Here is a 57,391-nt window from a genome sequence, read left to right as displayed (position 1 = left end):
TCTGTTCTGAATAACGCATAGAATTCCTCATATCAAAAAGGACTAAATATAGACTATAAAAAGTCAATGGATTGATTGTAAAATGACCTTGCCAATTAAGCAAATGCCGATTTTGGAAAAGAGGCCACCAATATTAGGTAGCTTTTTTTATGTTTACATCTTGTAAACATAAAATGATGGCACTATATTGTTTACATGATGTAAACGGAGTGAGTGACATGCACGTTATTTCCAAGGATCCATTTGAGAAAGCTGCACGCGATTTCCCAAATGATGAGGATGCGATTATTGCAACGTATAAACAGTTAAAAGAAAAAGATTTTGAGAACCCTGAAGAATTACGAAACCAGTTCCCCAGTCTCGATAATTTCAAGTATAGAAATAAGTGGTGGGTGATAGACATCGGCGGGCGAAACTTACGAATGATTGCCTATATAAATTTCGTTAATAAACGCTTATACGTCAAACATATAGCCACTCACGCAGAGTATGACAAATTAACTAAACAGTATCGGGAGACGAAAGAATGATTGCAGAACCTACCGAAGCACTTGAAGCCACAAAGCTACTGGTAGCTGCTGTTCCTTTCTTAGGGAGCAGCACTTCCGAGGATGCTTATAATGACGCTTTGGCAATGGTGGATTACCTCATCGAACACGATGATGAAAACCCGCTGATTGACTTTCTGTCTGCTAAAATTGCTGACTATGAAAACAGCAATGAGCGTTTTGCAGCATTTAATAAAGCTGTAGATGATATGCCTACCGGTGTTGCAGCGCTGCGCGTGTTGATGGATCAACACGGTCTTTCTTACTCAGATCTGAAAGAGGAGATCGGCTCTAAATCTCTTATCAGCCAGATTTTTTCTGGTACACGCTCATTGACGATTGCGCACATTAAAGCGCTTTCTAAGCGTTTCAACGTAAGGCCAGATCTGTTTCTCTAATGATTTAGAATAATTAATGTCATTGTGGCTGCATCATGAAAGTGATGCGGCTTTTTATCATTTTCATTCGTTATTATTTTTTTGCTTGTTAGAGATGGTTTGTGAGTTGAATTTCTCCGCTCCAATTTTTGATATACAAATATCTATTGAAGTTTCTTACATTCATGGTTTTTAGGTCTAAAAATCAGGCTTGCTATTAGGTTTCTGTAAGATCGACGCTTTTGTTCTGTACCAAAGCGTCGATAGGATGAAATTTCTGGCTTATCTCCTGTAATGCTTTGCTCTTACTATATGGTTGATCCCAGATTTAGGTTCTGGTGGAATACGTTTTTTACCGATAGATCTCTTGTTGCAGATCAGAATACCTCCGATTACGAGCGCACCGCCGATGAACATTGGGAATGTTAATCTCTCATCTAATAGTACTGCGCCAAGCAATACAGCGGTCAAAGGGTTAAGCGCGATGAATACGCCAGAGCGAGTGGAGCCAATTTTTTGGATTCCGTCGTAATACCAGATGTAGGCTACTGCTGAACCAACTGCGCCGAGATAAAGTAAGCTGTAGAGATCAGTTATGGGCAATGTATCTATTGCAGATAAACTCATTTGCCCGGTGGAAATGGCCGTTGCTGTCAGCATGATAGCGCCTGCCAGAATGGAGTATGTAACGGTGTGTAGCGGGCCGATTTGGTTCACAATGTTCTTGCAGAAAACGCTATAAGCAACCCAGCTTAAAATGCAGCCAAAGATCAGCGCATCACCCAACCAGTTACCCTCTTCTCCCACTGTCAGTTGCGGTGTTTTGCTAAAAATCACGATCATTGCACCAAGTAGACAAAAAATAATTCCCAGTATTTTCAATGGCGATTGTCTTTCCTTATAAAAGAGATATGAAAAAATCGCCATTACTGCTGGATTCAGTGCCACGATAAGTGAAGCTCTGGATGCGGTTGTGTGATGCAGACCATAAAAGAAGAACAGGTTGTAGGTGTATATTCCGCAGAGGCCAAGTCCAGTGATTTTCAATAACTGAGATAGGCTAATCTTGACGAACATCTTTCCTGATAAAATGAGGAAGATAATTAACGTCATGCCCGCAAGAATGAATCTGAGGCTTGCTGATAGCAAGGGCGGTGTCTCGACAGAAATGTATCGACCTGCAACAAATGTTCCTCCCCAGATGATAGCCACAAGAGACAGCTTGATATAGGTTGAGTAGTTGTTGACCGACTGCGTTGATGCGTGGTTGCTTTTCATATTTGTCAATATCGCAATTTATAGGGTGGAAGATGCTTTCAAGGCGGCGTATTCCATAGTCTGTTCCAATATTTCACGTTGAGCACGGCTACCTCCCAATAATGGCCATTTCTCATAGCTGAGACGGAGTTTGCTTAAGCACTCTTCGTAGTGTCTAGATGTGAATAGTAAGATTGCTTTAAGGACGTCTATCCCTGTGGAATGTGTGTCTGGTTCGATGCCAAATCCATCGCTTTCCGCAATCAGCTTTTCAATAAGAAAAGACTGATTTGTTGCAGAAAAAGCAAGTGCTGCATGTATCTTGTGGAAGTAAGAGGTGGATGAGCTGATGCTGCCTGTCCAAAGGACGGCAAGACGCTCCCATATTGGTTGGAACTTAGCGTCGGCAGATTTGAGCCTAAGCTGCCACAAGAATTCTACGGCGTCCAAATCTTGTTTAGCAAATGGATTGTCTTTTAGCGCATATAATTCATCAAAAGCTTGCAATGCCAGCGTGATTTCATCTGATCGTTCATACGCAATGGCGAGATGCCAGTATACATGCATTCCCATTCCGGCGTTGGTTATCCAATGTTCTTTGCAATTGGTCAGGAAGTGGCAAAGTTCTTTCCATCGACCTAGCTCATGCAAGGCATGTGCGACAGCATGAATGCCATAGATATTGTCCGGCATTAATTTAACAGACTTAAAACCAACCGCTAAGGCATCATCAAAACATTGAGCTTCACAAAGGACGAATGATTTTATGGAAAGATAATATGGATAGAGGTAGTGAGTGCTAGGAATGTGTTCGTCACAATAAAGTAGAAGAGACCTTAGGTTGGTTGTTTTGCCAGTGCAGAAATCAAGCATGTGAATGAAGAAGAGCGCGACAATATCCGATGGGTATGCTCGAATATGTTGGGTCAGAAGCGATCTCGCGTTTTCGTAATCAAATTTTACCCATGCGCTGAATGCCTTATGGATAAGACAAAGCTCAGGGAGAGAGAGGTCGTGCTCGTTCATTTGAGTTAATGTGATTTTGAATTTATAAAGCTCTTTCATCTCGCAAGAGGTGATGGCATCAAATCCCATCAGGAGTTTTTTGTAGGTTCGCTGAGTGTCATTCATGGGAATAAATTCGTCTGAAAATCCACGGAGGGATAAGAACATGCTGTTTATCTCCGGCCATATGGAAGATGAGCCATCTGAAGGCCATTGGTAACTCATAAAATCCCCTTTTTTAATTAATTATGGTTTGGAAACTCGGTTGAGCGCTCGGCGAGCATGCTTCGCCTATTGTTTTATATCCGCATTGCATATACTTATTCAGATGTATGATCATGCGGAAATGAGTGATTACTCAAGGGGGAGATAATGACTTTAACCCAGCTCGAAATTTTTGCTGTTGTTGCTGAACGGAAGGGCTTTACCTTAGCTGCGGCCCAGCTCAAGATCTCTCAGTCTGGGGTTTCCCATGCCATCAGACTCCTTGAACAGGAGCTTGGCGTAGAGCTATTGCATCGGCATCAAGGAGCTGTCGAACTGACAGATATAGGAGAAAGTCTGCTACAAAAAGCCCAGGCCATTCTTGGTCTGGCTGAGACTATGCGGCAAGAGGCCGCGGATGCTCGGGGAATGAAACGAGGTACGTTGCGAATTGGATCGTTTGGACCGACTTCATCCTTGTGGCTGTTGCCAACGGTACTGGCCGATTATCGCAGACTTTACCCCGGCATTGAGGTCCATATTGATGAGGGGCCAGATAGACAGGTAGTGCAATGGCTTATGGATAGGCGCGTGGATGTGGGATTTGTGACCTTGCCGGAAGATCAATTCGACACTTATCCGATTCTTGAAGACCAGATGGTGGCTTTGTTGCCGGTAGATCATCCTTTGGTATTGCAGGATACGGTGACGTTGAAAGATCTGTGTGTTGGACCATTCGCATTGACAGAAGCCGGATCGGCTGAATTGGTTTCCAGGCTTTTTTTATCGGCAAGATTGCAACCTAATATTCGCTATCGGACGTCTCAATTGTTAAGTACTTTGGCTACGGTTGAACGTGGGGATGCGGTGACGATTGTTGCCGAGTCATCTCTGCCGCCGGCTCGTGATGTTCACTATGTCAAGAAAGCGCTGAATCCAAAGGTGAAACGACATGTCGGGTTGGCTGTGCTTGATGAACGTCAATCGTCACCAGCCACTAAAGCATTTATCGCATTGGCGACTAAAAAATTTCGCATGGTGAGTTCGGCTGTCTCCCTGGCTTCCAGGGAACTCGTTAGTGAATGATCTCAGCTTTATAGCATGCTACGTCCTTCCATTAGCACATATTGTGCTTAAAACGTGAAAGAATTGTCTAAAGTAACTTTCCTATCAATGACCTGAGGCCATGAGGCTTCAGGTCGGATTGCTTAATACTGATAATCAACTTTGATCATATTGTAATGGGACGGGTAAACGGGGTAAGTACCTCCGTTGAGAATCCCGCTAATTCTAAAGGAACCTTTGGCATCATGGCCGCTAAAGGCATTTGTGGTGCTATTTAGGGCACCGGAGACATCCAGGCATTGCGATGGGCTGGATGAATATCGTGGGGTATAACAAACGCTGAAAGTCTGAGTTGTCGCACCATTGCTATATAAACCGATATTCCAAGATACTGTCGTAATAGTTGCCCTTGTCGGTACCGAAGAGGGCGTGGTAAAGAAATTTGAGTTGGTGTAACCGGCAGCATAAACATTTGGGGCACGGCTCGTTTGTGACCACATGCTGGTAGCGGCAAAGGAGAGCTGAGCCGTGGTTAACGCTAGAAAACCTACTGCAATTTTGGTAAATCTTTTCATTCTTTAATCCTCATTGCTAGTGAGTTATCTTACTGTTATCTGCATGCAATAGCTGTGCGATATCCAATATGGCTGGCGCACATGAAAATTGCTTGCTTATTGATTTGATTCCTATGGTTGTTCAAATCTTCCTTGATCGAATAAAAAGAATCTCACTGCAATAACAGTGGATCAAGTGAAGGCTTTGGCTGAATGTCTGAATCTGTGCGCTGGCTTGATCGATGTTGTGTGATGTTTATGCCTAAAGGGGTATTGTTTGGTTGTAGATTCTTTGTCTTTTTCGACATCGGTAGCCAGCTTTATATTCCGATTGTGCTCAGTTCAGCGGGTGGTATTTATAGGGGTGAAGAAAGTATTATCCTTATAATTGCAAAATATTTTTTCAACTTCTGCTTGCCAAACTTTTTGAGGTAGTACATAATGCACTCCTTTCGTCAATGAGGTATGGGTAAAATCTCTTTTGAATCAATGAATTAGCTGATATTCGAAGGATTTACTTCCCGCTCTAAGTTTCTTCCTCAATGGTTGTACTCACTTACTTTGATTTGATTTTTAGGTTATATCCTCGCAGTACAGATTTCTATTTTTTATCCACAGCCCGGAAGTTGGTTTCCCGGTAAATAAGTTCGATGCTTTAAAATTATCACACAGACTTATCCACAGGCTGTTGCATTTGAATTTTTCTGACTTTGAATGTTACAAAATGAGTATTTATTTTGTAACTTATTGATAATTTTTCGGAATGATCCTTTGTTAAGAAATATCACATTGATCACTTGCGCTTTTTTTGAGCATTGATCAACAAGGGGTTTTTATTTTATTCACAGGAAAATTATCTGAATCTTTTTATACGTCATAAAGATGGCTAATAATTAAGCATCTCTGGGCAAGCCCTTGGTTATCGCTGTGACGGCTCCCCGCCGTAAAAAACGGCAAGGCTTCCCACTTCTCAGGCCGCACCCGTCTTTATGACGGATTTACGCTGGCCTCCGTGGGCAGAAACGACGAGTCCCGCTGCCTGTAATGCTGTTGTGCCCTTGCGCTGGATGTTGATCGCCGCATTGATATCGCGGTCATGTTCGACATGACAAACTGGGCATTGCCAGATCCGCTTATTTAGCGGCAGTTCTGGCATTTTGTGACCGCAGCAATGACAGGTTTTCGAGCTGGCGAACCACTGATCCAGTTTGACCCCCGCCGCTGCGGCTTTGTATTCCAGTTTCATGAGGAAGCCATGCCAGCCCGCATCCCTGATAGCGCGGGCAAGGTGGCGATTCTTCATCATGTTGGCCGATTTCAGCGTCTCAACAATGACCGCCTGGTTTTCGTCAACCCTTGTTCGAGAGAGTTTGTGTTGAAAATCGGCGCGAGCATTGGCTACCCGCTCATGGACTGCCGCCAGACGTAATCGGGCCTTGCCGCGGTTAGCACTGCCCTTTTGTTTGTGGGACAGCGATTTCTGTTTGCGACGCAGGTTACGGGTGGCGTTGATAAGGTGACGCGGGTTATTGACCTTCTCCTCGGTCGACTCGATAAGATAGTGGGACAAACCCATATCACATCCTGTCACGCGGGTGATAACGCCCGGCTTTTCCGGTGCATCTTTGCCATCGTCGCACAGGATAGGTTTTTGCTAATAACTCTCAAAGTCCCTGGAAAAAGTTCATCCGGGCGAGCACGCATCATGCCATGGCGTTTCATCCATGCCATCTCCCCGTGATACTGTTTATCCAGTCATTCCTGAAGTTTTGGCTCTTCCACGGATAAATCGGTATCGCAAATGCCAACTTGTTGGAAACCAAGAGAAAGACCCCATTGTTTGATGTTGACGGCTAAAAGATTAAGATCGAGAGGCGTTGTCATGGTGGAAATCGGCTTATACTGCAAGGTGTTGCAGTGTAGCATAATTTGTTTCAGCCCAAAAATAGTGGGTTTGATAATGAAACTGAGCAGAAGATGTTAAATGTTGATAATAGAAGTGTGTTAGGGTTATCGTTTTAGCTGATGAATTAATAAAACAACAGATATTATTCGATGAAAGAACTTATTTTATCACTTAAAGATGAAGATGCGACAGTTTCTCTTGGAAGCGCGGTTGCTGCTGCCTGTAATAGTGGTAGTGTAATTTATTTATATGGTGATTTGGGTGCCGGTAAGACTACGTTTAGCCGTGGTTTTTTGCAGTCCCTGGGTCATAAAGGGCATGTAAAAAGCCCAACTTATACTTTGGTTGAGCCTTATGCTTTAACACCGAGGTCGGTTTACCATTTCGATCTTTACCGATTGGCAGATCCGGAAGAGCTGGAATTTATGGGAATACGTGATTATTTCCATCAAGATGCCATTTGTCTGGTGGAATGGCCTCAGCAAGGAGAAGGCGTATTACCGGATGCAGATATTGAATTACATTTGAGTTACCAGTCCGAAGGGAGACAGGCACATTTTATTGCTTTGTCTAAATATGGTGAGAGCTTGTTAGATAATTTGAAATATTTATAAGGGATCACCCGACCATGATGTGTCCTTTAGTCGCAAAAATGATAAAGAAATGGCAGATCAGTTTTATGATAATGTGCTGGTTGTTTATTATGATGAGCAGTTTAGTGGTAACAACCGCCACCGCGGCGACTTTATCCAATATTCACGTCAGTAACAGCATAAATGAATCTAAAGTGACGATGGTTTTTTCCGGTGGTCGCCCTAATTACAGTTTTTTTCCATTGCATTCGCCAGAGCGTTTAGTGGTAGATATCCATCAAACAGAAAAAATTGTTGGTTTACCTATGAATCTACCGGGGCAGGATTTAGTGAGGAAAATCCGTTCCAGCCAGGCACCTGATCGACAAAAAAAACGCATTGTATTTGAACTAAATAATAAAGTTAAAGTCAACTCTATAGTGCAGCAATCGGATAGTGAATATCGGGTGATTTTTACCCTGCGGGCCTCTGGGGTATCTACTGGCAAGTCTATTTTTAGAGAGAGTTCACAAGCTGCTACAGGTAAGCTATCACTTACTAACAGCAAATTGCAGACGACAAAACAGGCTGCTTTGCAAGCAACTTCTAAGGGCGGTCAGCGGGTAGTTGTCGCTATTGATGCAGGACATGGTGGTCAAGACCCCGGTGCGATTGGGCAACGTGGATTGAAAGAGAAAAATGTGACTATCAGTGTAGCGCGCAAACTTGAAGCATTGTTACGCAATGATCCTATGTTCAAACCCGTTTTGACCCGTAATGGAGACTATTTTATTTCTGTTGCTGGTCGTTCTGAGGTTGCACGTAAACATAGCGCAAATATGCTGATTTCTATTCATGCGGATGCCGCTCCTAATCGCAGTGCGCGTGGTGCTTCTGTCTGGGTGCTGTCAAACAAGCGTGCAAACAGTGAATTGGGTAATTGGCTTGAACAGCATGAGAAACAGTCTGAGTTACTGGGTGGTGCAGGTAATGCCTTGGCAAATGGTGCTGATCCTTATCTAAGCCAGGCGGTGCTGGATTTGCAATTCGGCCACTCCCAGCGGGTGGGCTATAATGTTGCAGTACAGGTTTTGAGTGAATTGCGCAAGGTCGGTTTATTACATAAACGTTCGCCAGAACATGCTAGCTTAGGTGTGTTACGTTCACCAGATATTCCTTCAATTTTGGTGGAAACAGGATTTATCAGTAACTCGGCTGAAGAAACATTACTGGGTTCCAATGATTTTCAGGATAAGCTAGCAAGTGCTATCCATCGGGGGTTGCGCAACTATTTTCTAGCAAATCCATTACAGGCTGTACCTGAAACAGCCAAGAAGTAAAGGTTAAATATGGCGATCAAGATCTTACCTCCTCAATTAGCAAACCAAATTGCGGCTGGCGAAGTCGTAGAACGCCCTGCATCAGTAGTAAAAGAGTTGGTGGAGAATAGCCTTGATGCTGGCGCTAGCCGTATTGATATTGAAATTGAGCGCGGTGGAGTAAAACTTATTCGTGTCCGTGATAATGGCTGTGGCATCAACCATCAGGATCTTGCGCTAGCGTTGGCTCGTCATGCTACCAGTAAGATTGCTACCCTTGATGATTTGGAAGCCATTATCAGTATGGGATTCCGTGGAGAGGCGCTGGCTAGTATCAGCTCAGTTTCGCGTCTGACATTAACTTCCCGTACTGAAGAACAGCATGAAGCCTGGCAAGCTTACGCGGAAGGGCGGGATATGGCAGTGACCGTAAAGCCGGCAGCACATCCAGTAGGCAGTACTGTTGAAGTATTGGATCTCTTTTATAACACCCCCGCGCGGCGCAAGTTTCTGCGAACAGAAAAAACGGAATTTGGTCATATTGATGAAGTCGTTAGACGCATTGCGTTGGCGCGTTTGGATGTATTAATCAATTTGCATCATAACGGTAAATTGGTGCGCCAATACCGGCCGGCAAAAGATGAATCGCAGTATGAGCGGCGGTTGGCCTCCATTTGTGGTACCGCTTTTATGCAACGGGCACTTTCTCTTTCCTGGCAGCACGACGATTTATCGATTAAAGGATGGGTTGTTGACCCGATGAATACTGAGGCGAGTGGCGATATTCAATATTGTTATGTAAACGGGCGTATGATGCGTGATCGCTTAATTAATCATGCTATCCGTCAGGCTTATCAAGATTTGCTTCGAGGAGAACAACAGCCTGCTTATGTTTTATATTTGGAGGTTGATCCACATCAAGTGGATGTGAATGTGCATCCTGCGAAGCATGAAGTTCGCTTCCATCAAGCCCGTTTGGTACATGATTTTATCTATCAGGGTGTAACAGCCGTATTGAAACAGCGCGGAAGCGGTGCCGAACTGGATATGGCTTGCTGTGAACCTGCGCCAGCCTGGGAGCCGGAAAACCGGCCATCAGCAGGGGGAAATCATTTTTCTCGGCAAAACAATGCGACATCTGTGGCAACATCATCACCAAAAGAGGTTTTGTCAAGTAAAGGGAATATGGGGGGCTCTCGCGGTGGTGAAAATCGCCAATATCATGGAGATCATTATCAGAAACGTCAGGGTGAGGTATATCAGAAACTGATGCAGTCTGAACCTGAAGAAAAAAGAGAGCTGTTTCCAGCAAGAACCGCTCCGGTTATGGCAGAAAAGGTCACTTCTGCTCTTGTTCAGGTTAAAAATAGCAATCATAGTTTTGGTAAGGTATTGAGCATATATTCACCATGTTATGCTCTAATTGAATCTCCATTGGGAATTGGGTTGTTATCTTTGCCGGTAGCTGAGCGCTGGTTAAGACAAGCACAGTTAACACCAACAGAGCAAGGGCTGAAATCACAGCCATTGTTGATACCGCTGAAACTATCTCTTAGTAAAGAGGAAGCTGATGCTTTAAATCGTTATAGTGACTTATTGGGCTCTTTTGGTATTGAAGCATCTGTATCTCATGGAAAAGCGATACTATGTGCGGTATCGTTACCATTACGTCAACAAAATCTGCCTAAATTAATTCCTGAGTTGCTAGGTTATTTAGCACAACAGCCATCAGCATCGGCAGAACAGGTTGTAACCTGGCTTGCTCGTCATATCGGCAGTGAGTATGGAACGTGGAACGTTGCTCAGGCGGTGCAATTATTAGCTGATGTTGAGCGTCTTTGCCCACAACTGGTAAAATCTCCACCAGATGGGTTATTACAATTAATTGATTTACAAGCAGTGGTGGTATCTCTTACTCATGAGTGATCAGAAAACTCAACATCTACCAACGGCAATTTTTGTTATGGGTCCGACGGCCTCAGGCAAAACAGCTTTATCTGTTGCTTTACGCCAGCATCTTCCTGTGGAGCTGATCAGCGTTGATTCTGCGCTAATTTATCGTGGAATGGATATTGGTACCGCCAAACCAACAACCGAAGAGCAAGCGTTGGCGCCTCATCGTTTAATCAATATTCTGGACCCCTCTCAACCTTATTCTGCTGCTGATTTTTGTCACGATGCATTGAAGGAGATGGCAGAAATTACTGCTTCTGGTCGTATTCCTCTGCTGGTGGGAGGAACGATGCTCTATTTCAAGGCGTTACTTGAAGGTTTGTCGCCTTTACCTTCTGCTAATCCGGTTATTCGGGCACAAATAGAACAACAGGCGGCAAAGCAAGGATGGGATGCATTGCATCAGCAACTACAGAAGATTGATCCTGTGGCGGCGTTAAGAATTCATCCTAATGATCCACAGAGACTTTCTCGGGCACTGGAAGTTTTTCTTATTTCAGGTAAAACTCTCACTGAACTGACTAAATTGTCAGGAGAATCGCTGCCTTATCGTGTTCATCAATTTGCTATTGCACCGGCAAAACGTGAACTCCTTCATCAACGCATTGAAGCGCGTTTTCATCAAATGCTTGAATCAGGGTTTGAAGAGGAAGTTAAAGCACTTTATGCTCGTCGTGATTTGCATGTGGATTTACCTTCTATTCGTTGTGTCGGTTATCGTCAGATGTGGTCTTATCTTTCCGGCGAAATTGACTACGATGAAATGATTTATCGCGGTATTTGTGCGACGCGCCAGTTGGCAAAGCGTCAGGTAACTTGGCTCAGAGGTTGGAAGTCGGTTCATTGGTTGGATAGTTCTCAACCAGAGCAAGCTTTAAGCACAGTTATGCAGGTTGTTAGTGCATAGGTTTATTGATTGTGTACAATTGATGAGTACCAAAGCGCAATTTTTGAGTAGTTCATTTTTTCGAACCTTTAGGTTCTTAGTTAAAAACAACAAAATAAGGAAAATATAGAATGGCTAAGGGGCAATCTTTGCAAGATCCGTTCCTGAACGCATTGCGGCGTGAAAGGGTCCCGGTTTCTATTTATTTGGTCAACGGCATCAAATTGCAGGGTCAGATTGAATCTTTTGACCAGTTTGTCATTTTACTGAAAAATACGGTTAGCCAGATGGTTTATAAACATGCCATCTCTACTGTTGTACCTTCCCGCCCAGTTTCTCATCACAGTAGCAATACGAGTGTAGGGGCGAGCGTAGGTAATTATCATTCTGGTGGTGTTTCTGCTCCGGCAGCGCAACAGGAAAGTGATGGCACTGAATAAGTTTGAGAGCAGTAATAGAATGAAGAAAAACATAGGGAGGGGGTTTTACCTATGTTTTTTCCTGTAGTTTTTTACTCAGCCTGAGAGGTCGCACCTTTGTTTGAACGTTATGAAGGCGGCGAACAAGCCGTTGTGGTGCATGTTTTTTTCTCGCAGGATAAAGACACAGATAATCTCAGTGAGTTTGAATCACTGGTAACTTCTGCTGGTGTAGTTCCTGTGCAAATTGTCACGGGGAGCAGGAAAGCCCCTCATCCGAAATATTTTGTTGGAGAAGGTAAGGCGGAAGAGATTGCTGAGGCGGTACAGGCTAGTGGTGCTGATGTTGTGTTGTTTAATCATGCACTCAGTCCTGCACAGGAACGCAATCTTGAGCGGCTCTGTCAGTGTCGAGTTATCGACCGCACCGGCGTGATTCTGGATATTTTTGCCCAACGGGCGCGGACTCACGAAGGGAAGTTACAGGTAGAGTTGGCGCAGCTACGTCATCTTTCTACCCGTCTTGTCCGGGGATGGACTCACCTTGAACGTCAGAAAGGTGGGATTGGTTTGAGAGGGCCGGGGGAAACGCAGCTTGAGACGGACCGGCGTTTATTGCGGGATAAAATCCGTCAGATCCTGAGTCGTCTGAGCCGGGTTGAGAAACAGCGTGAACAGGGGCGTCAAGCGCGAAATAAAGCGGATATACCGACGGTTTCACTGGTGGGATATACCAACGCCGGTAAATCGAGTTTGTTTAACCGTATGACGGCTGCTGAGGTTTATGCAGCTGATCAATTGTTTGCTACGCTGGATCCAACGTTGCGACGGATTGAAGTTAATGATGTTGGTACGGTGGTATTGGCTGATACGGTTGGCTTTATCCGTCATTTGCCTCATGATCTGGTGGCGGCATTTAAAGCAACATTGCAGGAAACCCGGCAAGCAACATTGTTGCTGCATATTGTTGATGCTGCGGATAGCCGCATCGACGAAAATATTGCCGCTGTCGACAGCGTACTGGAAGAAATTGAAGCGCATGAAATTCCGGTACTGTTGGTGATGAATAAGATTGATATGCTGGACAGCTTCATGCCACGTATTGATCGCAACGAAGATAACTTACCGGTTAGAGTTTGGCTGTCTGCGCAAACCGGTAAAGGTATCCCGTTATTGTTACAAGCGTTAACGGAGCGTCTTTCGGGTGAAATTGCACACTACGAATTGCGTTTGCCTCCGGAAGCAGGTCGTTTACGCAGCCGCTTCTATCAACTGCAAGCAATAGAGAAAGAGTGGATAGAAGAGGACGGTAAAGTTGGTATCGAAGTGAGAATGCCGATTGTTGACTGGCGCCGTCTATGCAAACAAGAACAGGATTTGTTTGATTATGTTGTCTGATGTGCCTGTCAGGTGAATATCAGAAAACTTATGTGATTGAGAGTCGGCTTGTTTATAAGAGGCTCTTGGCCTGAAAAACCAATCATAAAAGAATGGAGCTAAAACATGGCGTGGAATCAGCCCGGGAACAACGGACAAGACCGCGACCCGTGGGGAAGCAGCAATAAAAGCGGCAATTCCGGCGGGAACAAAAGTAGTCGAAACCGTGGGGCATCTGATCTCGACGATCTGTTCCGTAAGCTGAGCAGTAAACTCGGGGGTTTTGGTGGGAACAAGGGCGGTAATGGTTCTGACCAAGGGGCAAAATTTGGCGGGCGTATTGTTAGCCTTGTCGCTGCTGTTGTCGTCGTGATCTGGGCCGCTAGCGGTTTTTATACGATTAAAGAGACAGAACGTGGTGTTGTTACCCGTTTGGGTAAACTTAGCCATATTGTGCAGCCAGGTCTGAACTGGAAACCCACATTCATTGATGAAGTTGTTCCAGTTAACGTGGAATCTGTTCGTGAATTGGCAACCTCTGGCGTGATGCTGACATCGGATGAAAGCGTTGTTCGCGTGGAGATGAACGTGCAATATCGTGTGACTGATCCTGCTGCTTATCTTTATAGCGTGACAAGTCCTGATAACAGCCTGCGTCAGGCGACAGATAGCGCGGTACGTGGTGTTGTTGGTAAATATACGATGGATAAAATCTTAACGGCAAATCGTATGATTGTCCGTGATGATACTCAGCGTGAGTTGGAAAGGACGATTCTTCCGTACCGCATGGGAATAACTTTGTTGGATGTTAACTTCCAGGCTGCTCGTCCGCCAGAAGAAGTCAAGGCTGCTTTTGACGATGTTATTGCTGCACGTGAGAATGAACAGCAGTCTATTCGTGAAGCGGAGGCTTATTCGAACGAAGTCTTGCCACGTGCGAAAGGTGATGCGCAACGTATCATTGAAGAGGCGAAAGCTTATAAGGCTCGTGTAGTCTTGGAAGCACAGGGGGAAGTGGCGGGCTTTGCCAAAATGCTGCCTAGGTATAAAGAGGCGCCTGAGATTACCCGTGAACGTCTGTACATTGAAACGATGGAGAAAGTATTGAGCCGTACTCGCAAAATTATTGTTAATGATCACAATAACAATTTGTTGGTATTGCCATTAGAACAAATGTTACGTGGTGATGTTTCTGGTGTTAAAAAAGAGGGAACAGTGCAATCAGATAATACGGTAGCTTCCGACCTGCGGGGTACCCGTCCAACGGTGCCTTCAAATTCAGGCCGGGGAGCGAATTATAACCGAACAGATAATCTGCGTAATGACATTATCAGGGTAGGGAGATAATAATCATGCGTAAATCATTAGTCGTTGTTATTGTCGCGGTATTAGTTGCACTCTATGCCTCTCTATTTATCGTGCAGGAAGGACAGCGTGGTATTGTACTGCGTTTTGGTAAGGTTCTGCGCGATGCAGGAAATAAACCGATTGTTTATGAGCCGGGGTTACATTTCAAAATACCTTTTGTTGAAACGGTGAAAACCCTGGATGCTCGTATCCAGACTATGGATATTCAAGCCGACCGTTTCTTGACCAGTGAAAATAAGGACCTGATAGTTGATTCTTACCTGAAATGGCGGATTAATGATTTCAGCCGTTATTATCTGGCGACCGGCAATGGTGATATTTCTCAAGCAGAAGTATTGTTAAAGCGTAAATTCAGTGACCGCCTGCGTTCTGAGATTGGCCGTAAGGATGTTCGTGGTATCGTAACGGATTCCCGTGGTCAATTGACCACCGATGTTCGTGATGCGCTGAACAAAGGTACAACGGATAAAGAAACAGCGAGTACAACTGAAGCGGATGATGCTATTGCATCAGCGGCGGCGCGTGTAGAGCGAGAAACGGCAGATAAACAGCTTGCTATCAATCCGAACAGTATGGCGGCATTGGGTATTGAAGTTGTTGATGTGCGTATCAAACAAATCAATTTACCACTGGAAGTTTCAGAAGCGATTTACCAGCGTATGCGCGCTGAGCGTGAAGCGGTAGCTCGTCGTCATCGTTCACAAGGTTTGGAAGAAGCAGAAAAGCTGCGTGCAGCAGCAGATAAGCAAGTTATTGAAATCCGTGCAAAAGCGGAGCGTGAAGCGCTTACATTGCGTGGTGCTGGTGATGCGGAAACCGCTAAACTGTTTGCTGATGCATTCAGTCAAGCGCCAGATTTCTATACCTTTATCCGTAGCTTACGTGCTTACGAGAAAAGCTTTAGTGAAGACGGGAAAGATGTTCTGGTATTAAGCCCAGAAGCTGATTTCTTCCGCTATATGAAAGCACCTGAAAAGCGTGCAGTTCAGCACTAATGAGTTTTGAATCACTCAGTAAGGCCCGCATCAGGCGGGCCTTGTCATGTCTGGCGGCTAACAAAAATAACGGATGTGATAAAAATTACTGAAAGGTGTGGGATGAGATGTTAGAATCCATTTTTAAGCAACCGAGTGAATTTTGAAATGGGTAAGAACGTTGTCGTATTGGGCACCCAATGGGGTGACGAGGGCAAGGGCAAGATCGTCGACTTGCTGACTGAACGAGCTAAGTATGTTGTTCGTTATCAAGGGGGCCATAATGCTGGTCATACACTGGTTATCAACGGTGAAAAAACCGTTCTCCACTTAATCCCATCAGGGATCCTGCGTGAAAATGTTATCAGTATTATTGCAAATGGCGTCGTATTAGCGCCTGATGCGCTGATGAAAGAGATGAACGCATTAGAATCCCGTGGTATTCCTGTTCGCGAGCGCCTGCTCATTTCAGAAGCCTGTCCACTTATTCTTCCATACCATGTTGCATTAGATAATGCCCGCGAGAAAGCGCGTGGTGCAAAAGCAATTGGTACAACCGGTCGTGGTATTGGCCCTGCGTATGAAGATAAAGTTGCTCGTCGTGGTCTGCGTGTTGGTGATTTGTTTGATAAGGAAGCATTCGCAGTTAAGCTGAAAGAAATTATCGAATATCACAATTTCCAACTGGTTAACTACTACAAAGAACCGGCGGTTGATTACCAGAAAACCCTAGATGAAATCATGGCTGTTGCCGATATTTTGACGGATATGGTCGTCGACGTTTCTGATTTGTTGTATAAAGCAACTCAGAAAGGTGAATTGGTTATGTTCGAAGGTGCACAGGGCACATTGTTGGATATTGACCACGGTACTTACCCATATGTGACCTCTTCCAACACTACCGCGGGTGGTGTTGCAACAGGTTCCGGTTTAGGTCCGTGCTATGTTGATTATGTTTTGGGGATCATCAAAGCATACTCTACTCGTGTCGGTGCTGGTCCATTCCCAACTGAACTGTTTGATGAAACTGGCAGTTACTTGCGCGAAAAAGGCCAAGAGTTTGGCGCGACTACGGGGCGTAGCCGCCGTACTGGTTGGTTGGATATCATTGCCATCCGTCGTGCAGTACAGATCAACTCACTGTCAGGTTTCTGTATGACCAAACTGGACGTGCTGGATGGCTTGAAAGAAGTAAAAATCTGCACTGGTTACCGTATGCCTGATGGCAGTGTAATTGAAACTACACCTCTGGCAGCGGATGACTGGGAAGGTATTGAGCCTATTTATGAGACCATGCCTGGTTGGAATGAAAGCACTTTCGGTGTGAAAGAGCATAGAAGATTGCCTCAGGCGGCATTGAACTATATCAAACGTGTAGAAGAGCTGACCGGCGTTCCGGTTGATATTATTTCTACAGGCCCGGATCGTTCAGAAACTATCATTCTGCGTGATCCGTTTGATGCCTGATGGTACCTATAATCAGGTGAAGCCGGGCTTTTCAGCCCGGTTTTTTGCTATTTATTGTGGCCTTTTTTGTTTAACGATGAGGAGATCAACATGATTTTGGTAGATTCATGGTATATAAGTTGAACAAATACTTATTTTTTCAGTTTGTTCTCGGATATATTAGTTTATATCTTATTATCCAGAGGTTGATGTGCAGTTAACGAGTTTTACAGATTATGGCTTGCGCGCGCTAATTTATATGGCTTCTTTACCGCAAAGCCGGATGACCAGTATTTCTGAAGTTGCTGATATTTATGGTGTTTCTCGTAACCACATGGTAAAAATCATTAACCAATTGAGTCATTTAGGATTAGTAGATGCTGTTCGTGGTAAAAACGGCGGTATCCGTTTAGGTAAACCAGCGAAGGATATCAGAATTGGCGATGTCGTTCGCGCTCTTGAGCCATTATCATTGGTTAACTGTAGTCAGGAATCTTGCCATATCACTTCTGCGTGTCGTCTGAAGGTCGTATTAAATCAGGCAATAGAAAAGTTTTTAGAAGAACTGGATAAGCATACTTTAGCTGATATGATTGAAGATAATATCCCCCTTTACAAGCTGCTTCTGACCGAATGAAGAAATGGCGCAAACAGCCTGCTGATGACAACGGAGGAACAGCTATGTCACAAGATCCTTTTTTGGGGCGCGAAGCAGAAAAATACGAATCACCTATTCCAAGCCGTGAGTACATCTTAGACATTATTGCTAAACATACTGTACCGGTAAGTCGCCAGGAACTGGCACAAGAGCTGAATCTGATTAACGATGAGGATATTGAAGCGTTACGTCGTCGTTTACGGGCTATGGAACGTGATGGTCAATTAGTTTTCACTCGTCGCCAATGTTATGCCTTGCCGGAAAGATTGGATTTACTGAAAGGTACTGTAATTGGGCATAGAGATGGTTATGGTTTCCTACGAGTAGAAGGTCACAAAGACGATTTTTATCTCTCTGCCGAGCAGTTAAAAATGGCTATTCATGGTGATGTTGTGCTGGCACAACCATTGTCCCTGAATCGCAAAGGGCGTAATGAAGCGCGTATCGTTCGTGTATTGGTGCCTAAGACCAGTCAGATTGTTGGCCGTTATTTTCTTGATTCTGGTATGGGATTTGTTGTGCCGGATGATAGCCGTTTAAGCTTTGATATCTTGATCCCGAAAGATGAAAGCGGTGGTGCTCGCATGGGGAATGTGGTGGTAGTCGAGTTAATTACACGCCCGGCGCGCCGCACAAAAGCTATCGGTAAGATTGTTCAAGTGTTGGGTGAAAAGATGGGAACGAACATGGCAGTGGAAATTGCCCTACGTACTCATGAAATTCCCCACAGTTGGCCGCCACAGGTGGAAAACCAGGTTGCTTCCTTGGATGAGCAGGTACCAGAATCGGCGAAAAAAGGCCGTGTTGATCTGCGTACTCTGCCGTTGGTGACAATCGATGGTGAAGATGCCCGTGATTTTGATGATGCCGTTTATTGTGAAAGAAAGCAAAGCGGTGGTTGGCGTTTATGGGTTGCCATTGCTGATGTCAGTTACTATGTGCGCCCACAAACGGCGTTAGATACCGAAGCACGTAGCCGGAGTAACTCGGTTTACTTCCCATCTCAGGTTGTCCCCATGTTGCCGGAGGTGCTTTCTAATGGCCTCTGTTCTCTGAACCCGCAGGTTGATCGCCTTTGTATGGTGTGTGAGATGACGATTTCAGCACAGGGGAGATTATCATCCTATAAATTTTACGAAGCCGTCATGAATTCTCACGCCCGTCTGACATATACCAAAGTATGGCGTATGTTGCAGGGTGATGAAGAGCTGTGTGAGCACTACAAGCCACTGGTTCAGCATATTGAGCATTTACATGAATTGTACCAGGCATTAGAAAATGCCCGTGAGCAACGTGGTGCAATCTCGTTTGAGTCAGAAGAGGCGAAGTTTATCTTTAATGCTGAACGTCGTATCGAGCGAATTGAACCGATTGTTCGCAATGATGCTCATAAGTTGATTGAAGAGTGCATGATTCTGGCGAATATTGCTGCGGCGCGCTTCGTGGAAAAAAATGGGGAGCCGGTGCTTTACCGTATTCATGATCGGCCAAAAGAAGAGAGCATTGTTAACCTGCGTTCGGTTTTTGGCGAATTGGGATTGACGCTGCCCGGTGGCATGCAACCAACACCAAAGGATTATGCGCAACTGATGCATCAAGTGGCTGAACGCCCGGATCATGAGCTACTGCAAACCCTATTACTGCGTTCAATGAAACAGGCAATTTATGATCCGGAAAACCGGGGTCACTTCGGTCTGTCATTAAATTCTTATGCGCATTTTACCTCCCCTATCCGCCGTTACCCGGATCTGGTGTTGCATCGGGCGATTAAATATCTGTTAGCGAAACAGGAAAGCATTGTTGAGCAATGTGGAACACCGACTGGGGGATGGCACAGTGATATGGAACAGATGTTGCAACTGGGCCAACACTGCTCCATGACAGAGCGCCGCGCAGATGAAGCGACGAGAGACGTCGCCGATTGGCTTAAGTGTGATTTTATGCAGGATCAGGTGGGCAATACTTTTACTGGGATCATCACGAGTGTGACAGGTTTTGGTTTCTTTGTTCGCTTGAATGAGCTGTTTATTGACGGCCTAGTGCATGTTTCCACATTGAGTAATGATTATTATCATTTCGATAATATCGGTCAGCGTTTAGTTGGTGAATACTCGGGTAAAACTTTCCGGTTAGGGGATGAAGTTGAAATTCGTGTGGAAGCGGTTCATATGGATGAACGTAATATTGACTTTAAGCTGCTTTCTACCACCCGCAAAGCCCGGAATGTAGGTAAAACAGCGCACGATAGAGAGAGAAAAGTAGAACTTGGCCGCGAAAGCAGTAAGAAAAATGGGCGTGGTTATCGCAAAGAAGCTCATTTTGAGCCTGATGGTGCTGTTTGTAAAGAGCGATCTGCGGATAAGCCTAAAGGGGATAAGAAAAAGGGTAAGACGTTTTCTACCAAAACTCAGAAAATTGTCGCTAAATTCAAAGCCAAACGGGCTAAGAAAAGCGCAGATAAATAATCAAAGGGCTATCCTGTTGCAGGATAGCCTGAATATTTTAATCTCCCCCTGAGTACGTAAAGCCTATCGAATGAGGCTCACAGTATTCGTCAGTGCTGTATATGTATAACAGTGAAAATAAGAAGATTATGAGTGAAATTATCTACGGTATTCATGCCGTTAAAGCTTTATTGGAGCGCGATCCTCAGCGTTTTATCGAAGTTTATACCCTGAAAGGGCGTGAAGATCGCCGCCTGACACCATTGATTCATGCGCTGGAAAGTATCGGGATGACTATCCAACTGGCAAATCGTCAGTGGCTGGATAATCAAACGGAAGGTGCGGTGCATCAGGGGATTATTGCCAAAGTGAAGCCAGGGCGTCAGTATCAAGAAAACGACCTACCAGATTTACTGGCACAAGCAGAAACCCCTTTCTTGTTGGTGCTTGATGGTGTGACAGATCCCCATAATCTGGGCGCTTGTTTGCGTAGTGCTGATGCAGCAGGTGTACATGCTGTTATTATTCCACGTGATCGTTCTGCTCAGCTTAATGCCACGGCGAAGAAAGTGGCATGTGGTGCTGCGGAAAGCGTACCACTTATTCGTGTCACCAACCTTGCTCGTACCTTGCGTTTATTGCAAGAGTACAATATCTGGGTGGTGGGGACAGCAGGAGAAGCTGACCATACGCTGTATCAGAGTAAACTAACCGTTCCTATGGCACTGGTGATGGGAGCGGAAGGGGAAGGTATGCGTCGTCTGACTCGTGAACACTGTGATGAATTGATTAGTATCCCAATGGTGGGTTCTGTCTCGTCGTTGAATGTGTCTGTTGCCACGGGAGTTTGCCTGTTTGAGGCGGTGCGTCAGCGCGGTTCGTTATAACTCATCTATTCCACATATGAACAAAAGTGTTTTTGCATTGTTCATTCCTTGAGTTTTTTATGTAGGGTAGGTATAGTTACGCGTCAATTTTTCAGCCGCACTTAAACAAGTTCCTTGCCTCCACGGGCCGCGGTTGACCCTGACAGGAGGCTGAATAATCCGTAAGGAGCAATTCTAATGCGTCATTACGAAATCGTTTTTATGGTCCATCCTGACCAAAGCGAACAGGTTCCGGGCATGATTGAGCGTTACAGTGCGACTATCACTAACGCGCAAGGTCAGATTCACCGTCTGGAAGACTGGGGCCGCCGTCAACTGGCTTACCCAATCAACAAACTGCACAAAGCTCACTATGTTCTGATGAACGTTGAAGCACCGCAGGAAGTGATTGATGAGCTGGAAACTAACTTCCGCTTCAACGATGCCGTTATCCGCAGCATGATTATGCGCGTTAAGCACGCGGTAACTGAAGCATCTCCAATGGTTAAAGCCAAAGATGAACGTCGCAGCCGTGACTACTCTCTGGAAGACGCCAATATGGATGCTGAAGAAGCTGGGGATTCTGAAGAGTAATAACTGTGACAACTAATCGTTTGGTGCTTTCTGGCACAGTGTGCAAGGCCCCCATTCGAAAAGTCAGTCCTGCCGGCATTCCTCATTGTCAGTTTGTGCTTGAGCACCGTTCACAGCAACAGGAAGCCGGTCTGAGCAGGCAAGCATGGTGCAGAATGCCCGTTATTGCCAGCGGACAATTGTTACAAGTTTTAACTCACAGTATAACGGTCGGCAGTCGATTAACCGTTTCAGGATTCATTAGTTGCCATCAAGGTCGCAATGGTCTTAACAAACTGGTTCTTCATGCCGAGCAGATTGAATTGATAGATTCTGGAGACTAGCCAAATGGCACGTTATTTCCGTCGTCGCAAGTTCTGCCGTTTCACCGCGGAAGGCGTTCAAGAGATTGATTATAAAGACATCGCTACGCTGAAAAACTACATCACCGAGAGCGGTAAAATTGTACCAAGCCGTATCACTGGCACCCGTGCAAAATACCAGCGTCAGCTCGCTCGTGCTATCAAGCGCGCGCGCTACCTGTCTTTGTTGCCTTACACTGATCGTCATCAGTAATCGGCACAGTCCATTAACGACTCTGAGAGGATAAGGTAATGCAAATTATTCTGCTTGATAAAGTAGCAAACCTGGGTAGCTTGGGTGATCAAGTTAACGTTAAACCGGGTTATGCCCGTAACTACTTAGTACCGCAGGGCAAAGCTGTTCCTGCAACTAAGAAAAACATCGAATTCTTCGAAGCTCGCCGTGCTGAACTGGAAGCTAACTTGGCTAACGTTCTGGCAATAGCAGAAGCTCGTGCTGAGAAAATCAATGCATTGGGTTCCGTTACTATCGCTTCTAAAGCAGGTGACGAAGGTAAACTGTTCGGTTCTGTCGGTACTCGTGATATCGCTGATGCAGTTACCGCCGCGGGCGTTGAAGTCTCTAAGAGCGAAGTGCGTCTGCCTAATGGTGTTCTGCGTACTATTGGTGAACACGAAGTTAACTTCCAGGTACACAGCGATGTATTCGCTAAATTGAACGTTAACGTTGTTGCTGAAGCTTAATCGCTGATTAACTGATGCTAATAAGTAAAAAACGCTGGCAATGCCGGCGTTTTTTATTGCCTCAACTTACCATTCTCTTGGTAAGTCTATACCCTATGGATTTCAAGGTGCTTTGCGACGGCAAGGGAGAGAATCCCCGGGAGCATAGATAACGATGTGACCGGGGTGGGTGAGTGCAGCCAACAAAGAGGCAACTTGAAAGATAACGGGTATATAAGGTTTTTGCCGATAATGCCCAGCAACTGAGCATTAATCTGATTTATTTTACATTTACTACCTTATTTGTCGTTTATAGAATTATGGTTTCTCTTATCTATTCTTCTGTAATGTTGTCTTTTAGCCGGTTTTTATTATTATTGATTTTGCGTTTTTATATTGGAAATATTATTCATTATTAGATTAATATCTATAAATAATTGAATTCGTATTTTTTATTATTAGATAATATCGGTATTGTTAATTCTATTGTGATATGTGGATTTTTTATAGAATATTTTAATATATCTACATCTAAATCTAGTTAATTACACGCATGATTATTTCATAATAATATAAAAATATATTTTTATATAATTTCGGTTATTTGTCTTTATAATGATAATTTATTTTATATGATTTCACATAAGAATATTTAATGATATCAATATATATCCTTATTATTAAATAATAATATCAAAAATTTATACGGGATTTTATTGATATAACTGTCAGAGTTGACAGTAGACTTTTAAGCGTAATTTTATAATTATAATTTTTGTTAATTAACCCTTGTGTGAGAACACAAATGAATGCGCTTATTGTTAATAGGTATGAGTTTATTCTCCATAGTTATTGATAAATTGAATTGTTTCATCAATAAATTAATAGGTATATTAAATGTTGAATTGATTTATTTATGTGTTGATAAAAATACCTTGTCATCATTATATGTTCTTCATATTAACCCAGACATAAGGGATAAAACTGGTATGAATCTTGGTAAAAGCATATTACAAACTATAGGTAATACTCCAGTAGTTATGTTGAATGGTAGATATACTAAAGGTATTAATGTCTTTCTCAAAATGGAGAATATTAACCCCGGTGGGAGTATCAAAGATCGTATTGCAGTTGCTATGTTGGAAAGGGCTGAGGCTCAGGGAGAATTAAGACCGGGAATGGTGGTGATTGAGCCATCATCGGGTAATACGGCAATTGGCCTGGCAATGGCGTGTGCCGTTAAAGGTTATCGATTTATTGCGGTTTTGGATCGCATGGTGCCGGCAGCGAAACGCGATAACATAAAAGCGTTTGGTGCGGAAATCATTTTCCTGCCAGAATTTGAAGCGGGAACGGATACTGTCAAATATCGCATTGATTTAACTAAAGAGATTATAAAAGCTTATCCGAATGCGTTTAGCCCTATGCAATTTGAAAATCAGGTTAATCCTGATGAGCATTATCGTTCCACGGGGCGTGAGTTGTATGAAACCTTTGGCAATAATTTGACGGCTTGTTTTGCGACGGCAGGAAGTTGTGGAACACTTACTGGAATTTCCCGTTATTTGAAAGAGAAAAATCCACAGATACAAATTTATGGTGTTGAACCAGAGGGGTCAATTATTTTCGGTGGTGAATCAGGAAAATATTTGGTACAAGGTGCAGGACTAACGTTTATACCTTCTATTCTGGATCGTACCAATATCGATATTACCTTGAAAGTTACAGATATTGATGCATTCCGAGTAGCAAGAAAGTTAGCCAGAAATGAAGGTATTTTAATTGGTGGAACGGGAGGTTGCGCGGTAAGCGCAGCATTAAATCGCCTGGATGATTTTAAACCTGGAGATAATATTGTTGTCATTATTCCTGATAGTGGAGAACGTTATATCGACACAATTTATAATGATACTTGGTTATTTGAAAATAATTTCTCAGAATTAGTTGAGGAAAGTAAAACAGAACCTCAATTAGAAGAAATTATTACAAACATGGGGTGCGTATTAAATGAGTTCTGATCGTGTTTTGGTGATTTACTATAATCGCCTCTATAATCCTCTTATCATAAGAAGTCTTAAATCTGAATATAGAGAGGTAATTGCTCTTTATATTGATGAAGGGCAGGTAAGAGACATTGACGATATTGAATTGGAATGCATGGTTGCAGGTGCTGATAAATTTATCTATAAAGATTATCGAGCACAATATGCTGAACACTTCCTTACAAAAGCGATAAAAGCGAATGCTATTTATCAACATGGTTATTTTCTCAGTGCGGCACTTTCCCGTCCTGCGATTGCTGAGGCGGCAGTTGAAGTAGCCAATGAGCTCAATATTGATTATATTGCCCATCAATTCAGAGGTAATGATCAAGTCAGAATGGATATGAATATAGAAATTCTGAATAAAATACCTATTGCTTCGTTGAGAGATTTTAAATACGACGAAAATATCGTAAATAGTTATGCTATGAAGTATGGTATTCCTCAAGAATTTGGTTGTAATAACCCTTATTCTACTAGTGAAAATATATGGGGATTAAGTGTCGAATGTGGTCCGTTGGCAGAACCGGAAACATTAATTCCTGAAGATGCCAGAGAGAAATTATTTGAGCATGCACTATCAGCCACTGAGCCAATATTTTTGTCATTAGGTTTTGAGAATGGTATACCGATATCGATTGACGGCGAAAAGAAATCATTATATGAAATTATTGAAATATTAAATAAGATTGGTAAAAAACTATCAATTGGTATTTTTGATATTGTCGAAGATGGTATTGTCGGTTTGAAAACACGAGCAATTTATCAATCACCTGCCGCACATATCTTAATTACCGCACATCGTGATTTAGAATGTTATTGTAGTAATCGTCACGAAAATTGGTTTAAAGAGATAATTGATAAAAAATGGGTTGAATTAGTTTATTCTGGGCTTTGGTATGATCCCTTATTAACTCATTTAAACCACTTTATTGATAGCATGAATCAACATGTCAATGGTGAGATTAAGCTTGAATTAGGCTATAAATATGCCAACGTTTGTTCCCGTACTTCAAAGACGACTATCTATGATGATAATTTAGCAATATATAATTGTGGGCATTTATATAGTCAAAACGATGCAGAGGGATTTGCAAAAATATTTAATATCCATACTAAGCAAAGTGCTAAATCTAAGATGAGGCAAAAGTTATGATTAAAGAATTATTAATGTGTAAACCGGATTTTTATGATATTGAATACGTTATTAATGACTGGATGGACCCTAATAATAGAGTCAATAAAGAATTGGCACAGCAACAATGGGATTTTCTTTATGAACGGTTGACTGAACGTGGTATCACTATTCGCACTATCGATCCTGTTAATGGTTTGCCTGATATGACTTTCTCAGGTGATTGTGGCATGGTGCATAATAATAAATTCCTTGCTAGTAATTTCCGGCACGCTGAACGCCAAGGGGAAAGCCAGTACTATATCGATTATCTGGAAGATCTAGGTTATGAGATACATCGTGTTGATGAAGATATTTATTTTGAAGGGCTTGGAGATGTTATCTATTGGGATAATGACATCATATTTGGTTATGGTCCTCGCTCAGATAAAGAAGCAATAAATACAATTCAGAAAGTCTATCCAGAACTTAAAGTTAAAGGTGAACTACATATTCAGGATAAGACTTTCTTTCATGTGGCTTTGGCATTCTCGTTTATTGACAAAGATACGGTTATTTACTATCCAGAAGCATTTACTAAAGAGAGCCAGAATTATATTGCTGAAACATTTGAACGCCGGATCTCAATATCAGAACATGACGCTAAGGAATTATTTGTTTGTAATAATATCCCAATAGGTAAAGATATTCTCATGCATGATTGTTCTATAGAGGTTGAACGTCAATTAAATAATTATGGTTATAATGTCATTAAATGCGATATGAGTGAATTCTTAAAGAGTGGTGGTAGTCTGCGCTGCTTAGTATTAAAAGTTAAATAATTATAATGGGAGGATAATAAGTCATGTATATTTTAGGTATAAATTCAGTTTACCATGAATCAGCAGTTTGCTTATTAAAGGATGGAGAGACAATTTTTGCTATTGAAGAAGAGCGTCTAAATAGAAGGAAACACGGAAAACCAGCAAATATTGATAATCCTGATGAACTGCCATTGGCTTCCATTGAAGTTGCATTAGACTTTGCGGGTATTCGCTTGGAAGATGTGAGTCATATCGGGTTTTCCATTGATCCGATAGAACGAAGAAAATCAGTCTTTATTGATGAAGTCACCAATGAGGGAAGCTGGGGAAGTGTATCGGGTGAGTCCATTTTTTATCGCAAAACCACTTCAGTACCAGAAATTTTGCAATCAATGGGATTCCGTGGCCAATTTCATTGGGTTCCTCATCACACAGCTCATGCTGCATCTGCTTATTTTGTTTCGCCATTTGATAAAGCGTTAACCTTATCACTTGATGGTGTGGGAGAGGATAATACCGCAGGGGTATATCTGGGCGATGGCAATAGTCTGAAAAAAATTAAAACCATTGAATACCCCCATTCAATCGGTTTTATGTGGGAAAAATTGGCAGAATTCTTGGGCTTCTCTGTATACGATGCCTGTAAGGTGATGGGAATGTCTGCTTATGGTAAGCCTGAAGGTTTTATGTCGGCGTTCCAACAATTCGTCAAAATTTATGAGAAAGGTGAGTTTACTATTGATAACACCGTTCTCAATTTCCGTAGCCAAGACTTTTCTAAATTAGAATCTTTGTTTGGTATTGTGAAAAGAGTCCCTGGTGGAGAGGTGACACAGGAATATTATGATATTGCTGCTTCTCTCCAGCAAATAACTGATGAAATAGTGTTAAATATGGCTCATCATTATTTACAGGAAACAGCAACGAATAAACTCTGCCTTGCGGGTGGCGTCGCATTAAATTGTATAACGAATAAACGATTATATGAAGAGTTGGATATCGAAGATATTTTTGTTCAGCCTGCTGCACATGATGCCGGGACTGCCACAGGTGCCGCACTATTTATTTGGCATCATATTCTTGAAAATAATCAGCGCTATCCTCTGACGCATACCTATTGGGGTCTGGAATATAGTGAAGATGATTACCAGCGTAGTTTGAAGGCCCACGGTTTGGACTGGACATATGAAGAGAATATTCATGAAGTTGTCGCAGGCTTGCTGGCTGAAAATAATGTCGTTGGCTGGTTCCAGGGGAGGATGGAATTTGGGCCGCGGGCATTAGGTAATCGTAGTTTGTTGGCTGATCCAAGAAATAAAGATATTCGCGATTTAATGAATCGTAAAGTTAAACATCGTGAAATGTTTAGGCCATTTGCGCCTAGTGTATTGCGTCAACATGTTGCTGATTGGTTCCATGTTCGGAAGGAATTACCGGAAGCTGCAAAATATATGTTGTTAGCGATGGATGCTAAAGTAGATAAAGCATCGAAAATTCCGGCAGTGGTTCACGAAGATGGTACTGCCAGAGTTCAGGTGGTAGATAGTGCATCAAATCCAGATTATGCCCAGTTGATTGAGGCATTTTATCGGAAAACCGGTGTACCTTTGTTGCTGAACACCTCTTATAACGATAGTGAACCGATTGTTTGTTCTCCTGATGATGCCATTAAAACTTTCATGAAAACAAATATTGATTATTTAGTTTTGGGGAATTATTTGATTAAATCTGTTCATTAATTATTGCATAGTAAAAATCTATCCCAGTAGGCGTAGTTGATGGAATCAGTTTGAGCCTTGCTCATCGCCAAATTGATAAATAAAATAGCCTAATGGGGTAGATAATAAGGTTGAGGTAATATTAATGATACATAGGATCATACTGGCTCGCTTTTTTTCTGTTTTTTCAGAGGCATTTGTTATGTTCGCTGTGCCTGTATTAGTATATACCTCAACTAATAGCGCTTCACTTTCATCTTTTGCTTTTGGGCTTGAACGGCTATTCAGGGTGATTTCACTCCCCATTTCTGGCTGGATGGGCGACAGGATGCATACTCTGGTTATGTTATTCCTGAGTGATATTCTTCGATCATTAGTTTGCTTATTTCTTTTTATCCTTTCATTTATATATTCTGATAATAGCATCGTATATATCATTATTTCTCTCTCATGTGTTTTATCCTTTTTTAGTGGGGCGGGATATGTCAATCTTGAAGGTTTTGTCTCTAAAAACATGAGTGCAATAGAATTACCTTCTGTTAACTCTCGTTTACAATTTGTTGAACAGTTTACCTATATTGCAGCCCCGGCAGTTGTCGGCGTGCTGGTTTATAAATTCAGTGTTTATGCGGTATTTGCATTTGCATTTTTTCCTTTCCTGATTAGTAGCTTGATATGGTTTCAGCTACAAAGGAAAAACCGGATTGAAGAACACGCTAATAGAGAAGGGTATAATCTGCCGGCCATTTTTAAGTTCTTGATGGAAAACCCACCCTTGTTACGCGTCATTAGTCTGACGTTCCTGATGAATGTGATGCAAGGTGCTATTTTGTCAACGGCAGTTTATGTTATTACCAGTGTTTTTTCACAGCCGAAAGGGAGTTATGCTCAGCTTTTGGCTTATGCGGGGCTGGTGAATTGTTGTGTTTTTTTTATTGCGCCAAAATTGTGCCGGATTTTTGATGTGCGTATCGTTGGTGTAACGGCTTTTCTGATTGCGTTATGTGGTCTGACACTATTTGCTACTGGGCCGTTATTTGTGGTTTACACATTAGGTTTCTTACTGGTTATTGGTTCGGAAGGTTGTTTTAATCTTTTTTCCCGCTCTTATCGAGCAAGTCTTATTCCGAAGCAGCGTTTTTCTCAGTATCTTGGTGTGGTGCTGGTTTTGAATCAGTTAGCGACACCTTTAACCAGTTTTATTTGTGCTAATTTACTGAACTATTTTTCCTACAATAGTATTTATCTGATATTCTCTGCATTTGTTTTATTGATGTTTATCATTATTAATCCTTATCGTTCGCTTAAATTTAATCTGCATAATAGTCAATAATGGAGGAAATATGAGTTCGAAAAAATATTTGTTAGTGCTTGATTATCTTCCGGCAAGGCTGAATGAAATCGTCAATATTCGTGACTATATTCGATATAATTACTCCCTTGAGTTGGTGATTATTAGCGATATGTTGTCCGGTGAGGAAAAAAATGTCACACCATTTGTCTATCATATTCCTGTACGAACAGAAAATTATGTTGATAGTGTGATGACAGTTCTTGCTGAACTTAATATGACATGTGCTGGTATTCTTCCTTTTATGGATGCGGTATCTGGGTATGCTGCTGTTATCGCGAAGAAATTAAACGTTTATGGTGATGATCCCGAATTAAGCTTCGCAGGTATTGAGAAATATCAATTTCGCCAACAAGAAACTCGAATATTACCGTTGCTTGCGGCACAACATATTAAGACGCCTCGATATACTTTCATTAATGAGATTAAAGAACTAGAAGAGTTTTATGATTCTGTTCCGTATGGTGTGATTATTAAGCCTAATTGTGGTCGGGCAAATGTAGGCGTGGTAGCGGTTAAAGATAGAAGTAAAATCCCAACGGCTTTTGCTCAATCTGTTGAGCAATCTGGTGGTAATCAAACTCTTGCAGAAGAACTTATTATTTTCGATACAGAATATTCGTACGATGGTATTGGTTGTATGGCATTTTTAACGCAAAAAGTTTCCCAGAAAGGGGAATTTCCTGTTGAAATAGGGCAAATAGTTCCGGCGCAATGTGATGGCAGAAATACGATTGCATTACATAAAGCAGGGCAGGCAATGAATCTGATTTCAGGGCAGACTCTTGGCGCATTCCATAATGAGATTAAGCAAGATAGTAAAACGGGAGAAACTTTTCTGGTTGAAACTAATCGTAGACCAGCGGGTATGCGTATTTGGGATATGGCTAACCGGGTATATGGTATAAGCTTGCAGGAAATTTGGGTTGACCATTTAGTCAAAGGATTTAGTGATCGAATGATATTGCCTGAAGCAAAGGGAAGGGCATTTTTGATTAATTTGCTGGCAGGTAAAGATGGCAAGATTAATGGTAAATTCGATCAAACAGAAGTTAATGAACTATTATTAGCATCTGTTGATAATATTTTGAGTAGATTATGTTACGAAATTATTGCAATAAAAATTAATTTAGATAAGAATTCACCGGTTTATGAAACACCAAAAAGCAATAATGATTTCTGTGGTTACGTTTGTGTACATATTAATGATGAGCACGTCAAATGTGAATCCCTGATGAATGAAATTAATGATGCATGGAGGGATATATTGTCTAATTATATTTTATAATTTCGTATGGTTAGAGCCTTATTTGGGCTCTAATTATTATATGATTAGATTATATGCTATTGCTTTAGCAACTGCTGCAACTTTATTGGGAACCACTAATTTCTCCATGACATTGTTAATGTGGAAATTAACTGTTCTTGTTGAAATATCCAGTATATCGGCTATTTCAGCAGAAGTTTTTCCCTCACAAGTCCATCTTATGACTTCAACTTCTCTGGTAGAGAGCGTTGGAACAATGATTTTATCCTTTTTATTTTTTAGGTTATTAAATGTTTTTATGCATTCATTTGCCAATATGCCTAATACTCCTGCTTTATTAAGTATTTCATTGTGGGAAATAGAGCCTTCTTTTCTGGCAACTGAAAAAATTGACCTTTCTCCATGATAACCTTTAATTTTTATTGAAAGACTATTTTTAACTTCATTTTTATTTGAATTTGATTTTTTAATCATAAAGTCAGCGGCTTTTGATATTTTATCATTACAAACTGACGGAATAGAGAAAGTGTAATCACCATTCATTAATTGGTCGCTGTCGTGATTATTATCTTGATTATAATTGCTTGCAGTTTCTATATTTAGGTTGGTTATTAGAACATATTTTTTTGTCGTGAATGGATATTTTTCTTCCTGATAAATTGAGTAGAATTCAAAACCCAGATAGTTTATCGCGTTTAACAACCTCTTTTCTAATTCAGGCATGGTTTTGGACTTTTTAATTTCTGATAAAATCTCATTAAATGGTTTATTCATAAGATTTTCCTCATTATATAATATTTGCAATAAAATTAATTTTATATAAAAAATATTTTATTCATATAATCAATTATAAGTAAAAATTTTTAAAAATTGAATTTTTATATTGTAACCTTTAAGAAATAAATATGCTACTTAGAATTATATCTATTATTAGCTCTTATATATTTGGGCGACATGTATTTTCCTGGTGACATCTTCGGTTTACCCTGCTGCATAGCGCTGTTATGCTTGCAGGTCTAATTTAATTTGATCACAGGTATTTTCATGGCAAAACTTTCTTTTGACTCTATCGAAGCACAAGCTAGTTATGGGGTTGGCTTGCAGGTTGGTCAGCAATTACTGGAGTCTGGCCTGCAAGGTCTGGAACCTGAAGCGTTGTTAGCGGGGTTATGTGATGCGCTGGAAAATCATTCTCCAGCGGTGCCGGTCGATATATTGCATCGAGCCTTACGTGAAATGCATGAACGTGCAGATGGTGTGCGTCGTGAACGTCAGCAAGCTATGGCAGAAGAGGGTCAGAAGTTTCTGGCAGAAAACGCTCAGCGTGACGGTATAAGCACGACAGAATCTGGTTTACAGTTCTCTGTACTAAAACAGGGTGATGGTGCAATTCCTGCCCATACTGACCACGTGAGTGTTCATTATACGGGTCGTCTGATTGATGGCACCGTGTTTGACAGCTCAGTACAGCGTGGTGAACCGGCTGAATTTCCTGTAAATGGGGTGATTGCTGGATGGATTGAAGCATTGACGTTGATGCCTGTCGGTTCTAAATGGGAACTTTATATCCCTTATAATTTGGCTTATGGCGAGCGTGGTGCTGGTGCATCGATTCCCCCATATAGCACTCTGATTTTCGAGGTGGAATTGTTGGATATTCTGTAAGTTTTATCTAGAAGTAGGATTAAAAAATAGCCGGTATATCCGTCTCAGACTACTGACAAACCCATTTAAAAAGTGGGGGATATTTTCAAGCCATCGAAAATTTCAGCTAGGATGTTGCCGATGAACTGGCTTTCCCTCAATTTCCTAATTATTTCTTTAAATAGAGTCTTTGGCCCGCTAGCTTTTGCCATTTATCTGAAAAATAGACAGGAATGCTATTAGGAGTAGTAATAAAATTCTTACCGTTCCAATAAAAAGATCAATTGGTAATATAGTCTAAAATGATAACAGATGACTAACCGCAGAGGTGTGTGATGCTAGAACAAATCTGCCAACTGGCTCAGGAAGCTGGTGCGGCTATTATGACAATTTATCAGGATGAACATCCCCTGAAAGTTGATCATAAGCAAGATGATTCACCGGTGACTATGGCTGATATTGTGGCTCATAAAATAATTAAAGCCGGATTATCCCGTATCGCTCCGGAAATTCCACTGTTGTCGGAAGAAGAGCTTCCTAATTGGGAAGAGAGGCGTGATTGGAAGCGCTATTGGTTAGTTGATCCTCTGGATGGTACCAAGGAATTTATTAATCGTAATGGTGAATTTACGGTTAATATCGCCTTGATTGATGAGGGCGTTCCTGTGATGGGAGTGATATATGCTCCTGTGCAGGATACGCTTTATTCCGGGCAAGGGCGGCAGGCATGGAAAAAAGTCTGTGGAGGTCAATGTTTGCCGATTAAGATTCGTGATGCTAATCCACCAATGGTCGTCGTTAGCCGCTCTCATATGGATACAGAATTAGAAGATTATCTCAATCAGCTAGGTGAACATCAGACGGTTTCTGTGGGGTCTTCACTGAAGTTCTGTTTGGTGGCTGAAGGAAAAGCGCAACTTTATCCTCGCTTTGGACCCACTCATATCTGGGATACTGCGGCGGGTCATGCTATAGCCATTGCTGCTGGTGCTCACGTGACCAACTGGAAAGGCCAGACGCTAGATTATACGCCTCGTGAATCATTCCTGAATCCGGGATTTAGAGTAACGATTTTTTAATCGTGGTTGTTTTCTAGTAGATTTGTTTTTCAGCGGAATTGTGGTGATAAGGGCAAACGAAAACATACCTGTAAGTCGTTATCACCACGGATGTTTTTACTGTAGTTCCTTACGGACTAATTCAATGACCTGTTTGATTTCACTACCGTTTAACGCACCTTCTTTGGTAAACTTCGCTACGCCATTTTTGTCCAGGACAATAATGGCAGAACTTTTAGCTTCCAACTGCCAAGCTTTTTTGACCACACCGTTGCTGTCAGCGATAAACTGAGACCACGGAAACTCTCTTTTGCTATCTTCAATACTGCTGCGGACAAATGGTCCAGTGCCGAATATTGCATCATTGATATTGATGATGGTGGTTGTTTGGTATTTTTCTTTTGAAAAATCAGCGCGTTTTATTTCTTCTATCAGTGGAGCATTCATCTCTTTAGCTGCACTACGACCTGCAATATGTTGTATGACTCTCACTTTACCAATCAGTTTTCCACTATCCCAATTTTGGTAGCTAAACTTGTTATTGTTGAGTAACAACTCACCTTTATCAGAAACACTGATCGCAGGAACCTGTTGTTCCAGAGTGATGTTGTGGGCGAATGCTAAAGCAGGAGAACAAAGTAGCGCAGCATATAGCATAAAGTTCTTTATCATAATTTTTCCTTTGTAGGTTAATGTGACAATGCATGGATCTCTAGCATAGCGGGTATTAACTGATTTATCTCTTTAAAGAAGATCAAATTTTTAACATTAAGTAAGAGATAAAGTTACATAGTTATGTATATCTAAATATCTGTCATTTTATGTAAATTCAGTGCATAAAACTAAAAATGGAGGGAACAAAATCGGATAAATTCAGTCTATTATTCTACATAACGGTATGGTGTATGGAGTTGGTTCACCAAACGTAACCGTAAAAAGTATTTAGGAGGAAAAAAGCAGAGATGAAAATTTTTCACCGATATAACCCACTGAAAATTGCTCTCTACGTTAAAACTTTATTCCGTGGACGTTTATACATTAAAGATATGGGGGCTTTTGAATTCGACTGCGGCAAAATTTTACCGCCGAAGGTGAGAGATAAGCGCCATTTTAGTGTAATGAGCGAAGTCAATCAGCAAGTGCTACGTTTGCAGGCCGAAATAGGATAGATAACGAAAAAGAATCGGGTGCATACTGGTGTAATCTGCGCCACAAAATAACAATAAGTGGCGCTTAACATGAGAATACTAAACGGCCTTAGCTCAAGAATAGGCCGTTTTTATTTATCATCACTGATAGGCAGGTTTTGCGTTGGTGTCGTGGTGAGAGTATCAGTGATTTTTGTGACTAATAGCTGATCGATTTTGTAGTTATCAATATCGACAACTTCAAATTTGTAACCAGCAAACTTAACTGAATCAGTACGCTTTGGAATTTTACGCAACCGAAACATCATGAAACCTGCAATGGTTTCATAGTTACTTGAATCAGGAAAATTATCAATATCCAGTACACGCTGTACATCATCAATAGGTGTTCCTCCTTCTACTAACCATGAATTTTCGTCACGGATGATGATTTGCTCTTCTTGTCCTTGGTCGACTAAATCACCCATTAGTGTGGTCATAACATCATTAAGGGTAATCACACCCATTACCAACGCATATTCATTCAGGATAATAGCGAAATCTTCACCCGCTGCTTTAAAACTTTCCAGTGCATCTGAAAGTGTCAAGGTATCTGGAATGATCAGCGCGTTGCGGATCTGGACACCTTTATTGAAGCTTAGGCTTTGACCACTTAGGACACGGTTAAGCAGATCTTTGGAATCCACATAACCGATAACGTGATCAATATCTCTATCACATATTAGGTACTTGGAATGTGGCTGGCTAGAAACCCATTGTTTGATACTTTCCTCACTTTCATTCTTATCGAAGTAAATGATATTTTCCCTTGAGGTCATGGCAGAAGGCACTGTGCGGGATTCGAGCTCGAACACGTTTTCAATCAGTTCATGCTCTTGTTTACGCAACACACCAGCAACAGCCCCTGCTTCCACAATCGCAAAAATATCATCGGATGTGATATCTTCATTACGCGCTGTCGGAATTTTAAAGAGCTTAAAGATAAGATCAGACAGGCCATTAAATAGCCAAACTAGTGGACGACAAACTGTCAGACAGAAACGCATTGGGTTAACGATTTTCACGGCGACTGCTTCAGGCTTAATCATGCCGATACGTTTTGGTGTCAAGTCAGCGAGCAAAATGAATATACTGGTCACAATGGTAAATGAGCAGATAAAGCCCAACTGGTCTGCCCATTCGGGGCGCATAAATTTCATGAAAAACGTTTTCAATGAAGGAGAGAATGCGGATTCACCGACAATACCTGCCAAAATTGCCACTGCATTTAGGCCGATTTGCACCACGGTAAAAAACATTCCCGGCGCTTCTTGTAATTTGAGGACATGGGCTGCGTTGACATTACCTTCATCTGCCATCAGTTTTAGTTTGATTCGCCTGGAGGCAGCAAGAGAGATTTCAGATAACGAAAAAAAGGCGCTTATCGCGCACAATAGAAATACTATTAAGAGACTATTTAGCATAAGGAATCCATGTTCTACCTCCGGTGGTAGGATAGGTTGTCATTAGAAAAGCACCGGAGGAAACAATAAAAATCATATAAAATAAAAAGTGACAACAAAAACTTAGAAAGCTATTGATTAGCTTAGTAATTATAACATTAATTAAATGTGGCGGCTAGTTTTTGTTCATTTTGGGTAGGCAAACACCAATACCGCCTAGCCCGCAATACCCCTCAGGATTCTTAAATAGATACTGTTGGTGATAGTCTTCAGCGAAATAGAATGGCCCCGCTTCTGTGATCTCCGTTGTAATAGGACGGTTATCGCCTTGTTGTTGCATTGCTTTTTGGAAACGTTCACGGCTGGCTAATGCCAATTCATGTTGCTGAGGTGACACGGTATAAATCGCGGAGCGATACTGAGAGCCAATATCCCCGCCCTGGCGCATCCCTTGAGCTGGATCGTGGTTTTCCCAGAAAAGTTTTAATAAGTTTTCGTAGTTGTTTTTTGCTGGATCGTAAACAATTCTAACAACCTCGGCATGTCCGGTCAGGCCGTTACAAACTTCTTCGTAAGTTGGATTCGGTGTTGTACCGCCGCTATAACCTGCGGAGGTGGTGTAAATATCAGGTTGTTGCCAGAATAGGCGTTCTACGCCCCAGAAGCATCCCATACCAAAATAGGCAACTTCCATATTTTCTGGAACAGGTTCTATCGTATGATCGGTAACAGCATGGTTAGGTGAAACCTTAAGTGGCTCAGTTCTGCCTGGTAATGCACTATGAGGATCAATAGATAGGCTTTTATTAGCTGAAGTTGGCACAATTCACTCCCGTAATTATTAAGTTTTCAGATATTGATAGATTGTATATATTGTAAACTTTACTCAAGATAAATTGATTATAGTTAAATTATTCCGATCAGGTTAGGAGTTCGCGTGTCGAGATACCCCGTTTTATGCTTTCTTTGTGTGTCTATCGTAACTCCCATTGCTCATAGTGCTAATCTTCGTCTGAAAATAGAAGGATTAACAGGTAAGTTGGAAAAAAATGCCCGAATTCATCTCTCCACTATCAGCACTGACGAAGTTGCGCCAGATGGCCGTTTTCGATCTCGTGTAGATAAAGCGATTCGTGAAGGCTTGCGCCCGCTTGGTTATTATGAACCTATTATCGAATTTACCTATCAGGAAAATAAACCGCCAGCTCGCTCGGTATTAACGGCAAAAGTTACTGCGGGTGAACCTGTGAGAATTGCCGATGTTAATGTTGTTTTGGAAGGTGGGGCTAAGACAGATGGAGATTATGCCAAACTTGTTAAAAGCAAAAGCCCAAAGAAAGGAACGATTCTAAATCATGATGAATATGAAAACCTTAAAGGTTCTCTGACCGGGCTCGCTATTAGGAAAGGTTATTTTGACGCGGTTATGAAAAAGAGCCAATTGGGTGTTGCCAAAGAACGGCATGAGGCATTCTGGGACTTTGTTTTTAATAGCGGTGAGCGTTATCACTTTGGTCAGGTGCGTTATCGTGGTTCACAGATCCGCGAAGACTATTTGAATCATCTAGTTCCATTCGAAGAAGGGGATTTTTATACCTCTGAACAATTGGCCGAATTGAATCGGCGGTTAGCAGAAACTGGCTGGTTTAATTCAGCAGTAGTCTCACCGGATTTTAATACCGCTAGAAAAAATGGTGACGGAATGCTTCCTCTTGAAGCGGTATTAACTCCACGTTCCAAAAACTATGTTGAACTGGGTGGGGGTTATGGATCTGATGTAGGGCCACGGGTAAAGGCGAAATGGACAAAACCGTGGCTTAATTCCCGTGGACACAGCCTTAGCACCAGCATCAACCTTTCTGCACCTGAACAGGTTATTGATGCTACCTATAAAATGCCGCTGAAGATGAATCCGTTAGAGCAATATTACGCATTGCAGACGGGGTATAAGCGTAAAGATATCAACGATACCGTATCAGATACCGCGACAGTAAATCTTTCCCGTAATTGGGATCTTTCAACGGGTTGGCAGTATGGGATCAATATGCGTTGGAGTCTCAGCCACTTTACTCAGGCTAATGTCACCAATACGGCAATGTTATTGTACCCAGGAGCGAATGTTAGCCGTATTCGCCAGCGTGGAGGAACGATGCCTTATTGGGGCGATAGCCAGCGCTATTCTATTGATATCTCTGATACTTTTTGGGGTTCTGATGTTGATTTCTTGGTGTTACAGGCGCAAAACGTTTGGATCAGAACTTATTGGGATAATCACCGTTTTGTTGCTCGGGGTAATTTGGGTTGGATAGAAACCAATGCATTCGAGAAGGTTCCACCCGACTTACGCTTTTTCGCTGGTGGTGATCACAGTGTTCGTGGTTACAGATATCAGAAAATTTCCCCTAAAGACGATAAAGGAAAATTGACCGGTGCGTCCTCACTAGTTGTGGGTTCACTTGAGTACCAATATAACGTAACGGGTAATTGGTGGAGTGCTGTTTTTGTTGATACCGGTGAAGCCATTAATGACATTAGAAAGAGCAATTTTAAAACCGGCGTGGGTGTTGGTGTGCGTTGGGCTTCTCCGGTCGGACCCATTAAATTTGACCTTGCCAGACCAATAGGGGATTCAGAATCCCGTAATATCCAGTTTTACATCGGGTTAGGATCTGAATTATGAGATGGATTAAAAAGGTCAGTATTACTTTTCTGCTGATGGTGACTTTGTTGGTTATTGTTGTTGCCGGGTTGGTAGGAACGCAATCTGGCCTGCATTTTATGATTAATAGTGCTGCTCGTTGGGTACCGGGACTAGATATAGCCAGCGTCAGTGGCGGTTGGCGTGATTTGACCCTGAAAGGCGTTAAGTATCAAATGCCTGGTGTTGATGTCAATGTGAATCAACTCCACCTTTCGCTTCGTCTTTCCTGCTTTAAAAACAGTCAGTTATGTATTAATGCATTAACGACAGAAGGCGTAATAGTTGCAATTAATACCAAACGATTGCCACCTGCGGGAGAATCGTCGCCAAAGTCAGCACCTTTAACTGAACTGAGGACACCATATCCGATTTCACTTGATTTGTTGTCCGTTAAAAATGCCACTGTCACTGTAAATGGCGTGGTATTTGCCCTTGATGAATTTAGAACCGCAGCTCAGTGGCAGCAAAAGGCATTAACGCTTAAGCCAACGAAAATTAATGGGTTGCTGGTGGGACTGCCAAAAACTCCCCCTGAACGGCTGAAAATAGCGGAAGCAGAGGAGAAAGCGAAACGAGGGACCGAACTGGAAAAATCGTTGGGAGAAATTTTGAAAAAATTATTCTCTCAACCGCTATTGGCAACATTACCAGAAGTGCCTATTCCACTGGATATGACTGTTGCAGGGATAAGTGGTAAGCAATTACGGCTGACGGGTGATACCAATATCACAATCAATGAGTTTTTACTGCAACTTAGCAATCAGGGGCAGCAGATTCAGCTCAATAAATTGAATGTTAAAATGCCGCAAGGTTCTCTTGCCATTAATGGTTCCGCGACTCTGGCACAGCAATGGCCGATAAAACTGGTAATAAAAGGTGAGCTAAGTCGACAAGAGATCCAAGGGCAAAAGGTTAATGTAAAGCTTAATGGCGCTTTACTGGAGCAACTCAGCTTAGGGCTGAATTTGTCTGGTCCTGTCAGTGCTAAACTTGATGCTCAAGCGGAACTGGCTAAGGTAGGTTTGCCAGTGAGGGTGACGCTTGAAAGCCAGCAACTGAGTTGGCCTTTAACGGGGAAGCCAGAATATCAGCTTGATAGCGTAAAAATGCGCCTCAATGGTAAGGCCAGTGGTTATGATTTGTCATTGCGTTCCGGTATTAACGGTAGTGAAATCCCGCCAGCATTACTTGTATTAGATGCCAAAGGTAATGAAGAACAGTTTAAGTTGACCCGTTTACGCCTGTCTGCTTTGCAGGGAAAGAGTGAACTGGTAGGTGTGGCAGATTGGAGTAAGGCGGTAAGTTGGAATGCGGTGCTGACACTCTCTGGGATCAATACCGCTAAACAGTGGCCGGAATGGCCAGCCAAAATCGATGGGAAAATAGTTACCCGGGGTAGTTTACACGGTGGTAGTTGGCAGCTTCATATCCCGGAAATTACGCTGGACGGTAACGTAAAACAGAACGTAATAAAAGCCAAAGGTAAGATTTCTGGTAACGCGGCTGGTCAGTGGAATATTCCTCAATTCGAGCTGGCTTTAGGGCGCAATAAAATGAATCTCCAGGGACAATTGTTCAAACAGTGGAAACTGGATGGCGATATCCGTGCACCGAAGTTGGATGGTATATTTCCGGGGCTTGGCGGTGTCGTGAATGGAACGTTGAAATTACGTGGTAATATACAAGCACCTCAGCTTTTGGTTGATCTCAATGCTAACGGGTTGAAATGGCAGGATTTGCGCATTGATCGAGTGAATGTGAAAGGGGATGTACGTTCTGCTGAACAGATCCAAGGGAATCTTGCTGTTAAAGTCAGTGAGTTGAAACAAGCTGATTTGATTGTCCGTAATTTTACGTTGGATGTTAAGGGCAATGAGAAACAGCACAACTTGCAATTGAAGATTGACGGCAAACCGATTGCTGGTCAACTTGCATTGAATGGTAGTTTTGATCGTAAGCAACAGCGATGGAAAGGTAGCATTAACAATACCCGTTTTGACACCCCGGTTGGAGAATGGCGTTTAACTAAAGCGATAACTCTTGATTATCTTAATCAGCAGCAGAAAGTCACTGTGGGCCCTCACTGTTGGCTGAATCCACATGCGCAGCTCTGCGTACCTGAATCCATTGAAGCTGGCGCCAGCGGTAGTGCATCCATTGTTCTTGAACGTTTGGATCTTGCTATGATTCAGCCATTACTGGGGCCTGAAACATATTTGAAAGGTGTATTCAGTGGCAATGCCGACGTTAAATGGAACGCGGAAAGCGGATTGCCTCAGGCCAACGTTAATTTGCGTGGTGATGGGGTGCATGTTAGGCAGATGGTTGATGGCACTACATTACCGGTAGATTTCCAGACCCTGACACTCAATGTAGGCTTGAAGAATGGCACAGCAGAGTTGAATTGGTTATTTAAGATTATGGGAAATGGCCGATTCAACGGTGGCGTACAGGTTGCTGATCTTGCTGGGAGCCGTAAGCTGTCGGGAAATGTAGATATTCAGGATATTTCACTGGCGTTAATCAAGCCGATTCTTGGAAAAGGTGATAAAGCTGAAGGTCATTTGAATGCTCACCTGCTTCTGGGAGGCAATGTCAGAAATCCATTATTGTTTGGCCGGTTAGACTTGAGTGCACTGCAAGCTTCGGGCCATTGGATCCCATTTGATATTACTCAAGGGCAAATTGGTGTGAATTTTGATGGAATACGTTCCGTTCTTGATGGTGTTATTAAAACGCCGAAGGGTCAGCTTAACCTAAATGGTGATGCAGACTGGCGTAATGTGGATGCATGGCATGCACGAGTAACGGCTAACGGCGACAAGTTAAGAGTAGTTTTTCCACCAATGGTGAAAATTGATGTTAGCCCTGCTCTGGTGTTTGAGGCTTCTCCTCAGTTGCTGAAATTGGATGGTAGCGTTGGTATTCCTTGGGCGCGTATTACCGTGAAGGAGCTGCCAGAATCGACAGTTGAGGTTTCATCGGATGAAGTTATATTGAATGAGAATCTTCAGCCATTACAACAGAAAAAAGCGTCTATCCCGATTCAAAGTAACTTGACGATTCATATAGGAGATGATGTTCGTCTTAGTGCCTTCGGCCTTAAAGCACAACTTAAAGGCGATCTGATGGTTGTTCAAGATAAACAAGGCCTGGGTTTGAATGGTCAAGTTGATATTCTTGATGGTCGTTTCCATACTTATGGACAGGATCTGATCGTTCGTAAAGGGCTGATTATGTTCTCAGGCCCACCTGATCAGCCATTACTTAACATTGAGGCTATTCGTAACCCAGATTCTACCGATGGGCGGGTTATTGCAGGGGTAAGGGTGAGCGGTTTAGCGGATCAGCCAAAAGTAGAAATTTTTTCAGAGCCTGTTAGATCACAATTGGAAGCACTTTCTTATCTGTTGCGTGGTGAAGGGTTAGAGAATAGTAACTCGGACAACTCACAGATGACGGCAATATTAATAGGTTTGGGGGTTGCACAGAGTGGTCAGTTGGTGGGTAAGATCGGTGAAATATTTGGTGTTTCCGACTTAGCACTGGATACTCAGGGGGTTGGCGATAAATCACAGGTAGTTGTTAGCGGAAAGATTACAAAAGATCTGCAAGTTAAGTATGGTGTTGGTATATTTGATTCACTAGCAACATTAACCTTACGCTATAGGTTAATGCCTAGGTTGTATCTGGAAGCGGTGTCTGGTATTGATCAGACATTGGATTTGCTCTATCAGTTTGAGTTTTAAAAATGCGAATTATTGTTTATGGCAGCTTACGGCGCAAACAGGGCAATCATCATTGGATGACCGATGCTCAATGGTTAGGTGATCATCGGCTGGAAGGCTATGAGCTATATGACCTTGGGCATTATCCTGCCGTTATCCGTGGTGACGGAAGTATTGAATGTGAGGTATATCGAATCAATTCTACTATACTGACAGAATTAGATGATTTGAAAGATAATTCGCGGGAGTATGTAAGGGAATTGATTCAGACACCGTATGGCAATGCATGGATATATCTTTATCAGTTTCCAATAACCGGTTTACGGCGGATAAAAAGTGGTGACTGGTTGAAGCGCCATGTGGAAGAGTAAATAAAAATCCTTTTTTGTCATAAAAAGGGAGTATGGTATTAAAAAACCTCTGCCGGTGATGTTCCCCAGAGGTTTTTTAATTATTTAAACAGAGAAAAGTTATTTCTTAGCGGCCCGTTCGAAAGAGGAGATAATTTCTGCTTTAGCAGCTTCGACATTATCCCAACCATCAACTTTAACCCATTTACCTTTTTCCAGATCTTTATAGCGCTCAAAGAAGTGAGTGATCTGAGCGCGCAGTAGTTCTGGTAAATCAGTCACATCTTTAATGTGATCATACTCTTTGGTTAGTTTGCTATGTGGAACTGCAACCAGTTTCGCGTCTTCACCTGATTCATCAGTCATTTTCAGAACGCCAACCGGACGGCAACGGATCACAGAACCTGGTTGTAGTGGGTATGGTGTGGGAACCAGAACATCAACCGGGTCACCATCCAGAGATAAAGTGTTGTTGATGTAACCATAGTTGCATGGATAGAACATCGTGGTAGACATAAAACGGTCTACAAACAGCGCACCAGATTCTTTATCAATTTCATATTTAATCGGATCTGCATTTGCAGGGATCTCAATAATGACATAGATATCTTCAGGCAGTTTTTTTCCTGCTGGTACTAAGTTCAGGCTCATGAAAGTTTCCTTTATTTCAAACCAGAATAGAGTGGGGAGTATTATAGCCAAAACATTTTTTAAAGTACTCTCCATTTTTCTGACAAGTAAGCAGGGGTATTTTAACCTCATTAGTTAAAATTAAAAAAGCGACGAAAAATCCCGCCGCTTATCCGTCATTAACCGATGAAATTACTCATCTGGGAACTCAGCCATAAAACTCTCGGCTTTCTCTACCATCGATTTACTGCCCACAAAGAAAGGGACGCGTTGATGCAGTTTGGATGGGATGATATCCAGAATGCGATTAGCTCCATCACTGGCTTTACCGCCAGCTTGTTCAGCCAGGAATGCCATTGGATTACACTCATACAGCAGGCGTAATTTTCCTGATGGATGGCTGGCGGTACTTGGGTAAATGTAGATGCCGCCTTTCAGTAAATTGCGGTGGAAATCAGCAACCAGCGAACCAATATAACGGGTGGTATAAGGGCGCTGAGTTGCTTCATCTTGTTCCTGGCAATATTTGATGTATTTCTTCACCCCCATAGGGAATTTGATGTAATTCCCTTCGTTGATGGAATACATATTGCCATTGGGTGGGAACTGAACTTTCTCATGGGAAAGACAAAATACTCCCAAAGAAGGATCGTAAGTAAAGGCGTGTACCCCACAGCCGGTGGTGTAGACCAGCATAGTTGAAGAACCGTAAACAACATACCCGGCGGCGACTTGACGATGACCTGGTTGCAGGAAATCTTTTTCAGTCACTGGCTGGCCGATGGGGGTAATACGGCGGTAGATAGAGAAGATAGTACCGACGGAAACGTTTACATCAATATTTGAAGAACCATCTAATGGGTCCATCAAAACAACATATTTTGCGTTTTCAGCGCGGTCTCCTTCGAAAATAACAATATCATCTTCTTCCTCTGAAGCGATCCCCGCAACTTCACCGCGTGCTTTCAGTGCTGCTTTGAGTTTTTCATTAGCATACAGGTCCAGTTTCATCTGCACCTCGCCTTGGATATTGGACACACCGCTGGTTCCTAAAATATCCACTAAACCGGCTTTGTTGATATCACGGTGAATGATTTTTGCTCCGAGCTTAATAGCGGAAAGCAATGCAGTGAGTTCACCTGTAGCGTGAGAAAAATCGTGCTGCTTTTCGACGATGAATTCGCCTAATGTTTTCATGACGAAAGTCCTGAATGTGATTTGATAGTGGTTTTAGAGTGTCCATTGCACTCTTACGCGGGCAGTTTAGCCAAAGAAAGGGATGATTCATAGGCTATTCCATTTCTTATCTTGCTTTTGATGGTTAGAATAGTGGCTAACTTCATGCTATGGAATAGGAAATCAATGCGTATTCATATTCTTGGTATCTGCGGCACTTTTATGGGGGGACTGGCAATTTTGGCTCGTTCTCTTGGTCATGAAGTGACTGGTTCTGATGCCAATGTTTATCCACCAATGAGTACCTTACTGGAAAAACATGGGATTAATCTGATTCAGGGATATGACCCGGCACAGTTGGATTCTGTGCCAGATATGGTCATCATCGGTAACATTATGAGCCGTGGGAATCCTTGTGTAGAAGCTGTGCTGGAGCGTGGGTTCCCTTATACTTCTGGCCCACAATGGCTGCATGATTATGTTTTGTCAGAACGTTGGGTGCTGGCGGTTGCAGGGACGCATGGCAAGACAACAACTGCGGGTATGTTAGCCTGGATTTTGGAAGCTTGTGGTTATAAACCAGGTTTCTTAATCGGTGGTGTTCCGGGGAATTTTGAAACATCAGCTCAGATCGGGGAAAGCTCGTTTTTCGTAATAGAAGCTGATGAATATGACAGCGCTTTTTTTGATAAACGATCTAAGTTTGTGCATTACAGCCCACGTACGCTGATCATGAACAATCTGGAATTCGATCATGGCGATATTTTTGGCGATCTGGCTGCTATTCAGAGGCAGTTCCACCATCTTGTCAGGATCGTTCCGGGTAGTGGTAAGATTCTTGTCCCGGATAACGATATTAACCTGAAACAGGTTTTGTCTATGGGCTGTTGGAGTGAGTTGGAACTAGTGGGTGAAACCGGTAACTGGCAGGCAAAAAAGATCAGTACAGACAGCCGTCATTATCAGGTGTTTTATGGTGGCAAAGTTGTCGGAGAAGTGAACGGGTCGCTGGTGGGTGAACATAATATGCGCAATGGGTTGATTGCAATTGCTGCTGCACATCATGTTGGTGTCCAGCCCGCAGATGCCTGTTGTGCTTTAAGTGAATTTATTAATGCCCGTCGTCGCCTTGAACTACGTGGTGAGGAAAACGGTGTTGCTGTTTATGATGATTTTGCTCATCACCCGACAGCAATTCTGGCAACACTCGAAGCCCTGCGTAGTAAGGTTGGAGGAACAGCCCGTATTATTACCGTACTGGAACCGCGTTCAAATACGATGAAAATGGGTGTGAGTAAGAATGAGATCGCACCAGCATTAGGGCGTGCTGATAAAGTATTTTTATTCCAGCCAGCTAACATTAAATGGCACGTATCAGAAATTGCAGATCACTGTGTTCAGCCAGCGTATTGGAGTGCTGATATAGATTCACTGGTGCATATGATTGTTGATAAGGCGCAGCAGGGGGATCATATTCTGGTTATGAGTAATGGAGGGTTTGGTGATATTCATGAAAAATTACTCTCTAAGCTGAATAAAAAAGCTTATCAATCCTGAGAATAGCAGTGGGAAAATGAATCGCGCCATGTTGGCGCGTTCATTTAAAGCTCTTGTTCGAACAACCCAAGGATGGCTCCACGCAGCTGTTCTGTTGTGGAATCTCTGGTGAGTGTAACGAAGATGGTGTCATCACCTGCAATACTGCCGAGTATACCTTCTGATTTACCAAGAGAATCTAGCAGACGAGCAATAAGTTGAGCAGCACCAGGGCTTGTGCGAATCACAACTATAGGATGGTTGTAATCAACGTCTAATACTAGATTTTTTAGTGGGCTAGTGGCAGTAGGAACACCAAGCTCAGCAGGCAGGCAGTAAACCATCTCCATTTTAGCATTACGGGTGCGAACAGCACCAAATTTAGTCAGCATTCTAGAGACTTTGGATTGGTTAATGTTCTCAAAACCTTCTTCCAGTAAAGCAGTGACAATTTCACCTTGAGAGCTAAATTTTTCTTCTTTCAATAACGCCTTGAAAGCTTTTACTAAGTCTTCCTGTTTAGAGGGAGTGCGCATATTTCACCATATTCAATCAGCTATGAAACTTGTATTATGCATATAAATGAATTTTTATGCAATAATAATGATTTTATAGCCAATTTGAACCGTGCAAAGTTGGTCTTATGTTATATAGAAATTCATAAAATATGAATATGGAAATTTGCTTTTTTAGCCGGTTATCAAGTAAATATATTGTTAATCAAATGATGTTGTTTGGCGTTGTTGTTGGGTGTAAGGTATTTAGCCAATTGTTTCGTAAAATCATAAGGAAATTCTCAAAATAGTGTCCGTTATCTCATTAACAGATAAGCATTTTGCCTAGAATACGGCGACTTTTGCGTCCCACTATTAGAGCGTAAGTCCACAATTTGGTTGTTAACCGATTGTTTTCAAAAACGTAGTAATCTATGGTTCTTAACTAGATGAATTCACAGCATTTTAAAGTATAAACGATTTAAGGAGTATCAGGATGAAAGTTGCAGTTCTCGGTGCAGCCGGTGGTATTGGTCAGGCGCTTGCTCTTCTACTAAAAACCCAGCTTCCTTCAGGTTCAGAACTTTCTTTATATGATATCGCTCCAGTGACACCTGGGGTGGCTGTTGATCTGAGCCACATTCCAACGGAAGTGAAAATTAAAGGCTTTGCTGGTGAAGATGCAACTCCAGCGTTGGAAGGAGCAAATGTTGTATTGATTTCTGCTGGGGTTGCCCGTAAACCAGGTATGGATCGTTCAGATCTGTTTAATGTTAATGCGGGGATCGTTCGTAACCTGGTAGAACAAGTGGCTAAAACTTGCCCGAAAGCACTGATTGGGATTATTACTAATCCAGTCAACACAACTGTGGCTATTGCAGCCGAAGCGCTGAAAAAAGCAGGTGTATATGACAAAAACCGCCTGTTTGGTGTTACAACGCTGGATGTTATTCGCTCTAATACTTTTGTTGCTGAATTGAAAGGTAAAAAACCACAGGAAATCGAAGTACCCGTTATCGGTGGTCATTCTGGTGTGACAATCTTACCTCTGTTGTCTCAGATCCCTGGTGTGAGCTTTACTGATGAAGAGCTGGCTGCCTTAACTAAGCGTATTCAGAATGCCGGTACTGAAGTCGTTGAGGCTAAGGCGGGTGGAGGATCTGCAACTCTGTCTATGGGGCAAGCTGCGGCTCGTCTGGGCCTCTCTTTGGTCCGTGGCTTACAAGGTGAAAGTGATGTTGTGGAATGTGCTTATATTGAAGGTGATGGTAAATATGCTCGCTTCTTTGCCCAGCCAGTTCGTTTGGGTAAAAATGGCGTAGAAGAGCGTTTGAACGTTGGTGAGCTGAGTGATTTTGAACAGAAAGCACTGGAAGGCATGCTAGATGTATTGAGAAAAGATATAGAATTAGGCGAAAAATTTATTAATAACTAATTAATATATTTTATAAATAAAAAATATATATCTATGAAACAATAAAACCGCTGGTATAGCGAATTACCGGCGGTTTTTGTTCAGCTAATATAATTCGTTAGCTAATTATTTGTTTGTTCGCGTACTTTCCTTTCTAATAATTCTCCAGTATTTGGATCAAAATAACGACTTGGCCAAATTTCTGAAGGGTGTATTTCCAGATAATTCGCAATTATCCATTCTCCCTTTGGCCACGGACGAGATAGTGCATTCGCCAGGGTCGATGAGCTGAGTCCTGCTCTGCGTGATACCTCAGCTAAGGTTGTTCCCCGCTTGCGTAAAGCTGCAATTATATCGGCAGGATGCCAATCAGATTTCCTTGAAATCATTTTTAATCCTTTTTTTATTAAATTTGATGCTATGTTAGTGGTATAAATAACAGGTATGCATGAGAGCAATAACGAACTTAAACCTGTTATTGAGAAATAAAATAGCATTATTTTTCCAAAAGTATTTCCAAATTTTTTCTTAAAAACTTCTTTTTTGAACTTGGTTACAAAAATAGAGAAACGTGATGAAAAAAGAGTGGTATTCGGCCAAGGAGTTAATCGGCGTGGGTGAGTTACCTGGATCACCACAAGGAGTTAATGCCAGAGCAAAGCGAGAGGAGTGGTTACGTCAGAAAAGACAAGGTGTACAAGGTAAAGCAGTCGAGTATCACTACTCCTGTTTCCCGGAAACGACCATTGCAGCATTGGAGCTTCATGAATCATCTTCTGAATATCAGGTGCAGAAGCAAGATCCTTTGTCGATTTGGGTTGGTGCTTTTCATCAGTTATCAGAATCTGAGAAACAGGCTGTGATAGCCATAATTTTACGGGATGGTATCAGAAGTTTTTTAGAAAAACTTTCTGTTATTTAGCCCATTTTTGGAAATTAGAAATGCCAACTAACTTGGATTCTTCTTCATTATCCCGGTGCAAAGTGAGAAGAAAAGTATGAAAAAAGAATGGTACTCAGCTAAAGAGCTGGTTGGTATTGCCGGACTTCCTTCTTCGCCACAGGGGATAAATCTGATGGCGAGGCGGGAAGGATGGGAATATAGACGTAAACGGGGTGTTCAGGGCAAGGCTCTTGAATATCATATAAATAGTTTGCCTGAAGATGTACTTAATGTGCTATCCGTAGGGGAAAGTACTATTGATTATACAAACAAACGACAAGACCCATTCTTAATTTGGATTGAGGCTTACTATCAATTAACTAAAGTTGAGCGGGAAAAAATTGTGAAATTTATTCTTCGGGAGGGGCTCGCAAAACTTATTGGTTATATTGATGTAGGTGTTGAAGACGCAGAAAAAAACCTGGAGTCAGATTAACCCCAGGTTTCGTTCTATCGATTAAGAAAGGCGTTGTACGGCAATATGGGCTAACCCCACGAGTGCTTGCTTGTATGGGGAGTTTTCCAGTGCCTGCAAAGCAGCTATTGCTTTATCTGCTTCTTCCTCTGCTCGTTTACGGGTATATTCCAGTGAACCGCACTGTTTCATGGTTGTTAGTACGGTTTCGAGTAAATGGCGGCCATTACCTTTTTTAATTGCTTCACGGATAAGTGCTGATTGTTCTGGAGTGCCATGATTCATAGCGTGTAGCAAGGGCAATGTCGGTTTACCTTCGTTAAGATCATCACCGGTGTTTTTGCCTAATGTATCGCTATCAGCATTATAATCCAGTAAATCATCAATCAACTGGAATGCAGTACCTAAATAACGTCCGTAATTTTGTAAAGCCATTTCTTGCTCTGGGGTGGCGTTAGATAGAATTGCGGAAGAGTGCGCGGCGACTTCAAACAATCGGGCTGTTTTACTGTAAATCACCCGCATATAATCATCTTCAGAAATATTTGGATCATTGCAGTTCATCAACTGTAAAACTTCGCCTTCAGCGATAACATTGGTTGCCTCTGACATCAATTTAAGAACTCGCATGGAGTTAAGCGCTGTCATCATCTGGAAAGAGCGCGTGTATATAAAATCACCAACCAGCACGCTTGCTGCATTACCAAACATGGCATTGGCAGTCGCTTTGCCACGTCGCATGTCTGATTCATCCACTACATCATCATGTAACAGAGTCGCTGTGTGGATAAATTCAATTAATGCAGCAACAGTAATATGCTTATCACCCTGATAACCCAATGCTCTGCTAGCCAGGATGGCAATGATTGGGCGAATGCGTTTTCCACCACCACTGATTATGTAGTAGCCCAACTGATTGATAAGAGTAACGTCAGAATTCAACTGACTAAGAATGGTTTCATTTACCGCTGCCATATCATCAGCGGTTAGCTTGATAATGGATTCTAAATTCATATTTTTTCGGCTATGGGTTTTAATGCAGAGTTATGTTCATATTAACATTAAAATAGTTATTGCTGTGTCTTGATTGTACTCGAAAAACAGTCTAAATAAATGACAATTCAGCAACTGTGTTTTTTTATCATCTGCTCTAATTCTGCTCTTGTCTTCTTAGGCTTTTTTGCGTAGAATTCGCGCCCTATTATGAATATTTATAGTGCGCTCTGGAATGATATTTAAGGGGGCGTGCGGAAAGCGGAGTTTATATGTACGCGGTTTTCCAAAGTGGTGGTAAACAACACCGAGTCAGCGAAGGTCAAACAATTCGCCTGGAAAAGCTGGACATCGCAACGGGTGAAACTGTTGAGTTTGACCAGGTTCTGATGGTCGCTAATGGTGATGACATCAAAATCGGCGCTCCTGTCGTTGAAGGCGTTAAAATCAAAGCTGAAGTGGTTGCCCACGGTCGTGGCGAGAAAATTAAAATCGTTAAGTTTCGTCGTCGTAAACACAGCCGTAAGCAGCAAGGCCACCGTCAGTGGTTCACCGATGTTAAAATCACTGGCATCGCTTAAGATTTAGGAGAGCAGATTAATGGCACACAAAAAGGCTGGCGGCTCAACTCGTAATGGCCGCGATTCTGAAAGCAAACGTCTGGGTGTAAAACGTTTTGGTGGCGAGTCTGTATTAGCAGGCAGCATCATTGTTCGTCAACGTGGTACTAAATTCCACGCTGGCGATAACGTTGGTTGTGGTCGTGATCACACCCTGTTCGCATTAGCTGACGGGAAAGTTAAATTCGAAGTTAAAGGCCCGAAAAACCGCAAATTTATCAGCATCGAAGCTGAATAAGTTTTTCGAGTTATAAACCGAATCAGAAGCCCTGCATGTGTTGCGGGGCTTTTTATATTCTAAAGTACGCCATCTCTGGGTAACACGGCCGTCCAGCACTGTAATGGCTATCATACGGAGAAAAAATATGAAATTTGTAGATGAAGCCAGAATACTGGTTGTTGCAGGGGATGGTGGCAATGGTTGTGTCAGCTTCCGTCGTGAAAAATATATTCCGAAAGGTGGGCCAGACGGTGGGGATGGTGGGGATGGTGGGGATGTTTATCTGCTAGCAGATGAAAATCTCAATACACTGATTGACTATCGTTTTGAAAAATCCTTTCGGGCAGAACGTGGACAAAATGGCCAAAGCCGTGATTGTACAGGCAAGCGTGGTCAGGATACCACGATTAAAGTCCCTGTTGGGACCCGTGTCCGTGATGCAGCAACCGGTGAGGTTTTAGGCGATATGATTCGTCATGAACAGCGTCTAATGGTAGCAAAAGGTGGATTCCATGGGCTTGGCAATACCCGCTTTAAATCTTCTGTTAACCGGGCCCCTCGTCAAAGAACGATGGGGACTTCAGGTGAAACTCGTGAATTGATGCTGGAACTGATGTTGTTGGCAGATGTTGGTATGCTAGGGATGCCAAATGCAGGCAAATCCACCTTTATCCGTGCTGTTTCTGCCGCTAAACCAAAAGTTGCAGATTATCCATTTACCACTCTGGTACCAAGCTTGGGTGTAGTAAGGATGGATAACGAACAAAGTTTCGTTGTGGCTGATATTCCAGGGCTCATTGAAGGTGCTTCCGATGGCGCTGGCTTGGGTATTCGCTTCTTGAAACATCTGGAACGTTGCCGGGTATTGCTGCACTTAATCGATATTTGTCCTGTTGATGAATCAGATCCTGTTGAAAATGCCCGGATTATTGTCAACGAGCTACAGCAATACAGTGAAAAATTGGCAGAGAAACCACGTTGGTTGGTGTTCAATAAAGTTGATCTGTTGGAGCCAGAAGAAGCTAGACAGCGTGCCCAAGCTATTGCTGATGAATTGGGTTGGGAAGGCGACTTTTATGTGATCTCAGCGATAAATCGCCTGGGAGTTAAAGCGCTTTGCTGGGATATTATGGAGTTTATGAAAACTCAGCCTCGTAATATGAGCAGAACAGAAGGTGAAGCTCAGCCTGAGAAAGTTGAATTCATGTGGGATGACTACCATAAGAAGCAATTGGAACAGGTTTCGGAAATAGACGATGACTGGGATGACGATTGGGACGAAGATGACGATGAAGGCGTTGAAGTTATTTACAAACACTGATTTTTTCACTTTCTCATCATAGCTAAGGGCGCCATCTTTGTGGCGCCAATTTTATCAGTTGTGTTGGTATAAATCTTTATACAGCCTGCTTTCGAATCGAATCAAAGGGGCCCGACGGTTGCGATGCTCTTTTGGCGGTACGGCGTAAGCAGAAATAAATTGTACGAAAGCAACTTGTTGACCGCTAGCAGTGGTTATAAAGCCAGCTAAGTTATAAACTCCTTGCAGGGCACCGGTTTTAGCCGAAACTTTTCCGTTTACTCCTGCTTCGTCCAGCCCTCCTCGGTATCTTAATGTGCCATCATGACCCGCTAATGGCAGCATGGAAATAAAATCTAATTCTTGATCATGTTGAGCAATAAACTGTAATACTTCCATCATGGTTGCTGGAGTAATCAGATTATGGCGGGATAATCCTGAGCCATCCACCATCACGGTATTTCCTAGATCGATACCCGCTTTTTGTTTTAATACTTGCCTTACCGCATCAGAGCCTGAACGCCAGGTTCCTGGTATATCAAAGTGTTGTCGGCCTATTGTCCGAAATACGGTATCAGCAATCATATTGTCAGATTTTTTTAGCATGACTTTCAGCAGATCATGTAATGGTGCTGATTGATTTTGAGCCAGAACTTTTCCCGGTTCAGTTGGTAAACTTTGGCGTTTAAGATTACCTGTGATTTCAATTCCTGCAATTTGCAATTCATTTTTGAGGATTGCCCCCGCATAGCTGGTACCATTTTGAATCGCGAAAGCCAGTGGCAACGGTTCACTACGTTGAGTAAGGCATCCGGTAAGAGTAAAACGGTTCAGTTCTCCGGGAACGACGTCCAGTTCGCAGTACTGGCTTTCAGGAGAGCCTTTTGCCAACGTTTTAACTTCGCTGAACATATTTACGGGATAAAAGGATGCTACGCGGATAAATGCAGTATCACCGGGGCGTTCAGCACTATATAGCGAAACTGAAAAACAATTTCGATCTACAATTGCGGCAGCAGGGGGAGCGCTGAAACATTGGGTCATGTCATTCCATACCCAACCGGGAGCTTTATCGTGGCTGGCAAAGGTGGAAACATCTATCAGAAGATCGCCGTCAATTTTTTCCACGCCAGATTGTTTCAGAACTGTGACCATATTGCGAAGTTGTTGACGGGTCAGTGTCGGATCTCCGACAAAACGAGCAATCAAATTCCCTCTCAGGACGCCGTTTGAAATTTTTCCGTGACTTTCCAGTGTGGTGATAAAGCGATAATCTTTACCCAGTTGTAACAATGCTGCAAGAGCTGTGACAACTTTCAGCGTACTTGCTGGTAGAGCCATTTGTTGCCCGTGATAATCAATTAACGGGGTACTGCTACCCGCTTTTTGAGCGATTAACGCCAGATTAGTACCATCAGGCAGATATTGCGTATATTCCTCAACAGGTGTGGCGTTTGCGTTGGGTGTAGTCAGATACAGAGCGGTAACGCAAATTAATCTGCCGGCAATTTTAAAGAAGGACATAAATTTCGCATATGGATGTAGACATACCACAATACTAAGGCGCAAAGTGGGGAAAAGTAAACGATGACCCATCACCAAGTCTACGTTAGAATGATATATTAATATGTAAAATATGATTGTGAACTCTGGGTAGTCCTATGGTTTGCACTATTGTTTATTGTCTGTAAGCCCGCCCGATAAGGTGTGCTCATTGTGCTGTTATCTGAAAACATCAGGATGATGCTGGTTTTTTGCTCAGAAAAGATTTAGAGGATTAATAAATGAAACAGATTCCAATGACGGTACGTGGCGCGGATAAGTTGCGCGAAGAGCTAGATTATCTAAAGAACGTACGTCGTCCAAAAATTATTTCAGACATTGCTGAAGCGCGTGAACATGGTGATCTGAAAGAAAACGCTGAGTATCATGCTGCTCGTGAACAACAAGGTTTCTGCGAAGGCCGTATTCAGGAAATCGAAGCTAAACTTTCTAATGCACAAGTGATTGATGTCACAAAGATGCCCAAGGCTGGACGTGTTATTTTTGGGACTACAGTTACGGTTTTGAATGTTAATACTGATGAAGAGCAGACTTACCGGATTGTGGGTGATGATGAGGCGGATATTAAAGAAAATTTAATCTCAGTGAATTCACCAATTGCCCGTGGTTTGATAGGTAAAGAAGTTGATGACGTTGTTATTATCAAAACACCAGGTGGTGAAGTTGAATATGAAATCCTGAAAGTTGAATATATTTAACTTCGGGATTGGCCTGTTGCTATTGATTTACGTTAGGTAAAGTTACATAAGGATCGTGGAAAAGTAAAAAAGGCCGAATATGGCCTTTTTTATCATAATATGCGCACCGCATTTTATATAAATGTGGTTTGATTATTTAGGTAAAATAATTTTGCGTTCTTCCGATTGGCGGTAAAGAACTAGAGTTTTACCGATAATTTGCACATTATATGCACCGGTCTCGCGGACAATTGCATCGGCGATCAAATTTTTGGTTTCGCGATCTTCGCCTGCGATTTTGACTTTGATAAGCTCATGGTGTGACAGCGTTTGTTCAATTTCGGCCAACACACCCTCGGTCAGGCCGTTATTACCAATCATGACGACAGGTTTTAGCGGGTGAGCGAGACTTTTCAGGTGTTGTACTTGTTTTTTGTTAAGGGCCATTGTTTTTTTGCTTAGTTAGGATTGAAAACGAGACATTCTACCGCCATCTCATCTCTATCACCATAAATAGTGTGTTGTGGTTTTGGTGTATGGAGCAATAGATATCTGGCTCTTTATTCGTAGTATAGTTGGAAAGGACAATGGCCAATAAAAAACGTTCGGCAAGCTCCAGTCGCTGGTTACAAGAACACTTTAGTGATAAATATGTTCTGCAAGCACAGAAAAAAGGGCTTCGTTCTCGCGCTTGGTTTAAACTTGATGAAATTCAACAAAGTGACAAAATTTTTAAGCCTGGCATGACCGTTGTCGATTTAGGCGCAGCTCCTGGTGGATGGTCTCAGTACGCAGTGAGTCAAATTAGTGATAATGGGCGAGTGATTGCCTGTGATCTTTTACCGATGGATCCCATTGTTGGCGTCGATTTCCTTCAGGGTGATTTTCGTGATGAACTTGTATTGAAAACATTGCTTGAACGAGTTGGTGATAACAAAGTCCAGGTCGTCATGTCGGATATGGCACCCAATATGAGCGGAACACCTGCGGTCGATATTCCTCGATCCATGTATCTGGTTGAATTGGCGTTAGATATGTGTCGTGATGTGCTGGCCCCTGGGGGGAGTTTTATTGTCAAAGTGTTTCAGGGAGAGGGCTTTGATGAATACCTGAGGGAAATGCGCTCCCTATTTACGAACGTGAAAATTCGTAAGCCAGACGCTTCGCGGGCCCGATCGCGTGAAGTATACATTGTAGCGACAGGGCGGAAACTATAGTACCCTGAATGCTATTTGTTAACACAGTTGTAATATGAGGTTAATCCCTTGAGTGACATGGCGAAAAACCTGATTCTCTGGTTAGTTATCGCAGTTGTGCTGATGTCGTTATTCCAGAGTTTTGGTCCCAGCGATTCCAATAGTCGTAGGGTGGATTACTCTACCTTCATCAATGAATTAGCCCAGGATCAGGTGCGCGAAGTTCGTATCACAGGTCGTGAAATTAACGTTAGTAGGAAAGATAACAGCAGATACACCACTTACCTACCAGTACAGGATGAAAAACTGCTAGATACGTTACTGAATAAAAACGTAAAAGTGGTTGGTGAACCCCCAGAGGAACCAAGTCTGCTAACTTCTATTTTCATTTCCTGGTTCCCGATGTTACTGCTTATTGGGGTCTGGATTTTCTTTATGCGTCAGATGCAGGGTGGTGGCGGTAAAGGGGCAATGTCTTTTGGTAAAAGCAAGGCCCGTATGCTGACAGAAGATCAGATTAAAACCACTTTTGCTGATGTTGCTGGTTGCGACGAAGCGAAAGAAGAAGTTGGTGAACTGGTGGAATATCTGCGAGAACCAGGCCGCTTTCAGAAGTTAGGTGGAAAAATTCCGAAAGGTATTCTGATGGTTGGGCCTCCGGGTACGGGTAAGACTTTACTGGCAAAAGCAATTGCTGGTGAAGCGAAAGTGCCGTTCTTTACTATCTCTGGTTCTGACTTTGTTGAAATGTTTGTTGGTGTTGGCGCATCCCGTGTTCGTGATATGTTCGAGCAGGCGAAGAAAGCAGCACCTTGTATCATCTTTATTGATGAGATTGATGCGGTGGGCCGTCAGCGTGGTGCTGGTTTGGGTGGGGGTCATGATGAACGTGAGCAGACTCTGAACCAGATGCTAGTTGAGATGGATGGTTTTGAAGGCAATGAGGGTATTATCGTTATTGCCGCGACTAACCGTCCCGACGTACTTGATCCTGCGTTGTTGCGTCCTGG

At 42.5% G+C, this 57,391-nt stretch carries 56 protein-coding genes and 2 pseudogenes (2 of these 58 only partly in view); 41 read left to right on the top strand and 17 right to left on the bottom strand.

All coding sequences use genetic code 11. The features are described from left to right. Nucleotides 1-19, bottom strand: the beginning of a protein-coding gene (locus LG003_RS06550; RefSeq protein ID WP_112877146.1) for a type II toxin-antitoxin system Phd/YefM family antitoxin. It extends 257 nt beyond the left edge of the window; 19 of the gene's 276 nt are visible here — the first part of the coding sequence; the start codon lies at nucleotides 17-19; its stop codon lies off the left edge, out of view. 199 nt (nucleotides 20-218) lie between these two features. Between LG003_RS06550 and LG003_RS06545 the strand changes: the two genes are divergently transcribed. Together LG003_RS06545 and LG003_RS06540 are read left to right on the top strand one after the other, a co-directional pair. Continuing rightward, nucleotides 219-530, top strand: coding sequence for a type II toxin-antitoxin system HigB family toxin (locus LG003_RS06545; RefSeq protein ID WP_262980393.1), 312 nt, complete (start codon nucleotides 219-221; stop codon nucleotides 528-530). Then, complete coding sequence (locus tag LG003_RS06540; protein WP_112877148.1) at nucleotides 527-946, top strand: helix-turn-helix domain-containing protein; 420 nt, start codon at nucleotides 527-529, stop codon at nucleotides 944-946. The genes LG003_RS06545 and LG003_RS06540 overlap by 4 nt, the downstream gene beginning before the upstream one ends. 261 nt (nucleotides 947-1,207) lie before the next feature. Here LG003_RS06540 and LG003_RS06535 read toward each other — a convergent pair whose 3' ends face one another. Together LG003_RS06535 and LG003_RS06530 are read right to left on the bottom strand one after the other, a co-directional pair. Beyond that, the gene (locus tag LG003_RS06535; protein ID WP_112877149.1) at nucleotides 1,208-2,203 is read right to left on the bottom strand and encodes a DMT family transporter; all 996 of its coding nucleotides are present in this window, start codon (nucleotides 2,201-2,203) and stop codon (nucleotides 1,208-1,210) included. 18 nt (nucleotides 2,204-2,221) lie between these two features. Continuing rightward, nucleotides 2,222-3,412, bottom strand: coding sequence for a tetratricopeptide repeat protein (locus LG003_RS06530; RefSeq protein ID WP_112877150.1), 1,191 nt, complete (start codon nucleotides 3,410-3,412; stop codon nucleotides 2,222-2,224). Nucleotides 3,413-3,559: 147 nt separating this feature from the next. Between LG003_RS06530 and LG003_RS06525 the strand changes: the two genes are divergently transcribed. Then, complete coding sequence (locus LG003_RS06525; RefSeq protein WP_112877151.1) at nucleotides 3,560-4,477, top strand: LysR family transcriptional regulator; 918 nt, start codon at nucleotides 3,560-3,562, stop codon at nucleotides 4,475-4,477. A 122-nt stretch (nucleotides 4,478-4,599) separates the two neighbouring features. Here the strand turns inward: LG003_RS06525 and LG003_RS06520 are convergent, their stop codons facing one another. The 3 genes and pseudogenes from LG003_RS06520 to LG003_RS06510 form a co-directional block, all read right to left on the bottom strand. Next, nucleotides 4,600-5,031, bottom strand: a complete 432-nt coding sequence (locus tag LG003_RS06520; RefSeq protein ID WP_112877152.1) for a flagellar protein FlhE — start codon at nucleotides 5,029-5,031, stop codon at nucleotides 4,600-4,602. A gap of 949 nt (nucleotides 5,032-5,980) precedes the next feature. After that, nucleotides 5,981-6,655, bottom strand: a pseudogene (locus tag LG003_RS06515) (RNA-guided endonuclease InsQ/TnpB family protein); the annotation flags it as partial. Continuing rightward, nucleotides 6,652-6,894, bottom strand: a pseudogene (locus tag LG003_RS06510) (tRNA epoxyqueuosine(34) reductase QueG); the annotation flags it as partial. The pseudogenes LG003_RS06515 and LG003_RS06510, both read right to left, overlap by 4 nt. A 171-nt stretch (nucleotides 6,895-7,065) precedes the next feature. Between LG003_RS06510 and tsaE the strand changes: the two are divergent. The 22 genes from tsaE (at nucleotide 7,066) to LG003_RS06400 (ending at nucleotide 31,154) form a co-directional block, all read left to right on the top strand. Then, nucleotides 7,066-7,530 carry a tRNA (adenosine(37)-N6)-threonylcarbamoyltransferase complex ATPase subunit type 1 TsaE gene (tsaE, locus tag LG003_RS06505; protein WP_112877153.1) on the top strand — a complete coding sequence of 155 codons (465 nt, stop codon included), beginning with the start codon at nucleotides 7,066-7,068 and terminating at the stop codon, nucleotides 7,528-7,530. 14 nt (nucleotides 7,531-7,544) lie between these two features. Further along, entirely contained in the window at nucleotides 7,545-8,828 is a 1,284-nt protein-coding gene (locus tag LG003_RS06500; RefSeq protein ID WP_112877154.1) for an N-acetylmuramoyl-L-alanine amidase, read from the top strand. A 9-nt stretch (nucleotides 8,829-8,837) separates the two neighbouring features. Beyond that, nucleotides 8,838-10,733 (top strand): DNA mismatch repair endonuclease MutL, encoded by a 1,896-nt coding sequence (gene mutL / locus LG003_RS06495; RefSeq protein ID WP_112877155.1) that lies wholly within the window; start codon nucleotides 8,838-8,840, stop codon nucleotides 10,731-10,733. After that, nucleotides 10,726-11,667 carry a tRNA (adenosine(37)-N6)-dimethylallyltransferase MiaA gene (gene miaA, locus LG003_RS06490; protein WP_112877156.1) on the top strand — a complete coding sequence of 314 codons (942 nt, stop codon included), beginning with the start codon at nucleotides 10,726-10,728 and terminating at the stop codon, nucleotides 11,665-11,667. The genes mutL and miaA overlap by 8 nt, the downstream gene beginning before the upstream one ends. Before the next feature lie 110 nt (nucleotides 11,668-11,777). Next, complete coding sequence (gene hfq, locus LG003_RS06485) at nucleotides 11,778-12,086, top strand: RNA chaperone Hfq (RefSeq protein WP_011148654.1); 309 nt, start codon at nucleotides 11,778-11,780, stop codon at nucleotides 12,084-12,086. 96 nt (nucleotides 12,087-12,182) lie between these two features. Continuing rightward, nucleotides 12,183-13,463 (top strand): ribosome rescue GTPase HflX, encoded by a 1,281-nt coding sequence (gene hflX / locus LG003_RS06480; protein WP_112877157.1) that lies wholly within the window; start codon nucleotides 12,183-12,185, stop codon nucleotides 13,461-13,463. 105 nt (nucleotides 13,464-13,568) lie between these two features. Continuing rightward, nucleotides 13,569-14,789: an FtsH protease activity modulator HflK gene (hflK, locus tag LG003_RS06475; RefSeq protein ID WP_112877158.1), complete on the top strand. Its 1,221-nt coding sequence runs from the start codon at nucleotides 13,569-13,571 to the stop codon at nucleotides 14,787-14,789. A gap of 5 nt (nucleotides 14,790-14,794) precedes the next feature. Continuing rightward, nucleotides 14,795-15,805, top strand: coding sequence for a protease modulator HflC (gene hflC / locus LG003_RS06470; RefSeq protein WP_112877159.1), 1,011 nt, complete (start codon nucleotides 14,795-14,797; stop codon nucleotides 15,803-15,805). Between the two features lie 147 nt (nucleotides 15,806-15,952). Beyond that, a complete protein-coding gene (locus LG003_RS06465; protein WP_112877160.1) occupies nucleotides 15,953-17,251 on the top strand; it encodes an adenylosuccinate synthase in 1,299 nt (432 codons plus the stop codon). 190 nt (nucleotides 17,252-17,441) lie between these two features. After that, nucleotides 17,442-17,867 (top strand): nitric oxide-sensing transcriptional repressor NsrR, encoded by a 426-nt coding sequence (nsrR, locus tag LG003_RS06460; RefSeq protein ID WP_112877161.1) that lies wholly within the window; start codon nucleotides 17,442-17,444, stop codon nucleotides 17,865-17,867. Nucleotides 17,868-17,911: 44 nt separating this feature from the next. Further along, nucleotides 17,912-20,353: a ribonuclease R gene (rnr, locus tag LG003_RS06455; RefSeq protein ID WP_112877231.1), complete on the top strand. Its 2,442-nt coding sequence runs from the start codon at nucleotides 17,912-17,914 to the stop codon at nucleotides 20,351-20,353. A gap of 128 nt (nucleotides 20,354-20,481) precedes the next feature. Next, nucleotides 20,482-21,219 carry a 23S rRNA (guanosine(2251)-2'-O)-methyltransferase RlmB gene (rlmB, locus tag LG003_RS06450; protein WP_112877232.1) on the top strand — a complete coding sequence of 246 codons (738 nt, stop codon included), beginning with the start codon at nucleotides 20,482-20,484 and terminating at the stop codon, nucleotides 21,217-21,219. A 177-nt stretch (nucleotides 21,220-21,396) separates the two neighbouring features. Next, nucleotides 21,397-21,792, top strand: coding sequence for a 30S ribosomal protein S6 (gene rpsF / locus LG003_RS06445; RefSeq protein WP_011148646.1), 396 nt, complete (start codon nucleotides 21,397-21,399; stop codon nucleotides 21,790-21,792). Between the two features lie 5 nt (nucleotides 21,793-21,797). After that, complete coding sequence (gene priB, locus LG003_RS06440; RefSeq protein WP_021322928.1) at nucleotides 21,798-22,115, top strand: primosomal replication protein N; 318 nt, start codon at nucleotides 21,798-21,800, stop codon at nucleotides 22,113-22,115. A gap of 4 nt (nucleotides 22,116-22,119) precedes the next feature. Further along, nucleotides 22,120-22,347, top strand: a complete 228-nt coding sequence (gene rpsR, locus LG003_RS06435) for a 30S ribosomal protein S18 (protein WP_000135199.1) — start codon at nucleotides 22,120-22,122, stop codon at nucleotides 22,345-22,347. A 38-nt stretch (nucleotides 22,348-22,385) separates the two neighbouring features. After that, entirely contained in the window at nucleotides 22,386-22,838 is a 453-nt protein-coding gene (rplI, locus tag LG003_RS06430; protein ID WP_112877162.1) for a 50S ribosomal protein L9, read from the top strand. Nucleotides 22,839-23,635: 797 nt separating this feature from the next. Further along, nucleotides 23,636-24,835 carry a PLP-dependent cysteine synthase family protein gene (locus LG003_RS06425; RefSeq protein WP_240000756.1) on the top strand — a complete coding sequence of 400 codons (1,200 nt, stop codon included), beginning with the start codon at nucleotides 23,636-23,638 and terminating at the stop codon, nucleotides 24,833-24,835. Then, on the top strand, nucleotides 24,825-26,015 hold the full coding sequence (gene argG / locus LG003_RS06420) for an argininosuccinate synthase (protein ID WP_112877163.1): 1,191 nt from the start codon (nucleotides 24,825-24,827) through the stop codon (nucleotides 26,013-26,015). The genes LG003_RS06425 and argG overlap by 11 nt, the downstream gene beginning before the upstream one ends. After that, nucleotides 26,012-26,815, top strand: coding sequence for a dimethylarginine dimethylaminohydrolase family protein (locus LG003_RS06415; protein WP_112877164.1), 804 nt, complete (start codon nucleotides 26,012-26,014; stop codon nucleotides 26,813-26,815). Before argG ends, LG003_RS06415 begins: the two co-directional genes overlap by 4 nt. Nucleotides 26,816-26,838: 23 nt before the next feature. Continuing rightward, the gene (locus LG003_RS06410; protein ID WP_112877165.1) at nucleotides 26,839-28,536 is read left to right on the top strand and encodes a carbamoyltransferase family protein; all 1,698 of its coding nucleotides are present in this window, start codon (nucleotides 26,839-26,841) and stop codon (nucleotides 28,534-28,536) included. Between the two features lie 124 nt (nucleotides 28,537-28,660). Beyond that, nucleotides 28,661-29,848 (top strand): MFS transporter, encoded by a 1,188-nt coding sequence (locus LG003_RS06405; RefSeq protein ID WP_112894289.1) that lies wholly within the window; start codon nucleotides 28,661-28,663, stop codon nucleotides 29,846-29,848. A gap of 10 nt (nucleotides 29,849-29,858) precedes the next feature. Then, nucleotides 29,859-31,154 carry an ATP-grasp domain-containing protein gene (locus LG003_RS06400; protein ID WP_112877167.1) on the top strand — a complete coding sequence of 432 codons (1,296 nt, stop codon included), beginning with the start codon at nucleotides 29,859-29,861 and terminating at the stop codon, nucleotides 31,152-31,154. Nucleotides 31,155-31,190: 36 nt separating this feature from the next. On the opposite strand, the gene LG003_RS06395 is transcribed toward LG003_RS06400, so the two are convergent. Beyond that, nucleotides 31,191-31,907, bottom strand: a complete 717-nt coding sequence (locus LG003_RS06395; RefSeq protein ID WP_112877168.1) for a helix-turn-helix transcriptional regulator — start codon at nucleotides 31,905-31,907, stop codon at nucleotides 31,191-31,193. Between the two features lie 270 nt (nucleotides 31,908-32,177). On the opposite strand from LG003_RS06395, the gene LG003_RS06390 reads away from it, so the two are divergent. Both LG003_RS06390 and cysQ read left to right on the top strand, forming a co-directional pair. Further along, complete coding sequence (locus tag LG003_RS06390) at nucleotides 32,178-32,798, top strand: peptidylprolyl isomerase (RefSeq protein ID WP_112877169.1); 621 nt, start codon at nucleotides 32,178-32,180, stop codon at nucleotides 32,796-32,798. A gap of 314 nt (nucleotides 32,799-33,112) precedes the next feature. Next, nucleotides 33,113-33,856, top strand: a complete 744-nt coding sequence (cysQ, locus tag LG003_RS06385; protein ID WP_112877170.1) for a 3'(2'),5'-bisphosphate nucleotidase CysQ — start codon at nucleotides 33,113-33,115, stop codon at nucleotides 33,854-33,856. 96 nt (nucleotides 33,857-33,952) lie between these two features. Here cysQ and LG003_RS06380 read toward each other — a convergent pair whose 3' ends face one another. Continuing rightward, nucleotides 33,953-34,507, bottom strand: coding sequence for a YtfJ family protein (locus LG003_RS06380; RefSeq protein ID WP_112894284.1), 555 nt, complete (start codon nucleotides 34,505-34,507; stop codon nucleotides 33,953-33,955). Between the two features lie 290 nt (nucleotides 34,508-34,797). On the opposite strand from LG003_RS06380, the gene LG003_RS06375 reads away from it, so the two are divergent. Further along, entirely contained in the window at nucleotides 34,798-35,004 is a 207-nt protein-coding gene (locus LG003_RS06375; protein ID WP_011148633.1) for a DUF1107 domain-containing protein, read from the top strand. Nucleotides 35,005-35,114: 110 nt separating this feature from the next. Here LG003_RS06375 and LG003_RS06370 read toward each other — a convergent pair whose 3' ends face one another. Together LG003_RS06370 and msrA are read right to left on the bottom strand one after the other, a co-directional pair. Continuing rightward, nucleotides 35,115-36,446: a hemolysin family protein gene (locus LG003_RS06370; RefSeq protein ID WP_112894283.1), complete on the bottom strand. Its 1,332-nt coding sequence runs from the start codon at nucleotides 36,444-36,446 to the stop codon at nucleotides 35,115-35,117. Nucleotides 36,447-36,600: 154 nt separating this feature from the next. Beyond that, nucleotides 36,601-37,248, bottom strand: a complete 648-nt coding sequence (msrA, locus tag LG003_RS06365) for a peptide-methionine (S)-S-oxide reductase MsrA (RefSeq protein WP_390894102.1) — start codon at nucleotides 37,246-37,248, stop codon at nucleotides 36,601-36,603. A gap of 114 nt (nucleotides 37,249-37,362) precedes the next feature. Between msrA and tamA the strand changes: the two genes are divergently transcribed. The 3 genes from tamA to LG003_RS06350 are packed head-to-tail and all read left to right on the top strand — an operon-like array spanning nucleotide 37,363 to nucleotide 43,225. Then, nucleotides 37,363-39,105 (top strand): autotransporter assembly complex protein TamA, encoded by a 1,743-nt coding sequence (gene tamA / locus LG003_RS06360; protein ID WP_262980392.1) that lies wholly within the window; start codon nucleotides 37,363-37,365, stop codon nucleotides 39,103-39,105. Then, nucleotides 39,102-42,875, top strand: coding sequence for an autotransporter assembly complex protein TamB (gene tamB / locus LG003_RS06355; RefSeq protein ID WP_112877175.1), 3,774 nt, complete (start codon nucleotides 39,102-39,104; stop codon nucleotides 42,873-42,875). Before tamA ends, tamB begins: the two co-directional genes overlap by 4 nt. A 2-nt stretch (nucleotides 42,876-42,877) precedes the next feature. Further along, entirely contained in the window at nucleotides 42,878-43,225 is a 348-nt protein-coding gene (locus LG003_RS06350; RefSeq protein ID WP_011148628.1) for a gamma-glutamylcyclotransferase family protein, read from the top strand. A 99-nt stretch (nucleotides 43,226-43,324) separates the two neighbouring features. Here the strand turns inward: LG003_RS06350 and ppa are convergent, their stop codons facing one another. Together ppa and fbp are read right to left on the bottom strand one after the other, a co-directional pair. Beyond that, nucleotides 43,325-43,855 carry an inorganic diphosphatase gene (gene ppa, locus LG003_RS06345; protein ID WP_112877176.1) on the bottom strand — a complete coding sequence of 177 codons (531 nt, stop codon included), beginning with the start codon at nucleotides 43,853-43,855 and terminating at the stop codon, nucleotides 43,325-43,327. Nucleotides 43,856-44,026: 171 nt separating this feature from the next. Further along, the gene (fbp, locus tag LG003_RS06340; protein ID WP_112877177.1) at nucleotides 44,027-45,031 is read right to left on the bottom strand and encodes a class 1 fructose-bisphosphatase; all 1,005 of its coding nucleotides are present in this window, start codon (nucleotides 45,029-45,031) and stop codon (nucleotides 44,027-44,029) included. Nucleotides 45,032-45,196: 165 nt separating this feature from the next. Between fbp and mpl the strand changes: the two genes are divergently transcribed. Next, nucleotides 45,197-46,567 carry a UDP-N-acetylmuramate:L-alanyl-gamma-D-glutamyl-meso-diaminopimelate ligase gene (gene mpl, locus LG003_RS06335; RefSeq protein WP_262980391.1) on the top strand — a complete coding sequence of 457 codons (1,371 nt, stop codon included), beginning with the start codon at nucleotides 45,197-45,199 and terminating at the stop codon, nucleotides 46,565-46,567. Between the two features lie 44 nt (nucleotides 46,568-46,611). Here the strand turns inward: mpl and argR are convergent, their stop codons facing one another. Beyond that, on the bottom strand, nucleotides 46,612-47,082 hold the full coding sequence (gene argR / locus LG003_RS06330; RefSeq protein ID WP_011148624.1) for a transcriptional regulator ArgR: 471 nt from the start codon (nucleotides 47,080-47,082) through the stop codon (nucleotides 46,612-46,614). Nucleotides 47,083-47,536: 454 nt separating this feature from the next. On the opposite strand from argR, the gene mdh reads away from it, so the two are divergent. Then, a complete protein-coding gene (gene mdh, locus LG003_RS06325) occupies nucleotides 47,537-48,475 on the top strand; it encodes a malate dehydrogenase (protein WP_262980390.1) in 939 nt (312 codons plus the stop codon). Between the two features lie 101 nt (nucleotides 48,476-48,576). Here mdh and LG003_RS06320 read toward each other — a convergent pair whose 3' ends face one another. Then, a complete protein-coding gene (locus tag LG003_RS06320) occupies nucleotides 48,577-48,843 on the bottom strand; it encodes a helix-turn-helix domain-containing protein (RefSeq protein ID WP_011148622.1) in 267 nt (88 codons plus the stop codon). A 185-nt stretch (nucleotides 48,844-49,028) separates the two neighbouring features. Between LG003_RS06320 and LG003_RS06315 the strand changes: the two genes are divergently transcribed. Then, on the top strand, nucleotides 49,029-49,376 hold the full coding sequence (locus LG003_RS06315; RefSeq protein ID WP_112877180.1) for a DNA-binding protein: 348 nt from the start codon (nucleotides 49,029-49,031) through the stop codon (nucleotides 49,374-49,376). Between the two features lie 76 nt (nucleotides 49,377-49,452). Then, nucleotides 49,453-49,833 carry a DNA-binding protein gene (locus tag LG003_RS06310; protein ID WP_041380418.1) on the top strand — a complete coding sequence of 127 codons (381 nt, stop codon included), beginning with the start codon at nucleotides 49,453-49,455 and terminating at the stop codon, nucleotides 49,831-49,833. A 21-nt stretch (nucleotides 49,834-49,854) separates the two neighbouring features. On the opposite strand, the gene ispB is transcribed toward LG003_RS06310, so the two are convergent. After that, nucleotides 49,855-50,826 (bottom strand): octaprenyl diphosphate synthase, encoded by a 972-nt coding sequence (ispB, locus tag LG003_RS06305; RefSeq protein WP_112877181.1) that lies wholly within the window; start codon nucleotides 50,824-50,826, stop codon nucleotides 49,855-49,857. Between the two features lie 251 nt (nucleotides 50,827-51,077). Between ispB and rplU the strand changes: the two genes are divergently transcribed. From rplU to cgtA, 3 genes are all read left to right on the top strand, one after another. Beyond that, the gene (gene rplU, locus LG003_RS06300; RefSeq protein WP_011148618.1) at nucleotides 51,078-51,386 is read left to right on the top strand and encodes a 50S ribosomal protein L21; all 309 of its coding nucleotides are present in this window, start codon (nucleotides 51,078-51,080) and stop codon (nucleotides 51,384-51,386) included. 19 nt (nucleotides 51,387-51,405) lie between these two features. Further along, the gene (gene rpmA / locus LG003_RS06295; RefSeq protein ID WP_036776537.1) at nucleotides 51,406-51,663 is read left to right on the top strand and encodes a 50S ribosomal protein L27; all 258 of its coding nucleotides are present in this window, start codon (nucleotides 51,406-51,408) and stop codon (nucleotides 51,661-51,663) included. 127 nt (nucleotides 51,664-51,790) lie between these two features. Next, nucleotides 51,791-52,966: an Obg family GTPase CgtA gene (cgtA, locus tag LG003_RS06290; protein ID WP_112877182.1), complete on the top strand. Its 1,176-nt coding sequence runs from the start codon at nucleotides 51,791-51,793 to the stop codon at nucleotides 52,964-52,966. A gap of 54 nt (nucleotides 52,967-53,020) precedes the next feature. Here cgtA and dacB read toward each other — a convergent pair whose 3' ends face one another. Beyond that, on the bottom strand, nucleotides 53,021-54,469 hold the full coding sequence (gene dacB / locus LG003_RS06285; RefSeq protein WP_262980389.1) for a serine-type D-Ala-D-Ala carboxypeptidase: 1,449 nt from the start codon (nucleotides 54,467-54,469) through the stop codon (nucleotides 53,021-53,023). Between the two features lie 260 nt (nucleotides 54,470-54,729). Between dacB and greA the strand changes: the two genes are divergently transcribed. After that, nucleotides 54,730-55,206, top strand: coding sequence for a transcription elongation factor GreA (greA, locus tag LG003_RS06280; RefSeq protein ID WP_112877184.1), 477 nt, complete (start codon nucleotides 54,730-54,732; stop codon nucleotides 55,204-55,206). A 132-nt stretch (nucleotides 55,207-55,338) separates the two neighbouring features. On the opposite strand, the gene yhbY is transcribed toward greA, so the two are convergent. Then, complete coding sequence (gene yhbY / locus LG003_RS06275; RefSeq protein WP_112877185.1) at nucleotides 55,339-55,632, bottom strand: ribosome assembly RNA-binding protein YhbY; 294 nt, start codon at nucleotides 55,630-55,632, stop codon at nucleotides 55,339-55,341. A 140-nt stretch (nucleotides 55,633-55,772) separates the two neighbouring features. On the opposite strand from yhbY, the gene rlmE reads away from it, so the two are divergent. Both rlmE and ftsH read left to right on the top strand, forming a co-directional pair. Beyond that, a complete protein-coding gene (rlmE, locus tag LG003_RS06270) occupies nucleotides 55,773-56,402 on the top strand; it encodes a 23S rRNA (uridine(2552)-2'-O)-methyltransferase RlmE (protein WP_112877186.1) in 630 nt (209 codons plus the stop codon). Between the two features lie 48 nt (nucleotides 56,403-56,450). Next, on the top strand, nucleotides 56,451-57,391 hold the beginning of the coding sequence (ftsH, locus tag LG003_RS06265; RefSeq protein ID WP_192881002.1) for an ATP-dependent zinc metalloprotease FtsH. The gene runs 1,021 nt beyond the window's last position; the window shows 941 of its 1,962 coding nt (coding positions 1-941); it begins with the start codon at nucleotides 56,451-56,453; its stop codon lies beyond the right edge, outside the window.

The sequence above is a fragment of the Photorhabdus kleinii genome, assembly GCF_025384885.1.
In the GTDB taxonomy this organism is placed as follows: domain Bacteria; phylum Pseudomonadota; class Gammaproteobacteria; order Enterobacterales; family Enterobacteriaceae; genus Photorhabdus; species Photorhabdus kayaii.
This window is presented reverse-complemented; position numbering and strand designations above follow the sequence as displayed.

Coding starts and splice junctions, on each gene's coding strand:
- LG003_RS06380 (WP_112894284.1), bottom strand. CDS start 34,507: ATGATAAAGAACTTTATGCTATATGCTGCGCTACTTTGTTCTCCTGCT.
- rplI (WP_112877162.1), top strand. CDS start 22,386: ATGCAAATTATTCTGCTTGATAAAGTAGCAAACCTGGGTAGCTTGGGT.
- rplU (WP_011148618.1), top strand. CDS start 51,078: ATGTACGCGGTTTTCCAAAGTGGTGGTAAACAACACCGAGTCAGCGAA.
- hflC (WP_112877159.1), top strand. CDS start 14,795: ATGCGTAAATCATTAGTCGTTGTTATTGTCGCGGTATTAGTTGCACTC.
- LG003_RS06535 (WP_112877149.1), bottom strand. CDS start 2,203: ATGAAAAGCAACCACGCATCAACGCAGTCGGTCAACAACTACTCAACC.
- ppa (WP_112877176.1), bottom strand. CDS start 43,855: ATGAGCCTGAACTTAGTACCAGCAGGAAAAAAACTGCCTGAAGATATC.
- greA (WP_112877184.1), top strand. CDS start 54,730: ATGAAACAGATTCCAATGACGGTACGTGGCGCGGATAAGTTGCGCGAA.
- LG003_RS06415 (WP_112877164.1), top strand. CDS start 26,012: ATGATTAAAGAATTATTAATGTGTAAACCGGATTTTTATGATATTGAA.
- rpsF (WP_011148646.1), top strand. CDS start 21,397: ATGCGTCATTACGAAATCGTTTTTATGGTCCATCCTGACCAAAGCGAA.
- LG003_RS06350 (WP_011148628.1), top strand. CDS start 42,878: ATGCGAATTATTGTTTATGGCAGCTTACGGCGCAAACAGGGCAATCAT.
- hfq (WP_011148654.1), top strand. CDS start 11,778: ATGGCTAAGGGGCAATCTTTGCAAGATCCGTTCCTGAACGCATTGCGG.
- LG003_RS06530 (WP_112877150.1), bottom strand. CDS start 3,412: ATGAGTTACCAATGGCCTTCAGATGGCTCATCTTCCATATGGCCGGAG.
- LG003_RS06520 (WP_112877152.1), bottom strand. CDS start 5,031: ATGAAAAGATTTACCAAAATTGCAGTAGGTTTTCTAGCGTTAACCACG.
- tamB (WP_112877175.1), top strand. CDS start 39,102: ATGAGATGGATTAAAAAGGTCAGTATTACTTTTCTGCTGATGGTGACT.
- LG003_RS06320 (WP_011148622.1), bottom strand. CDS start 48,843: ATGATTTCAAGGAAATCTGATTGGCATCCTGCCGATATAATTGCAGCT.
- LG003_RS06395 (WP_112877168.1), bottom strand. CDS start 31,907: ATGAATAAACCATTTAATGAGATTTTATCAGAAATTAAAAAGTCCAAA.
- tsaE (WP_112877153.1), top strand. CDS start 7,066: ATGAAAGAACTTATTTTATCACTTAAAGATGAAGATGCGACAGTTTCT.
- LG003_RS06375 (WP_011148633.1), top strand. CDS start 34,798: ATGAAAATTTTTCACCGATATAACCCACTGAAAATTGCTCTCTACGTT.
- yhbY (WP_112877185.1), bottom strand. CDS start 55,632: ATGGCCCTTAACAAAAAACAAGTACAACACCTGAAAAGTCTCGCTCAC.
- fbp (WP_112877177.1), bottom strand. CDS start 45,031: ATGAAAACATTAGGCGAATTCATCGTCGAAAAGCAGCACGATTTTTCT.
- LG003_RS06310 (WP_041380418.1), top strand. CDS start 49,453: ATGAAAAAAGAATGGTACTCAGCTAAAGAGCTGGTTGGTATTGCCGGA.
- LG003_RS06400 (WP_112877167.1), top strand. CDS start 29,859: ATGAGTTCGAAAAAATATTTGTTAGTGCTTGATTATCTTCCGGCAAGG.
- LG003_RS06405 (WP_112894289.1), top strand. CDS start 28,661: ATGATACATAGGATCATACTGGCTCGCTTTTTTTCTGTTTTTTCAGAG.
- rpsR (WP_000135199.1), top strand. CDS start 22,120: ATGGCACGTTATTTCCGTCGTCGCAAGTTCTGCCGTTTCACCGCGGAA.
- argG (WP_112877163.1), top strand. CDS start 24,825: ATGAGTTCTGATCGTGTTTTGGTGATTTACTATAATCGCCTCTATAAT.
- hflK (WP_112877158.1), top strand. CDS start 13,569: ATGGCGTGGAATCAGCCCGGGAACAACGGACAAGACCGCGACCCGTGG.
- LG003_RS06390 (WP_112877169.1), top strand. CDS start 32,178: ATGGCAAAACTTTCTTTTGACTCTATCGAAGCACAAGCTAGTTATGGG.
- cgtA (WP_112877182.1), top strand. CDS start 51,791: ATGAAATTTGTAGATGAAGCCAGAATACTGGTTGTTGCAGGGGATGGT.
- LG003_RS06315 (WP_112877180.1), top strand. CDS start 49,029: ATGAAAAAAGAGTGGTATTCGGCCAAGGAGTTAATCGGCGTGGGTGAG.
- mpl (WP_262980391.1), top strand. CDS start 45,197: ATGCGTATTCATATTCTTGGTATCTGCGGCACTTTTATGGGGGGACTG.
- LG003_RS06500 (WP_112877154.1), top strand. CDS start 7,545: ATGATGTGTCCTTTAGTCGCAAAAATGATAAAGAAATGGCAGATCAGT.
- ispB (WP_112877181.1), bottom strand. CDS start 50,826: ATGAATTTAGAATCCATTATCAAGCTAACCGCTGATGATATGGCAGCG.
- argR (WP_011148624.1), bottom strand. CDS start 47,082: ATGCGCACTCCCTCTAAACAGGAAGACTTAGTAAAAGCTTTCAAGGCG.
- rlmB (WP_112877232.1), top strand. CDS start 20,482: ATGAGTGAAATTATCTACGGTATTCATGCCGTTAAAGCTTTATTGGAG.
- LG003_RS06545 (WP_262980393.1), top strand. CDS start 219: ATGCACGTTATTTCCAAGGATCCATTTGAGAAAGCTGCACGCGATTTC.
- mutL (WP_112877155.1), top strand. CDS start 8,838: ATGGCGATCAAGATCTTACCTCCTCAATTAGCAAACCAAATTGCGGCT.
- mdh (WP_262980390.1), top strand. CDS start 47,537: ATGAAAGTTGCAGTTCTCGGTGCAGCCGGTGGTATTGGTCAGGCGCTT.
- cysQ (WP_112877170.1), top strand. CDS start 33,113: ATGCTAGAACAAATCTGCCAACTGGCTCAGGAAGCTGGTGCGGCTATT.
- dacB (WP_262980389.1), bottom strand. CDS start 54,469: ATGTCCTTCTTTAAAATTGCCGGCAGATTAATTTGCGTTACCGCTCTG.
- LG003_RS06410 (WP_112877165.1), top strand. CDS start 26,839: ATGTATATTTTAGGTATAAATTCAGTTTACCATGAATCAGCAGTTTGC.
- rlmE (WP_112877186.1), top strand. CDS start 55,773: ATGGCCAATAAAAAACGTTCGGCAAGCTCCAGTCGCTGGTTACAAGAA.
- LG003_RS06525 (WP_112877151.1), top strand. CDS start 3,560: ATGACTTTAACCCAGCTCGAAATTTTTGCTGTTGTTGCTGAACGGAAG.
- rnr (WP_112877231.1), top strand. CDS start 17,912: ATGTCACAAGATCCTTTTTTGGGGCGCGAAGCAGAAAAATACGAATCA.
- miaA (WP_112877156.1), top strand. CDS start 10,726: ATGAGTGATCAGAAAACTCAACATCTACCAACGGCAATTTTTGTTATG.
- rpmA (WP_036776537.1), top strand. CDS start 51,406: ATGGCACACAAAAAGGCTGGCGGCTCAACTCGTAATGGCCGCGATTCT.
- LG003_RS06465 (WP_112877160.1), top strand. CDS start 15,953: ATGGGTAAGAACGTTGTCGTATTGGGCACCCAATGGGGTGACGAGGGC.
- LG003_RS06540 (WP_112877148.1), top strand. CDS start 527: ATGATTGCAGAACCTACCGAAGCACTTGAAGCCACAAAGCTACTGGTA.
- LG003_RS06370 (WP_112894283.1), bottom strand. CDS start 36,446: ATGCTAAATAGTCTCTTAATAGTATTTCTATTGTGCGCGATAAGCGCC.